At 37.3% G+C, this 43,384-nt stretch carries 36 protein-coding genes; 9 read left to right on the top strand and 27 right to left on the bottom strand.

Features of this window, described 5'->3' with window-relative positions; genetic code table 11:
- Positions 1-168: 168 nt before the first annotated feature.
- From gdhA to EK417_RS11120, 3 genes are all read right to left on the bottom strand, one after another.
- Positions 169-1,527: an NADP-specific glutamate dehydrogenase gene (gene gdhA, locus EK417_RS11130; protein WP_079243812.1), complete on the bottom strand. Its 1,359-nt coding sequence runs from the start codon at positions 1,525-1,527 to the stop codon at positions 169-171.
- 190 nt (positions 1,528-1,717) lie between these two features.
- The gene (dprA, locus tag EK417_RS11125; RefSeq protein ID WP_110366581.1) at positions 1,718-2,827 is read right to left on the bottom strand and encodes a DNA-processing protein DprA; all 1,110 of its coding nucleotides are present in this window, start codon (positions 2,825-2,827) and stop codon (positions 1,718-1,720) included.
- A 33-nt stretch (positions 2,828-2,860) separates the two neighbouring features.
- Positions 2,861-3,628, bottom strand: coding sequence for a rhomboid family intramembrane serine protease (locus tag EK417_RS11120; RefSeq protein ID WP_076596482.1), 768 nt, complete (start codon positions 3,626-3,628; stop codon positions 2,861-2,863).
- A gap of 250 nt (positions 3,629-3,878) precedes the next feature.
- Between EK417_RS11120 and EK417_RS11115 the strand changes: the two genes are divergently transcribed.
- Together EK417_RS11115 and EK417_RS11110 are read left to right on the top strand one after the other, a co-directional pair.
- Positions 3,879-4,805: a DUF3078 domain-containing protein gene (locus EK417_RS11115; protein WP_136522192.1), complete on the top strand. Its 927-nt coding sequence runs from the start codon at positions 3,879-3,881 to the stop codon at positions 4,803-4,805.
- A gap of 231 nt (positions 4,806-5,036) precedes the next feature.
- Positions 5,037-5,960 (top strand): DUF3078 domain-containing protein, encoded by a 924-nt coding sequence (locus EK417_RS11110; protein ID WP_076596480.1) that lies wholly within the window; start codon positions 5,037-5,039, stop codon positions 5,958-5,960.
- Positions 5,961-6,032: 72 nt separating this feature from the next.
- Here EK417_RS11110 and sufD read toward each other — a convergent pair whose 3' ends face one another.
- The 5 genes from sufD to EK417_RS11085 all read right to left on the bottom strand — a co-directional run bounded on the left by sufD (position 6,033) and on the right by EK417_RS11085 (position 10,566).
- Complete coding sequence (gene sufD, locus EK417_RS11105; RefSeq protein WP_136522195.1) at positions 6,033-7,340, bottom strand: Fe-S cluster assembly protein SufD; 1,308 nt, start codon at positions 7,338-7,340, stop codon at positions 6,033-6,035.
- Positions 7,341-7,501: 161 nt separating this feature from the next.
- On the bottom strand, positions 7,502-8,245 hold the full coding sequence (gene sufC / locus EK417_RS11100; RefSeq protein WP_034691829.1) for a Fe-S cluster assembly ATPase SufC: 744 nt from the start codon (positions 8,243-8,245) through the stop codon (positions 7,502-7,504).
- A 31-nt stretch (positions 8,246-8,276) separates the two neighbouring features.
- Complete coding sequence (gene uraH / locus EK417_RS11095) at positions 8,277-8,687, bottom strand: hydroxyisourate hydrolase (RefSeq protein ID WP_076596517.1); 411 nt, start codon at positions 8,685-8,687, stop codon at positions 8,277-8,279.
- 17 nt (positions 8,688-8,704) lie between these two features.
- Complete coding sequence (gene sufB / locus EK417_RS11090) at positions 8,705-10,153, bottom strand: Fe-S cluster assembly protein SufB (protein WP_136522191.1); 1,449 nt, start codon at positions 10,151-10,153, stop codon at positions 8,705-8,707.
- Between the two features lie 83 nt (positions 10,154-10,236).
- Positions 10,237-10,566: a HesB/IscA family protein gene (locus EK417_RS11085; RefSeq protein ID WP_076596478.1), complete on the bottom strand. Its 330-nt coding sequence runs from the start codon at positions 10,564-10,566 to the stop codon at positions 10,237-10,239.
- 261 nt (positions 10,567-10,827) lie between these two features.
- Here EK417_RS11085 and EK417_RS11080 point away from each other — a divergent pair, with 261 nt between their 5' ends.
- Positions 10,828-11,682, top strand: coding sequence for a GLPGLI family protein (locus EK417_RS11080; RefSeq protein ID WP_136522190.1), 855 nt, complete (start codon positions 10,828-10,830; stop codon positions 11,680-11,682).
- 63 nt (positions 11,683-11,745) lie between these two features.
- Here the strand turns inward: EK417_RS11080 and ypfJ are convergent, their stop codons facing one another.
- The 13 genes from ypfJ to EK417_RS11015 all read right to left on the bottom strand — a co-directional run bounded on the left by ypfJ (position 11,746) and on the right by EK417_RS11015 (position 27,776).
- Positions 11,746-12,609, bottom strand: coding sequence for a KPN_02809 family neutral zinc metallopeptidase (gene ypfJ, locus EK417_RS11075; protein WP_136522189.1), 864 nt, complete (start codon positions 12,607-12,609; stop codon positions 11,746-11,748).
- Between the two features lie 65 nt (positions 12,610-12,674).
- Positions 12,675-14,753, bottom strand: coding sequence for an LTA synthase family protein (locus EK417_RS11070; RefSeq protein WP_136522194.1), 2,079 nt, complete (start codon positions 14,751-14,753; stop codon positions 12,675-12,677).
- A 167-nt stretch (positions 14,754-14,920) separates the two neighbouring features.
- On the bottom strand, positions 14,921-15,439 hold the full coding sequence (gene ribH / locus EK417_RS11065; RefSeq protein WP_076596474.1) for a 6,7-dimethyl-8-ribityllumazine synthase: 519 nt from the start codon (positions 15,437-15,439) through the stop codon (positions 14,921-14,923).
- Positions 15,440-15,442: 3 nt separating this feature from the next.
- On the bottom strand, positions 15,443-16,150 hold the full coding sequence (locus EK417_RS11060) for a YfgM family protein (protein WP_076596473.1): 708 nt from the start codon (positions 16,148-16,150) through the stop codon (positions 15,443-15,445).
- Positions 16,151-16,367: 217 nt separating this feature from the next.
- The gene (locus tag EK417_RS11055; RefSeq protein ID WP_110366575.1) at positions 16,368-16,904 is read right to left on the bottom strand and encodes an adenine phosphoribosyltransferase; all 537 of its coding nucleotides are present in this window, start codon (positions 16,902-16,904) and stop codon (positions 16,368-16,370) included.
- Positions 16,905-16,907: 3 nt separating this feature from the next.
- Complete coding sequence (locus tag EK417_RS11050) at positions 16,908-18,107, bottom strand: NTF2-like N-terminal transpeptidase (RefSeq protein WP_076596471.1); 1,200 nt, start codon at positions 18,105-18,107, stop codon at positions 16,908-16,910.
- Between the two features lie 116 nt (positions 18,108-18,223).
- Positions 18,224-19,240 (bottom strand): hypothetical protein, encoded by a 1,017-nt coding sequence (locus EK417_RS11045; protein ID WP_136522188.1) that lies wholly within the window; start codon positions 19,238-19,240, stop codon positions 18,224-18,226.
- Positions 19,241-19,366: 126 nt separating this feature from the next.
- Complete coding sequence (locus EK417_RS11040; RefSeq protein WP_076596469.1) at positions 19,367-20,698, bottom strand: quinol:cytochrome C oxidoreductase; 1,332 nt, start codon at positions 20,696-20,698, stop codon at positions 19,367-19,369.
- Between the two features lie 8 nt (positions 20,699-20,706).
- Positions 20,707-21,396 (bottom strand): c-type cytochrome, encoded by a 690-nt coding sequence (locus EK417_RS11035; protein ID WP_076596468.1) that lies wholly within the window; start codon positions 21,394-21,396, stop codon positions 20,707-20,709.
- Between the two features lies 1 nt (position 21,397).
- The gene (locus EK417_RS11030) at positions 21,398-21,919 is read right to left on the bottom strand and encodes a DUF3341 domain-containing protein (RefSeq protein ID WP_027371993.1); all 522 of its coding nucleotides are present in this window, start codon (positions 21,917-21,919) and stop codon (positions 21,398-21,400) included.
- Entirely contained in the window at positions 21,906-23,303 is a 1,398-nt protein-coding gene (nrfD, locus tag EK417_RS11025) for an NrfD/PsrC family molybdoenzyme membrane anchor subunit (protein ID WP_034691792.1), read from the bottom strand. Before nrfD ends, EK417_RS11030 begins: the two co-directional genes overlap by 14 nt.
- 25 nt (positions 23,304-23,328) lie before the next feature.
- Positions 23,329-26,388 (bottom strand): TAT-variant-translocated molybdopterin oxidoreductase, encoded by a 3,060-nt coding sequence (locus EK417_RS11020; RefSeq protein WP_136522187.1) that lies wholly within the window; start codon positions 26,386-26,388, stop codon positions 23,329-23,331.
- A 23-nt stretch (positions 26,389-26,411) separates the two neighbouring features.
- Entirely contained in the window at positions 26,412-27,776 is a 1,365-nt protein-coding gene (locus tag EK417_RS11015; protein WP_076596466.1) for a c-type cytochrome, read from the bottom strand.
- Positions 27,777-27,960: 184 nt separating this feature from the next.
- Between EK417_RS11015 and EK417_RS11010 the strand changes: the two genes are divergently transcribed.
- Complete coding sequence (locus tag EK417_RS11010; RefSeq protein WP_076596465.1) at positions 27,961-28,518, top strand: sporulation protein; 558 nt, start codon at positions 27,961-27,963, stop codon at positions 28,516-28,518.
- A gap of 54 nt (positions 28,519-28,572) precedes the next feature.
- On the opposite strand, the gene EK417_RS11005 is transcribed toward EK417_RS11010, so the two are convergent.
- From EK417_RS11005 to EK417_RS10980, 6 genes are all read right to left on the bottom strand, one after another.
- Positions 28,573-29,850, bottom strand: coding sequence for a DUF6080 domain-containing protein (locus EK417_RS11005; RefSeq protein WP_228457924.1), 1,278 nt, complete (start codon positions 29,848-29,850; stop codon positions 28,573-28,575).
- A 74-nt stretch (positions 29,851-29,924) separates the two neighbouring features.
- Positions 29,925-30,782, bottom strand: coding sequence for a T9SS type A sorting domain-containing protein (locus tag EK417_RS11000; RefSeq protein WP_136522186.1), 858 nt, complete (start codon positions 30,780-30,782; stop codon positions 29,925-29,927).
- 82 nt (positions 30,783-30,864) lie between these two features.
- A complete protein-coding gene (locus EK417_RS10995; RefSeq protein WP_136522185.1) occupies positions 30,865-32,406 on the bottom strand; it encodes a protein adenylyltransferase SelO in 1,542 nt (513 codons plus the stop codon).
- A 75-nt stretch (positions 32,407-32,481) separates the two neighbouring features.
- On the bottom strand, positions 32,482-34,860 hold the full coding sequence (locus tag EK417_RS10990) for a transglycosylase domain-containing protein (protein WP_076596462.1): 2,379 nt from the start codon (positions 34,858-34,860) through the stop codon (positions 32,482-32,484).
- Between the two features lie 6 nt (positions 34,861-34,866).
- Complete coding sequence (locus tag EK417_RS10985) at positions 34,867-35,331, bottom strand: gliding motility lipoprotein GldH (RefSeq protein ID WP_047426948.1); 465 nt, start codon at positions 35,329-35,331, stop codon at positions 34,867-34,869.
- Positions 35,324-36,715, bottom strand: a complete 1,392-nt coding sequence (locus EK417_RS10980) for a PSP1 domain-containing protein (RefSeq protein WP_110366570.1) — start codon at positions 36,713-36,715, stop codon at positions 35,324-35,326. The genes EK417_RS10985 and EK417_RS10980 overlap by 8 nt, the downstream gene beginning before the upstream one ends.
- A gap of 432 nt (positions 36,716-37,147) precedes the next feature.
- On the opposite strand from EK417_RS10980, the gene EK417_RS10975 reads away from it, so the two are divergent.
- From EK417_RS10975 to EK417_RS10955, 5 genes are all read left to right on the top strand, one after another.
- Positions 37,148-38,386, top strand: coding sequence for an OmpP1/FadL family transporter (locus tag EK417_RS10975; RefSeq protein ID WP_136522184.1), 1,239 nt, complete (start codon positions 37,148-37,150; stop codon positions 38,384-38,386).
- A 12-nt stretch (positions 38,387-38,398) separates the two neighbouring features.
- A complete protein-coding gene (locus EK417_RS10970; protein ID WP_136522183.1) occupies positions 38,399-39,958 on the top strand; it encodes an SGNH/GDSL hydrolase family protein in 1,560 nt (519 codons plus the stop codon).
- Between the two features lie 85 nt (positions 39,959-40,043).
- On the top strand, positions 40,044-40,982 hold the full coding sequence (locus EK417_RS10965; RefSeq protein ID WP_076596457.1) for a ribose-phosphate pyrophosphokinase: 939 nt from the start codon (positions 40,044-40,046) through the stop codon (positions 40,980-40,982).
- Between the two features lie 56 nt (positions 40,983-41,038).
- Positions 41,039-41,686 carry a 50S ribosomal protein L25/general stress protein Ctc gene (locus EK417_RS10960; protein ID WP_076596456.1) on the top strand — a complete coding sequence of 216 codons (648 nt, stop codon included), beginning with the start codon at positions 41,039-41,041 and terminating at the stop codon, positions 41,684-41,686.
- Positions 41,687-41,947: 261 nt separating this feature from the next.
- Complete coding sequence (locus EK417_RS10955; protein ID WP_136522182.1) at positions 41,948-43,168, top strand: aminotransferase class V-fold PLP-dependent enzyme; 1,221 nt, start codon at positions 41,948-41,950, stop codon at positions 43,166-43,168.
- Positions 43,169-43,384: the final 216 nt, after the last annotated feature.

Here is a 43,384-nt window from a genome sequence, read left to right as displayed (position 1 = left end):
ATATAAGTTGATTAAGTGTCAACTTATTTTAGGACGGGACAATAAAAATAAAAAAAGCGCTGCATATAGCAGCGCTTTCTCCTTTCACTTTTTACTTTTTTCCCATTATCCCGGGAACAGGCTATATCAAAAAAGGTCGGGAGTTTTTCCCAACCTTTGTTTTTTTTGTTACACAACTCCTTGAGCCAACATTGCTTCTGCTACTTTTACGAAGCCGGCAATATTTGCACCTTTTACATAGTTTACATAACCGTCTTCGTCTTTTCCGTAGTCTCTACAAGCTTTGTGGATACCGATCATGATTTCCTTTAATCTTGCATCAACTTCTTCGGAAGTCCAGTTAAGACGGATAGAGTTCTGAGTCATTTCTAATCCTGATGTTGCAACACCTCCAGCGTTGGAAGCTTTACCAGGAGAGAATAATACTTTATTATCTAAGAAATAGTTGATAGCATCAAGTGTGGAAGGCATGTTCGCAGCTTCAGTCACACAAACACATCCGTTTTCAACTAATTTTCTTGCATCATCTAGATCTAATTCGTTTTGAGTTGCAGAAGGGAAGGCAACGTCACACTTCACATCCCAAGGACGTTTTCCAGCATGGAATTCAGCAGAAGGATATTTTTTAGCATAGTCTTCCGCTCTGTTGTTTCCGGAAGATCTAAGCTCTAATAAATAATCGATCTTTTCTCCGCTGATACCATCTTTATCATAGATGTATCCATCTGGTCCAGAGATCGTTACTACTTTAGCGCCTAATTCAGTTGCTTTTTTGATCACTCCCCACGCTACGTTTCCGAAACCTGATACCGTTACAATTTTATCCTGGAAATTTTGTCCGATCGTTTTAAGCATCTGCTCTGCGAAGTATACTACACCGTATCCTGTAGCTTCAGGACGGATTAATGAACCTCCGTAAGCAAGACCTTTTCCTGTAAGAACTCCGGTAAACTCGTTTCTGATTTTTTTATACTGTCCGAATAAATATCCGATTTCTCTTGCTCCAACACCGATGTCCCCCGCAGGTACATCTGTTTCAGGACCGATGTGCTTGCACAATTCTGTCATGAAAGCCTGGCAGAAACGCATTACTTCCATATCAGATTTTCCTTGTGGATCGAAATCTGAACCTCCTTTACCACCTCCCATTGGAAGAGTTGTCAAAGAGTTTTTGAATACTTGTTCAAAAGCTAAGAATTTAAGAACGGATAAGTTTACAGTAGGATGGAAACGGATTCCTCCTTTGTATGGTCCAATAGCAGAGTTCATTTGAATTCTGAAACCTCTGTTAACCTGAATTTCTCCTTTGTCATCAACCCATGGAACTCTGAAAATAATAATTCTTTCAGCTTCAGCCATTCTTTCAAGCAGCTTCATTCCGGTATATTCTTTTTTAGTAGCAATGAATGGAATTACGGTTACGGCAACTTCTTTTACAGCCTGTAAAAATTCCGGTTCGTTAGGATTTTTTGCTTCAATTTTTGCAATAAACTCTTGGATTTTCTGGTCAATATTATATTGTTCCATATATTAAGGTTGAATATTATTGTCAACAAATTTAATTTTTTTTTCAAGATTCACAACACTATATTTTAACATTGTTAAAAATTAAATAATAATGTTCCGTAATATTATTAAATTAATAATTTGCGTTCAAATTTTGTTAAAAATGAAATGTTATGTGTGAAATAATGCAGTATTAAGAAATCATTAAATCTTAAATGGCGATGAATTGTCTCCCGGAAAATGATTTTACTTTCCCTAAAAGTTCCAATTCCAAAATTATTGGTAAAATTTTGTGAGTGGCAAGATCAATTCTCTGGGCCAGATCATCTAATGAAATCTGAGGCTGGTCTTTAATAGATTGATATATTAAGTTTTGATTGCCAGATAATTGTAAAGTAGTCTCGCAATAAGGAAATAACTCTTCCATTTTTTCTTTGGGACCATTTAATCCGAGAAGTCCGATAAGATCTTTTAAGGTAGAAATGGCTGTTGCTTTATTATGGAATATCAACTGATTACATCCCTGACTGCAGCTGTCCGTAATTTTTCCAGGCAGCGCAAAAACATCACGGTTATAATCATTAGCGAAGGCAGCTGTGCTTACAGAGCCTCCTCCAAAACCGGTTTCCACTACAATAGTTGCCGGAGATATTCCTGCCACAATTCTGTTTCTTTGGATGAAGTTTTCCCGGTCTGGTTTTCTTGCAGAGCTGAACTCTGTTATTAATACGCCTCCTTCCTGTAAAATTTTTTCAGAAAGTTTTCTGTTTTTTGCCGGATATAAATACCTGAAACCATGTGCAAGAACCGCAATGGTAGGTTTCCGGTGACGAATAGACTGTTCGTGAACTTCTTTGTCGATGCCTAAAGCGAGACCACTTACAGATGTATATTCTGAAGATTGTGTTGCTTCAAAAAAGTCTTCAATGAACTGCTTCCCATAAGTTGTCATATTACGGGTTCCTACAATACTTACTTTTGGTTGTGCCTCATCAATATTTCCTTTTTGATAAAGAATAGCCGGTGCGTCATTACATTCATTAAGCAGGGATGGGGTTTCTTGAAGGTGTCTGAGCCTTATTTGAATATTATTTTTTTCGCAAAAATCCAATTCTTCTTCTGCAAATTCCAAATGAGCCTTATTTCCAATGTCTGAAACCGTTCTTTGTCCTATTCCTTCCAGTTTTTTATATTCTTTTTTTGCTCTTTTCCAGGCATCCTGAGCACTTCCGAATGTACGGACAAGCTTATGAAAATGAATGTCGCCAATCTGGCTGCACTCACGAAGGGCGATTGAATATAAGTATTCTTCGGAAATCATGTGTGTTTTTCTTCAAATGTAGTAAATTAAGTTTTATCTTTTTCTCAATTCCTCCAGATGATCCCAGATATCATCTTTTTTCTTGTAGGGAAGTTCCATAAAATCCTCAGGATGATTTTCCTTATATTCCTGCCACAATTTATCATCTTTTTCGCTATAATAATTCGGAAACTCCCAGATAAATTTTTTCTTCTTTTCTCCTACGTTTTTAAAAGCAAACGCAATAATACTGCCTACTACAGCTCCGGAAAGATGGGCCTGCCATGAAATTTTACTCGGTTCCTGCATATTATAAAACAGTTCTTCCGGAAGCATTCCCCAAACCAAGCTGCCATAATAAAGCACTACAAGCATTGAAATAGTAAGAAGTTTTGTATTCCATTTGAATACCCCGCTGAAGAAAAGGAAAAAAGCAAGAACATATACCACACCGCTGGCTCCGATGGTACAAGTGTACATATATTCGCCAGTGAGAATGTCAATTGGAGGAAGCAGCCATACCAAAAGCCCCGTTGCCAGCCAGCCGATAATAAAAACTTTATTGGCTACCACAGGGTAAAACTGATATAATAAAAACATAAGTGCCGCTATCGGGATAGAGTTTCCTATAATATGATCGATGTTTCCATGTAAGAGGGGAGATGTAACTATGCCAAATAATCCCTCGGGCAAGAGAGGAATAATGGCTCCAAAACAGCTTTGAAAAAAGCCCTGCATTTGTAAAAAATATCCGAACCACATCGCTGAAAGCATTAGCAATGGGTATATAACCGCTCTTTTGGAAATTACATTTTTGAACATGTGGATTTTACGTCAAATCAAAAGCCAATGATAAATTTCGGAAAATTTGGCGATGAATAAGTTTCTACCGAGCTGATTTTAAGACAAAAGGTATTAAATTTAACTGTTGAACTTATTATTTTGGCATTGATTTTATAGAAATATCTTGTTATGAGGTGATTAAACTTTATTGAAATCAGATTCTTTTAAAGCCAGATTTACCTTAAAAAAAATTATATTAATATTTTTGCATTGAAAATTATTTAGAGTAATGAAGAAGTTTTTATTGATTCTTTCCTGTTTTATAGGAATAAATGCAAGTGCACAAGAAGAATTGAAAAAAGATTCCGTAGTTGCAGACACTGTAAAATACTGGTCAGTAATGGGAAAAAATACATTAATGATTAACCAGGCTGCCTTTTCAAACTGGGTAGGAGGTGGTGCCAACAACGTAGGATGGCTTGCCGGTGTCAATTACAATATAACCTATGAAAAAGACAAAGATCTTTGGGAGAATATTATTATACTGGGTTATGGGCAGAATGACACAAAAGGGTTAGGAATAAGAAAAACCCAGGATGTGATCAATGTTTCTACCAATTATGGGAGGAAGTTTTCAAAAAGCTGGTATTTCTCTTCAGGAGCTGGTTTACAGTCACAGTTTGCAGCAGGGTATGAAGATGGAAATAATCCTGAGGCGAAGAAAATATCAAATTTTATGACGCCAGGTTATCTGAATGTCGGTATGGGTATCACATACAGACCGAATGATGATCTGACTGTCACTTTACGTCCTATCAACGCCAGATGGACTTTTGTATTGGATAAAGATCTTCAGACGGCTGGAAGTTATGGGTTAAAAAATGACGGTGATACCTCCTTACTGCAATTCGGTTTCCTGGGAACGGCAATATATAAACTGAAAATAATGGAAGATATTTACTTAACCAATACAGCTTCTGTTTTCTCGAATTACCTCGACCGTCCGGATAGATTGGTTCTTGCTTATGGAGCTTTACTGAACCTGAAAGTAAACAAATATATCTCATCCAATGTGACAGTAGATTTGCTCTACGATCATAATCAGATAGAAAAAACGCAGTTAAAACAAACTCTTGGAATCGGTTTCGCTTATACGCTGGATAATGGGGTGAAACGCTCCGACCGTAAAGACAGCCAGTGGTGGATCAAAAAATGATGTAGAATAAAATACTTAAACAGGAAAAGCACTTCATAAATGAGGTGTTTTTTTTGTTTTTACAATACTGTAATTTTAAGTTGCTTTAAGTTTATGAGATAAAATATTTATATTTAATTGTCTTATTTTCAGTTCGTTGCTGTTTTTAAATAAATTATGTTAAATTCAATTTAAAGTGAATTTTATAATGGCATAGATTATTATTTATACATTTGTAATAAATCGTCATTTATGAAAAAACTTTTATTAATCAGTTCTATTTCTCTTGGTGCTTTAGCGCTTGCCCAAGAGACTAAAACAGATGCTCCGGCATCAGATACCGTTAAAGCCTGGTCTATTCAGGGGCAAAATACCTTAATGCTCAATCAGGCTGCCTTTTCAAACTGGGTAGGCGGGGGAGCCAACAATGTGGGCTGGCTTGCCGGTGTTAATTATAACCTCACCTATGAAAAAGGGAAAGATCTCTGGGAAAATATAATTATCCTGGGTTACGGACAAAATAACACGCAGGGAACTGGAGTAAGAAAGACTCAGGATGTTATTAACCTATCTACAAACTATGGTAGAGAATTTGCCAAGCATTGGTATCTCTCAGCTGGTGCTGGGCTTCAGACTCAGTTTGCACCGGGATATGAAGATGGAAATAATCCTGATGCCAAAAAGATTTCCAATTTTATGGCTCCCGGATACCTGAGCGTAGGGGCTGGGGTTACTTATCGTCCCAATGACAACTTTACAGTGACTTTACGCCCGGCGAATGCCAGATGGACTTTTGTTTTAGACGAAGATCTTCAGAAAGCAGGAACTTATGGTCTTAAAAATGATGGAGATTCTTCTCTTTTCCAATTCGGTTTTCTGGGAACAGCTATGTATAAGCTGAAGATTATGGAGAATATCACCTTGCTGAATACGGCTTCTGTATTCTCCAACTATCTTGATCATCCGGACAGGCTTGTTCTTGGGTATAGTGGAGTTTTAAGTATGAAAATCAATAAATATATTTCTACCAACGTTACCCTTGACCTTTTGTACGATCATAACCAGATATGGAAAACACAGTTGAAACAGACATTAGGAGTAGGTTTGGCCTACAATTTTGATAACGGTAAGAAGCGTTCAGAAAATAAAGATAACCAAAGCTGGTTGAAAAAATAAGATAGAAAAAATCTGAAATACATTAAAAAAGCACTTCATTTTGAAGTGCTTTTGTGTATCAATATATAAGTTTTAAAATTCTATATCAACTCCTAATTTCTCAGCTAAAAGTTTTGAAATTTTATCTTTTAGAGGTTCTATATCAATGTTTTGCATTGCATCATTAGCGAAAGCATATAAAAGTAATGCCTGTGCTTCTTTTTTAGAGATTCCTCTTGCTCTCAGATAGAATAAAGCATCTTCATTCAATTGGCCTACTGTACAACCGTGAGAACATTTTACATCATCAGCAAAGATCTCTAACTGAGGTTTTGTATCAATACTTGCCCCTTCGCTTAGCAATACGTTGTTATTCTGTTGGTAAGCGTTGGTCTTCTGAGCAATTTTGTCTACAAAAACTTTTCCGTTGAAAACTCCGTGAGCATTCCCATCAAAGATTCCTTTGTAGTTCTGATAACTTTCACAGTTCGGGAAGTTATGGTGAACTGCCGTATGGTGGTCTACCAGCTGATCTTTCCCGATAATGGTGATTCCGTTCATGAATGAATTGACATTAGATCCATTATGAATAAAATCAAGGTTATTTCTTACCAGTTTACCTCCGAAAGAGAATGTATTTACGGTGGTTAAACTGTCTTTTTCCTGTCTTGCAAACGTATTATCAATCAGGTAAGTTGTATTGTTGTCATTTTGAAGTTTGTGCCAGTCTGCTTTTGCGTTCGGGTATGTAAAGATCTCTGTTACAGAGTTGGTTAATACATAAGTGCTGTCAAAATTGTGGTGGCTTTCAATGACCTCTAGTTTGGCTCCTTCTTCTACGATCAAAAGGTTTCTGGTATTGTAGAATGTATTTTCCTCCTGGTTCTGAGAGATATAAAAAACGTGTATTGGCTTTTCAATCACTACATTTTTAGGAACTTTCAGGAAGAATCCGTATTTGCAGTAAGCAAGGTTTAAGTTCGTAAAAGCCTGTTCTTTGGAAGCAATAGTATTGAAATATTGTTCAAAAACCTCTTTGTGCTTGTCATCATTCAATGCATAATTGAATGAAAGGAACTCTGCATTCTCAATAGAAACTTTAGAAAGTTCTTTGTGAAGTTTACCGTTTACAAAAACAATCCAATCAAAATTTTCTTCTCCAAGGTGCAGTTCATCAAACTGCTCTTTAGTGATATTGTGGTTCTCTTTCGGAAAGAAGTTGTAGCTTTTTTCCGTGATTTCCTTTAGATTGGTATATTTATATTCTTCGTCTTTTTTTGTCGGAAAACCAAGGTTTGCAAATCTCTGAAGTGCTATTTTTCTGTCATCATCCAGAAATCTGTGACGAAGACTCTCCAAAAATTCATTGTGGTTCTCTATAATTTGTTCTTTTAATGCCATTACTGGTATATCTGTGGTTTGCACCATTTTTTCTTTTTTTTGAACTAAAATATTGTTATTCCGAGTGATAGGAATCCAAATTTTACTTTAGAGATTCATATTTTGCTGCACTTCATAAATGGGCGCTATACATTTAATCTCTGAAATACTATACTTCCTTCTTAATTTAAAAGCCAGTCGTAACCTTTTTCTTCAAGTTCTAATGCTAAAGACTTATCTCCTGTTTTGATGATTTTTCCATCTGCTAAAACGTGAACAAAATCAGGCTGAATATAGTTTAGCAATCTCTGATAGTGCGTAATCAAAAGAACTGCATTCCCTTCATTTTTAAAGTGATTTACCCCATCTGCCACGATTCTTAAGGCGTCAATATCCAATCCTGAGTCAGTTTCATCAAGAATAGCCAGTTTAGGATTAAGCATCATCATCTGGAAAATTTCATTTCTTTTCTTTTCACCTCCGGAGAATCCTTCGTTCAATGATCTTGAAAGAAAATCTTTTTTGATTCCTAATTTTTCAGATTTTTCACGGATTAATGCAAGCATTTCTTTTGCCGGCATTTCTTCCAGTCCGTTTGCTTTTCTTGTCTCGTTCAAAGCAGCTTTGATAAAGTTCGTTACAGAAACTCCCGGAATTTCCACTGGATACTGGAAAGAAAGGAAAATCCCTTTGTGAGCTCTATCTTCTGGAGCTTCTTCACTGATGTCTTGTCCTTCGAAAAGAATCTCTCCACCAGTTACCTCATAATCTTCTTTTCCAGCGATTACAGAGGAAAGGGTAGATTTACCAGCTCCGTTGGGTCCCATGATTGCGTGAACTTCGCCCGGCTTTATTTCAAGATTAATCCCTTTTAATATTTCTGCGCCATCTTCAATTTTGGCGTGAAGGTCTTTAATTTGTAACATTCTTGCTAACTTTTGCTTTTTTATAATTGTATTAGCTTCCCCTGTATGTGGAATATCCAAATGGTGATAATGTGATTGGAACATGATAATGCTCGTTATCTTTTATCTGGAATATTACCTCAATAGACGGATAGAAGCTTTCTATATTTTTATGTTTATAATAATCTTCTATGAAGAATACAAGTTTGTATTTTCCGTTGTTACCAGCTTTTTGATACGGTAAAAAATCTGAAACCCTGCCATTATTATCAGTTTGCTTTTTACCTATAGAAACCCACTGTCTGTTTGTTTCATTATATTTCTCCAGTTCTATGACCACACTTCCGGCAGGTTTTCCCTGCGAAATATCAAGAATATGACTTGATAACTGAAACCCTTTATTTTCCTGAGCAGAAAAACTTAAGGAAATAAATCCAAAAAATGCTAATAAAAACCTCTTCATAAAAATCATTTTTTCTATTATCCCACTGAACCTTCCAGTGAAATTTCCAATAATTTCTGTGCCTCAATAGCGAACTCCATCGGAAGTTTATTTAAAACTTCTTTACTGAAGCCATTTACTATCAGAGCAATTGCTCTTTCTGTATCAATACCTCTCTGGTTGCAGTAAAAAATCTGGTCTTCCCCGATTTTTGAAGTCGTTGCCTCGTGTTCCAACTGTGCCGTGGGATCTTTGATTTCAATATAAGGGAAAGTATGAGCACCACATTCATTACCCATCAACAGAGAATCGCATTGTGAGAAGTTTCTTGCTCCTTTTGCAGAAGGCATTACTTTCACCTGTCCTCTGTAGGAGTTTTGAGATTTCCCGGCAGAAATACCTTTTGAAATAATCGTAGATTTGGTGTTTTTACCAATGTGGATCATTTTTGTTCCTGTATCTGCATACTGGTGGTTATTGGTTACCGCAATAGAGTAGAATTCTCCGATAGAATTGTCTCCTTTAAGGATACAAGACGGATACTTCCATGTCACTGCTGAGCCTGTTTCCACCTGTGTCCATGAGATTTTTGCATTTTTTTCGCAAAGTCCTCTTTTCGTTACAAAGTTGAATACCCCGCCTTTTCCTTCTTCATTACCAGGATACCAGTTCTGCACTGTTGAATATTTGATCTCAGCATTATCTAAAGCAATAAGCTCTACAACGGCTGCGTGAAGCTGGTTTTCATCTCTTGATGGAGCCGTACATCCTTCAAGATAAGAAACATAACTTCCCTCATCAGCTACAAGAAGCGTTCTTTCAAACTGTCCTGTTCCTGCCTGGTTGATACGGAAATAAGTGGAAAGTTCCATAGGACATTTTACCCCTTTAGGAATATAACAGAAACTTCCGTCAGAAAATACTGCGGAATTCAAAGCGGCATAAAAGTTATCTCCCCTTGGAACTACTTTTCCAAGATATTTTCTTACCAGATCAGGATGATTTTTAATAGCTTCAGAGATTGAACAGAAAATAATTCCTTTTTCTGCCAATGTATCCTGGAATGTAGTTTTCACAGAAATAGAGTCCATTACGATGTCTACAGCAACTCCGGAAAGTCTTTTTTGCTCTTCGATATTAATCCCTAGCTTTGCGAATGTCTTCAACAACTCAGGATCTACCTCGTCAAGACTTGCCAGCTCAGGCTTTACTTTAGGAGCAGCGTAGTAGCGGATTGCTTGGAAATCTGGTTTTTCATACTTGATGTTTGCCCATTCAGGCTCTACCATCTTCTGCCAGATTTTGAAAGATTCCAATCGCCATTCAGTCATCCATTCCGGCTCTTCTTTTTTAGCAGAAATGGCACGGATGATATCCTCATTTAAACCAATCGGGAAGTCTTCATAATCAATCTTCGTTTCCCAACCGAATTCATATTTTTTATTTTCTAGATCGACTCTTAAATCGTCTTCTGTATATTTACTCATTATTTTTTTTTAGATTTCAGATTATAGATTTCAGAATTCAGAATAGCTCTGAGGTCTGAAATCTAGGATCTAATGTCTTTTCACTAAAGACTAAATGATTCCCCACATCCACATGTTCTGGATGCATTCGGGTTGTTAAAAACAAACCCTTTTCCGTTCAACCCTCCTGAATACTCAAGAGTTGTTCCTGCTAAATAAAGGATGGATTTCTTATCTATAATAATTTTTATGTTATTATCTTCAAAAATCTGATCTGTTTCTGTTTTTTGGTTATCAAACTTTAAAACATACTCTAAACCAGAGCATCCGCCGCTTTTCACCCCTACTCTTATATAATCTTCAGCAGGGTTAAAACCATCTTCCGTCATCAACTGGATGGCTTTCTCCTTTGCATAGTCTGATACTTTTATCATTGTATTTATTTAGAATGATTTAATGATGCAAAAATACAAACTAATTTCCGCAATCTCAAATCGAAGATATCTATTTTAATGATTCTGATATTAATAGCAATTTTCTGGGGCATAAATTATGTTAAAAAAAGATAAATCCAGTCTTTCAATGTGAAGATTTCGTTACGGATTTAACCTTGAATCGTATTTTCGATCTATAAAAAATAGAAATCATCATTTTATACAGTTCTCTTTTTAAATTCAAAAAAATAAAAAATATAAATGAAAAAATTAGGTATTATCGCGTTGGCACTCTTCATACAGAATGTTTCTGCACAGACAAACAGGTTTGTGTATCAGGTCACTATGAAGCCAGATGCGGAAAATAAAACAGATATCAAAACGGAAAATGCTTATCTGGATATTTCTCCGGAAAAATCAGTGTTTTATTCTGAAAACAGAATCAAAAGAGACTCTATCATGCAAAAGGCATTTCAGGGCGGAGGCGGAAGAGCAAGCATCAACAGAGACCAGATGGAAAGTCTTAGAACCAATATCAGCTATTCCATTGAAAAAGATAAAACAAATCAAAAGACCTATTTTAAAGACAGAATCGGACGTGATATTTACTCCTACGAAGAAGATCGGCCTTTGAACTGGAAAATAGAGTCAGAGACAAGGAAAATAGGTGACTATAAAGTTCAGAAAGCAGAAACCGATTTTGGAGGAAGAAAATGGACGGCATGGTTTACCACAGATCTTCCTTATCAGGATGGACCTTATAAGTTCGGAGGACTTCCAGGACTTATTGTAAAAGTAGAGGATGACAAAGGAGATTACTCTTTCGATTTAATGAAAAATTATAAAATTGCAGAATTTCCAACTTTGAATCAGTTTGGAAATACGCTAAAGGTAAAAAGAACAGATTATGTAAAGCAGCAGCAAAAGTTTAAAACTGATCCCATGTCATTCATGAGTCTGAGTGCAGGAGGTATCAGTGCTCCGATGAGAATAGGCGGAGGAGGAAGAGGCCCTGGAGGCGGTGGCGGAAATCAGAATCCTGCTGATATGAGAAAAAGAATGGAAGAAAGGGTGAAAGAAGAAGCCAGAAAAAATTCTAATCCCATCGAATTGTAATAAAAAATGCGGTCTCACATGAGACCACATTTTTGTTTTATATAATCAATAAATCTGATAAAATTATTTCAATAATTGGTTGAAAGTATCTCCCTGCCTGATATCTCCGGTGTTGTAGCCTTTCATGAACCATTCTTTACGCTGAGCTGAAGATCCATGGGTAAAGCTTTCCTGATTTACATATCCCTGTGCTCTTTTCTGAATATTATCATCGCCCACTGCTTCTGCGGCATCTATGGCAGATTCAATATCTCCCGGTTCAAGAATGTGTTTGCTGTCATTGGTTCTTTTTGCCCATACTCCGGCATAGAAATCAGCCTGTAATTCTGTAGCAACGGATACTCTGTTCATCTGTTCTTCGGAATATCTTCCGCTTCTTCTTAACGCATCTACTTTCTGAGTAGTTCCCAGAAGCGTCTGAACATGGTGTCCTACTTCATGCGCAAGAACATAAGCCACCGTAAATTCCGTTACTTTAGCTCCGAATTTTTGCTGAAGCTCACCGAAGAAACTCATATCCATATAAACTTTCTGATCGGCAGGGCAATAGAATGGTCCCATAGCAGATTGAGCAGTACCACATGCTGAAGAAGTTGTATTTTCGAAAAGAACTACCTGAGGAGCACTGTAAGTCATTCCATTTTCTTTAAAAATCTGATCCCAGGTAAGAATATTCCATTTGGCCATCATATCAACCATTTCTCCAACTTGTTTTTCGCTGGCTGTAAGTTCTCTTTGTTCTCCAGAGTTTCCTGAAGGCTGCATGCTGCCGGAATTCAAAATACCGGACGGATCACCTCCCAAAAAGAATACGATGGCTGCTATAATTAAAGTTCCTAGTCCGCCTCCAACAATCATACCGCCTCCTCCGCCTCCTGAACCACGGCGGTCATCAACGTTTCCGCCTCTGTCGTCTGTCCATTTCATACTAATAAATTTATGGGTTAATTTAAATATTTTACGCCAGATTATAAGCGAAAATACCTAGATATTTATCTGTTGAGTTGTTTTGTCTTTAGCCAGTAAGAGGTAGACTGATAAGCTGATATCGCATCATCTACCAGTTTCTGATCTGGATTTTTTAATAATTTCTCGTCGTAGTACAGTTTAAACTCCGGTTTCAGATCACTTTTTTCCAGTTCTAAAGAATATTGTTTTACCTTTTTTACCGGCGAAATAATGGTCAAACGTTCCCCTTTGATAAATCCAAGATCCTGATAGGTTGCCACATAAGCTTTAGGCTGGAATTCGGGTTTGAATACATCCTGGCCCAGGAATTTAGACTGATAGCTGAAGTTTAATAGCCCCAAAACGGTAGGCATTACGTCTATCTGAGACATCAAGGCATTGAATTTCTGAGGCTGAATAAATCCTTCAGAAAATACCATGACAGGAATTCTGTATTTATCCATAGGAAGTTCTGTTTTTCCGGCACTGGATGCACAGTGGTCTGCAATGATGACAAAAACTGTGTTTTTATACCAGTCTTGTTTCTTAGCCATATCGAAGAACAATTTAAGCGAGTAATCAGTATATTTTACACCGCCTTCACGGGATTTTGCTGTTCCGGGAATATCAATTCTTCCGTCAGGATAAGTAAACGGTCTGTGATTGGAAACCGTCATCCAGTGATTAAAAAATGGTTTTCCGGATTTTGCTTCAGCATTCATCACCTGAATAGCTTTTCTGGCCATATCTTCATCAGCAACACCCCAAACATTGGCAAAAGTGATTTCTTCTGGTTTAAAATTATTTCTGTCTACAATACCATAGCCGTTTCCTCCAAAGAAGTCCTGCATATTATCGAAATAGCTGTATCCACCATATAAAAATTTGACATCATATCCTTTAGACTTGAAAACACTCCCGGTGGTGAACTTATTCTTATTATCATCTCTCTTGATGATACTTTCTCCTGCTGTAGGAGGAATACATAATGTCAAAGCTTCCAGTCCGCGTACAGTTCTGTTTCCGGTTGCATAAAGATTGGTAAACATCAGTGATTTATCAGCAAGGCTATCCAGAAAAGGAGTAATTTTTTGGGTATTACCATAGTGTTCCATGAAATCTGCAGAAAGACTTTCAATGGAGATCAATACTACGTTTTTCTTTACTTCAGGCTGTGCAGCAACAACAGTCCTTGATAAAGTCTGTTGTGGATACTGGCTTAAGAAATTCTTTTCAGCCTGCTGCTGGTTAATCTGAGAGTAAAACTGGAAATAATCCAGCTCATTATGGGTAAATGCCCAGTAGAACTTGGGAAGTCCGTTGGCTTCAATTTCGTCTGCAAAAACATTGTCGGATCTGATTTGCATCAAAGAAGGTATTGCCAGTGCACTCAACGCACAAAGTACCATATAACTGCCCAGCAGCACCATTTTTTGTTTAAAATCAGGAAGTTCCAGCAGTTCATTTTTTGTTTTCTTATAAATAAACCAGGTGATGGCAAGGGTAACGATCATAATGGCTGAAAACAGCGGAATAACCGGATAACTTTCCATAATATTCCCAATCACCTCATTCGTATAAATAAGATAATCTACTGCAATAAAATTATAACGTACTCCAAATTCATTATAGAAGAAATATTCACTTACTCCGTTGAAAATGATCAGCAGAACATATAATAGTAATGTGATGAAATATAGGGTGTTACGGATTTTAATTCTTTGTGTAGGAAGAAACAGCATCAATCCGAAGAAAAGCGTCTTTATTCCTACAAAAACAAGAGCGATCTCCATAACAGAACCTCCATACTGCTTGAAAATATTATTCGGAACAAGCCAGATATAAAGGAAGAATAGAACCAGCGCCCCCAGAATAGTATAACCGTAAGGCTTTTTATATTTTGAATCCGAAAGAAAGAGGAAGTAAAGGGCAAGAATAGAGCTGGCCAATATGAAGACGAAAACGTCATTCACCAGACCTATCAGCAAAACTTTTACAACTTCGAAAAATCCGAAACTAGCGGTAGTAATTGGATGAAAAAAGAATACTGCTCTTATTATCAAAGAAATAATAAGATAAAAAATTCCTAAATACAGGAAGGGTTTTATTTTTTTTAAAAACATGTCTTGACCGTCTTTATTAATTTTCACAAAGATAGTTTTTGTAGAGAACTTTTGACTGAAAAAAAGAAAAACATCCTTGTTATTAGTAAGATTTTAGAATTATTTATCTACTAATAAAAAAGGACTATTAAAAAATAGTCCATTATATTGTCAAAGTGGATAAGCAGTTAAGAGTGTCCAAAACCGATATTTCCTTTTTTATCAGATAATTTTTTTTTGAAATCAATCATTCTTAGCGCTGTAACGGCTGCTTCTACGCCTTTGTTTCCAAGATCACCGCCGCTTCTTGCGACAGATTGTTCTTTGGTGTCATCAGTTAATACACAGAAGATTGTGGGAGTATCAGTCATGATGTTACAGTCTTTGATTCCCTGTGCTACTGCAGAACATACATAGTCGAAGTGTGGTGTTTCCCCCCGGATTACACATCCGATAGAGATTACTGCATCATATTTTCTCTCTTTGCAAAGCTGCATGCTTGCATAGCTTAATTCAAAAGCTCCTGGTACAGGGAAAAGTTTGATGTTTTCTGTTTTTACTCCTTCTTTTTCAAGGATTTCCAAAGCTGCATCACGAAGATTGTACGTTACAAAATCATTCCACTCAGAAAAAACAATGCCGATAGAAAAATCTTCGGCATTAGTTATATGAAGTGGCTTGTAATCGGAAAGATTAACTGTTGCCATTTTTTAATAATATTTAGTCATTTCGATATAAGAATCAGACATTCCGTTGTCGTAGTCCTGATATTTCTCATCAATTGCAGAGAAGTATTTTTTAGCTTCTGCATTTTTCTTTAATCCTAAAGCAAGAATACCTGCTTTTCTTGTAAAATAATAAGTTGTATAAGGATCATCAGATGCTGATGCGGCCTGGTCTAATAAAGATAGAGCTTCGTCGTTTTTGTTAAGACCTGATTTTGCATCAGCCATAGCTCCATATTTCATTGCCATCAGAGTTTTGTTTTTGGAAGAAAATTTATCCAAAAGATCATATGCTTCCTGAAATTTTCCTTCTTTGAATTTTAATAAACCGGCATTGTAAGCAGAAAGTTTACCAATTTCAGTAGAAGAATACTCGTTGGCTGTTCCTATAAAGCCAGGATTAGCAGCAGACTTTCCACCTAAAGCATCTTTATCTTTACCTTCTGTAAGATTTTTTTGAGCAGCAAGGAAACTTTTTACAGCTTCAGTGTTCTTTGGAGCAATCACAAATTGCTTATAAGCAAAGAATCCTAAAACTCCCAAAATCAATGCTCCGAATATTAAACCCAGTGGTTTTGAATATTTTTCAACAAATCTTTCAGTGTTTAAAGCTTCTCTGTCAAGGTCTTTAAAGAACTCAACCGTTTCTTTACCTTCTTGCTCATGCTGAGCACTCTTTCCCAATTTTGCCATAAGTTTTTAAAAATTGAAATGCAAATTTAATTGTTTCTGAGAGATTTACAAAATACTTTGTTTATATTGTTGATTTTATTTAAACAAATAATGTAAATTCTTATAAAAAACGCTTCGACTCCGCTCAGCATGACACTTTTAATATTCCCTGGTTTAATCTCACAGTAAATGATTAGCGTTGTCATGCTGAGCGGAGTCGAAGCATATATATTGAATCTTAATACCCTAAAATATGGTAAATTTCTGCACCGAATCTTTTCAGTTTTTCGTCACCATTCAAACCTTGCAAACCGATAAGAAAACTAAACTGTGAGACAATTGCTCCCTGCTTTTCTATCAATTTTGCTGCTGCTTCAGTAGTTCCTCCCGTTGCTAAGAGATCATCATGGATTAAAATTCTTTGTCCGGGTTTTATCTGTCCTTCACGGGTTTCAATTATGGCACTTCCATATTCCAGATCATATTTTTCTGAAATGACAGGCGGAGGAAGCTTTCCGGCTTTTCTGATTAAGACGAAAGGTACTTCCAATGCTACAGCAATTGCGATCCCAAAAAGGTAACCGCGGCTTTCTATTCCGCAGACTGCATCTATTTTCCCTTTACTGAAAGCAGCAAGATCTGCAATAACATCTTCATAAAGTTTTGGGTTTAGAAAGATGGGTGAAATATCCTTAAACTGTATTCCCGGGATCGGAAAATCGGGGATATTTTCAATTGTTTCTTCTAATCTTTTGATCAGTTCTGCTGAAGCCATTTATTAATTGATTTTATAGCTGGAAATTTTCCAGTCTCCATTTACATTTTTAAGTCCGAAAGTTACTTTTAAAGAAGTTGTCTTCCCGCTTTTATCCGTTACATCATAAGTAGCATTTACGCTGGCACTATTAGCATTAGCTCCACTTGTTGTAATGTTTTTTACACTTACATTTTTTACAGATCCAAAACCTGAAGTAGGATTTGAGAAAGATTCATAGCTTCCCCAGCTTGGATTGCTGGCTGTTTCGTATGCGGCTTTTAAATTCTGAGAACTTACACTGTTCAGGAACTTGCTTACAGTATTCTTAGGATCTGCAGTAGGCTGTTTGGGTGCAGCTGGTGTTGCAGGAGTAGCTGTTGCAGGATCTGTAGTTGTTCCGGAAGGTGCTGTAGGATTGTTTGGATCCACCACTGCGCTTGGCTGTTCTGTTACCGCTGTAGAATCCGTTTTTGGAATGGCCGGAACTTTCAGAGCTGCTGCATTCACATCAAGTCCGATTTTTGACATTTTGAAAGTTTTTGCCGTAGTTTTTACGGAAACTGTGATGTCAATTTTATTATCTACCACTTTTGAAGCAGGAATAGATGAAAACTTTAAATTGAATCCTTTAAAGTTATTATCCTGCATCAGGTTTTTAGCTGTAGCCAATCTTACACCATTGCTGAAGACTTCAAGAGTGGCTTCAAGGCCGGCTCCTGTGAAAGATACCGGATTTCCGGCTGCATCTACAAGTCTTGGAACAATCTGAATGGCCGTAGGCGCTCCAGTTCCGTCATCTCCTGTAGGTCTTGTCACAAGGCTTAATGATCCTGCTTTTACATCATTAGGATCGCTTTCTTTAGCTTTATCATCCCCGAAGATATTCATTTCTCCCAGTGATGGCGGGGCAGTACTGGCCCATTCTATTCCGTTTTTCTGTGCAACTTCGTCAGCCAAAGACATGATTTCAGGAACTTTCTTCCCATTAATCAGTTTTCCAAGGGCTTTTAGCTCATTGATATCACCATCTGCCTCTACTCCAAATGTTTTAAGGATATAAAGAGCTTCATTAAACTTAATCTGCTTAATGGTAGGTAAACTGGAAGTCATATCATTGATACTTGACTGCAGCGTTTTAGTATTCGTAGCATCTACATGATCTTTCTTACATGCTGTAAAAAGCAACAGACTGAAAACAAGTAGAAAAGAAAACTTTTTCATTTTTATTTGGTTTGTTGCAAATTTAATAAAACCTTTATTAATACTGGATTTTATTTTCACTTTATGTTTTATGGCTTGTTTTATTTCTTGATCACGGAAGTCATAATCCTATATTTTTACTTTTTGTTGGGTTGTTCTTTTAAGTCTCCTTTGAAAAAATTACTGAAGATGGTCTGCATATTGGGGAATGAAGAATCCTTCCAGTAAGATGTCTGATAACTGCTGTTATCTTTATTGAATTTTACCTTTTCAATATCGTTGTCATTATTGAAGCTGAGTTCCGTAGGATAGAAATTAGTGTAAAGTGCAATCTGATTGTATTCGGGTTCGCTTTTATGTTTTAGTTTAACAAAAACAAGTTCATTGTATTCCTGGAAATCTTTCAGCGTCTTTTCTGATCCCTTTTCAAAGGACATATTCAAAATGGTTCTGATATCATAAAATTTATATCCGAAAAATGAAAACTCTTTTTCCTGAAGTGCTCCGCCGGTTACCTCAATCTGATCCTTATGATCGCTTTTCAATTCTCTGATGGTATTTCTTTTTGTTTTATATTCTTCCGGATTTCCCACATTTTTTAGTTTGGGAATCTGTAGAGAATTTCCATAATCCCATGATGAAGTTTCTTTCTTCTCGTTTTTAGAGTCCGTTAGTCTGAAAACTCTGTACTGTTCCACATTGGTACTTTTCAGTTTTTTTGTTTTATTGTCAAAGATGTAGGTTACAATTCCATCGGCATAGCTGTTAAGCTTATTATTTACCGTTACATAAGCATTAAAATTTCCTTTGATAAAAATATACCTGGCAGGCTTATTATTTTTGATGACTATGGTTTCAATCTCTTTTACCTGATCATTGATTTTTATAACGGATTGATCAAAGTCTGAGTAAGATAAAGTGGCAACCGGAAAATTATTGTAGACAAGCTGAAACTTTTCCTGAGAAGACGAGAGTAACTGTTTGTCAATCTTACCTTCAATATCAGAATACGCTACAATGGTTCCATCTTTCCCAAACACTGAAACTCTGGGAAGGGGAGTATTACTTTTTTCAGAAACAAAAGTGATTGTCTGAGCAGAAATAAAACTATATAAAAAAAGGAAGAATGAGTAAATGAAAAGTTTTGTTTTCATAGTAATGTGTTGTTAAGTTTTTGATCCCATCATAGAGGTGCATAAATATCTGTTGTTTTGTATGCATAAAAAAAGACTGATCGTTTTAACAATCAGTCTTTTATCATTTTATTTTGTTACAAGTCCTTAGAAAGGATACTCATAAATTTCAGATTCGTGTAAGAATGGGTTTCCTGTAGGGATCAACTTCAGTTTAGATAAAGCTGAAAGTACAGTAAACATAAATAATCCGGCTACGAATAAGATGGCTCCAAGGATTAACAGGAATACTTCAGGAGTGTTCCAGTATGGTCCTACCGTTCCCGGCATTACCATGTTGAAGTAATCTAAGATGTGTCCTAAGATCACCACTACTGCCATTGTAGTAACTACTTTGTAGTTTCTCTTGATGCTGCTGCTTACTAATACCAATAGTGGTAATAAGAAGTTGATGATCAACATCGGTAAGAAAGTAGGAGAGTAGTGCTGGAATCTACCGAAGAAGTAGTTAACCTCTTCCGGAACGTTGGCATACCAGTAAAGCATGAACTGAGCGAACCATGTATATGTCCAAAGCATACTTGTAGCGAAAAGGAATACTCCTAAATCGTGTAAGTGGTTGTCATTGAACTGTGGTAAGAAACCATTTTTCTTAAGATAAACACTTAATAGAATGATTACAGCGATACCACTTGAAAGGCAGCTAACCATTGAATACCAGATATACATTGTAGAATACCAGTGAGGGTCAATAGACATCAACCAGTCCCAAGCCCAAGCTGCAGAAGCAAATCCGAAGAATGCAATATATCCTACTGCCCATCTGTAAAGCATTTGATACTCTACTTTAGACTTCGTTTCATCTACTTTTTTAGACTGAGCTTTTAATTTCCAAGCGAAGAAAGAAGCACCAATCACATAGATTAAAGTTCTTACTGCATAGAAAGGAATATTTAAGAATTTTTTCTTCTCGAATAAGATCACATCAAAGTGTGGATTTTCAGGATCTGTTAAAGCAGGGTCCATCCAGTGGAATAAGTGACCATTATGAGTGATGTTTAAGATCATCAGGATTACCAGGATTGCACCACCATAAGGAATATAAGAAGCAATAGCTTCCATTACTCTTGTAATGATGATTGGCCATCCTGCGTGTGCAGCGTGCTGAATAGAATAGAAGAATAATACGCAGCAGCTTACTCCAAAGAAAAATACAGCTACAAAATGTATTGCTGCTAAAGGCTGGTTGTGTACCTGCATGGTAGCATGCTCAAGGTGAGCCGCGTGATCCTGAGGTCCAACCATTTCACTTGAGTGTGTAGGAGCGGTATGACCGGAAGCATGAACAGCTTCCATCATTTGTTCTATTTTCTCAGTAGAAATTCCTTTGTTCAAAAAGAAACCAATACCGAAAAGAACTAAACCTACAACAAGAAGTATTATAGAAGTTGATTTTAATTTTGGTGAAAAACTATACATTTCTTTTCTTATTTTTTAGTTTCGGTAGTCGTTTCAGTTGTTGCTGGTGCCGCCGCTGTAGCTGCTGCCGGTGCTGCTGCTCCTTTTTTGAAAGCACTCATCACATACATTGCTACTCTCCATCTGTCTCCTGCGTTCAATTGTCCAGCATAAGATCCCATGGAATTTCTACCGTTTGTTAATACATAATGAACAGATCCTACAGTAATTTCTCTGTCAGCATAGTTAGGTACCCCGGAGAATGCCCCACTTTGAACGATAGGTCCTTGTCCATCACCTCCTGTTCCATGGCATGCAGCACAAGTATGATCAAACAATATTTTTCCTCTTTCAAGATCTTTCGCTGCGTTAGCCGGATTCAAAGGAGATACTGTAAGTTTTTTAGATGCTTCATACCCTGCATTGTACTCATCAACATTTTTAGGTAATAAGCTTTCTTCAAAAACTCCATCTTTATTTTGAGCAACTGATCCTTCTACCGGAGAAAGACCTGTTGCACCATTATTTTTAACAAAAGCAGGAATTTCATTTTCATGATCTGAATAAGCATCCTGAGCTTTCATCAACGGATCATAAGCTACCGGAAAATACATGTCCGGGAAATATACCAGCGGAGTGTTCTCCTTTGGTCCGCAAGAGTTAAGTAAAACTGTTGTTAAACCTAAAACCGCTGTAATTTTTAATACATTCTTTTTCATTTTAAGCGTCTTTAACAGTTATTTCTTCAACTCCAGTTTCAATAAGCAACTGTTTTACAGATTCTACATCTTCAGTTACGAATTCCATCATGAATTTATCATCAGTAGTTCTCGGGTCCGGGTTCTGAGCTGGAGCTCCTGGATACATTTTGTTTCTAACCAGGAAAGTTAAAGACATCATGTGAGCTGCACAGAATACCATTAATTCGAACATTGGAACTACAAATGCAGGCATGTTGTGTCCCCAGTCAAAAGCGGGTTTACCACCGATATTCTGAGGCCAGTCGTGATTCATCACATACCATGTAAGAGTAGCACCGATAGTTACACCATAACAAGCATAGATGAAAGCGGCATCAGAAATTCTGGTTTTCTTTAAACCTAAAGCTTTGTCTAGTCCGTGAACCGGAAACGGAGTATAAACTTCGTTAATTGCGATTCCTTTATCGTTGAATGCTTTAACGCCGTTCATTAAGTCGTCGTCGTCAGCATAAAGTCCGTATACAATTTTAGTGGTGCTCATCTCCTTCTTTTGCTTTATAAGTTTCACCTGAGATTTTCAAAATCGATTTTAATTCAGCCTGTGCAATTACAGGGAATGTTCTTGCATATAATAAGAATAATACAGAGAAGAATCCGATTGTTCCTAAGTATACACCCACATCAATGATCGTTGGCTTAAACATAGTCCATGATCCTGGTAAGTAGTCTCTTGAAAGGTTGATAACGATGATATCAAAACGCTCAAACCACATACCGATGTTGATGATTAATGCAACGATGAATGTCCAGATAATGTTCGTTCTAAGTCTCTTGAACCAGAAAGAAGCCGGGATAACAAGGTTACAGATGATCAATGACCAGAATGCCCACCAGTAAGGTCCTACAGCAGCACCTGGAGAAAGGTATGTGAAATCTTCAAATCTTGAACCTGAGTACCATCCGATGAAATATTCAGTTGCGTAAGCTACAGTTACCATACCACCAGTTAAGATGATTACGATGTTCATAATTTCGATATGATACATTGTAATATACTCTTCCAAGTGACACACTTTTCTTGCTACCAACAATAGGGTCTGTACCATTGCAAATCCTGAGAAGATTGCACCGGCAACGAAGTAAGGAGGATAGATTGTTGAGTGCCATCCTTTAATTACCGAAGTGGCGAAGTCAAATGATACGGTTGTGTGTACTGAGAATACAAGTGGAGTTGCCAAACCTGCAAGAACCAAAGAAAGTTCTTCGAATCTTTGCCAGTGTTTTGCTTTACCACCCCAACCGAATGCAAGGAATGTATAAATTTTCTTAGTCCAAGGAGTTTTAGCTCTATCTCTGATCATTGCAAAGTCAGGGATTAGTCCCATGAACCAGAATACAGTTGATACTGAGAAATACGTAGAGATCGCAAATACGTCCCAAAGTAGAGGAGAGTTGAAGTTCCCCCAAAGAGAACCGAATTGGTTTGGTAAAGGGAATACCCAGTATCCAACCCAAACTCTACCCATGTGGATTACAGGGAAGATTGCTGCCTGTACAACCGCAAAGATCGTCATTGCCTCTGCAGATCTGTTTACAGACATTCTCCATCTCTGTCTAAATAATAATAATACTGCGGAGATTAGGGTCCCGGCGTGACCGATACCTACCCACCATACGAAGTTGGTAATATCCCAACCCCAGTTAATAGTTCTGTTAAGCCCCCATGCTCCAATACCTGTCCCGATAGTGTAAGCGATACAGCCGAATCCATAGAGGAATAGAACTAGTGCAGCATATAATGAGATCCACCATAATTTACCTGCTCTTTCTTCGATAGGTCGTGCGATATCTTCTGTAATATCGTGATAAGTTTTGTGACCAATAATTAGAGGTTCCCTTATCGGAGCTTCGTAATGTCCTGACATTTTTTACCTATTTATTATTTAAACTTTATTTTTCTACTCTGTTTCTTACTTTAGTATGATAGAACACGTTTGGTTTTGTTCCGATCTCCTCTAGTAAATAATATCTTCTGTTAGATGCATACTGCTCTCTGATTGAAGAATCTTTATCATTCATGTCTCCAAATGTCATTGCACCAGTAGAACAAGCTTTAGAACAAGCAGTCTGGAATTCTCCATCCTTCACTCTTCTTCCTTCTTTCTTAGCCTCAAGAATAGTATTCTGAGTCATTTGGATACACATTGAACATTTCTCCATTACCCCTCTAGTTCTTACAACTACGTCAGGGTTAAGTACCATTCTTCCTAAATCATTGTTCATGTTGAAATCGAACTTGTCATTTAGGTTATACGTAAACCAGTTGAAACGTCTTACTTTGTACGGACAGTTGTTTGCACAATATCTGGTACCGATACATCTGTTGTAAGCCATATGGTTTTGACCTTGCTTACCGTGTGAAGTAGCCGCTACCGGACATACAGTTTCACATGGAGCGTGGTTACAGTGCTGACACATTACCGGTTGGAAGATTACATCCGGGTTGTCTGCAGGGTGGTTTAATGCACCTCCGTCTCCGAAAGCAGTACCGTACAATTCTGGTACAGCCATTCCTTCTTTCAGTCCTTCGTAAACTTCAACTTTCTGTCTTGAAGAGTAGTAACGGTCAATTCTTAACCAGTACATATCTCTGGACATTCTTACTTCTTCTTTACCTACTACAGGAACGTTGTTTTCTGCCTGACAAGCAATAATACATGCTCCACAACCCGTACAAGAGTTTAAGTCAATAGATAAATTAAAGTGAGGACCATCCGTATCATCAAAAGCATCCCAAAGGTCGATTTTTCTCGCCGGAAGTGCTCCGCTGATCGTGTGGTATTCCAAAGGCTTGTTCCATCCTTTGTGCTCATCATCGAAAGCTACGTTGATGAAATCTGCCAAAGGAACTTCCTTCGCGATTTCATAACGACCCATCAATGTATTTTGAAGCTGGATACCTGCGAATTCGTGATCTTCTCCTGTTTTTTCGATTTTTACCCCTGAAAGAACAAGGTTAGAACCGTCAAATAAAGGATAAGCATTTACACCAGTATCTGCAGTTGCTCCTGAGTTTTTCTTACCATAACCAAGTGCGAGACCTACAGATCCTTCAGCCTGTCCTGGCTGTACGAATACAGGAACATCTTTTATCGTAACTCCGTTTACAGTAAGGTTTACAATAGAACCATCTAACTGCATTCTCGCATTAAGATCGTTATCAATTGCAAATTTCTCTGCATCTTTAGGAGAAATTGTAAGGTAGTTATCCCAAGACATTCTTGTGATCGGGTCAGGTAATTCTTGTAACCAAGGGTTGTTTGCCTGAGTACCGTCTCCCATTGAAGTCTTAGTGTATAATACTAATTCTAATTCAGAAGCTTTAAAGTTTCCTAGTTCCGCAACAGCCTGAGCAGCGTTTCCACCTGCATAAGATAAAGTAGTAGCGTTTGTGGAAGCGTTGATACCGTTATACAATGCTTTGTTGAAAGAAGTACCACCTAAAAGAGAAGCTGAGCTTGCCTTTAAATAATCGTAGTAGTTGTTTGCTGCATTGTTTTTTCCATTCTTCCATACCAATAGAGATTCTTCAATCTGTCTTGATTTGTAGATCTTCTGGATGGTAGGCTGCATTAATGAATATACTCCTGTCTGTGGTTCGATATCTCCCCAAGACTCCAGCCAGTTAGCAACCGGGATTACAGCTTTCGCTGCTTTGTACATTTCATTTTTCTTATCTGCTACTGCAATTACGTAAGGAACTTTTGATAAAGATTTTTTGAAATCTTCTCCTTTTGGATGAGAGTAGATAGGGTCTACGTTGTTGGTAACCAATACACCAACTTGTCCAGCATTTACCCATCCCAGGAACTCCTGATATCTTGCACCGTCGAATTCTTTAAGGAAGTTTGCTTTACCTGTGAAAGCTACTGAACCTAATTTTTGGTTGATTAAGTGTGCTAAAACCTGTGCTCCTTTGGAACCGTCAGCAAAAACAACAGCTTTGCTTCCTTTTGCTTTCAATTCGTTTGCAATTTCGGTTGCCGTCTTATCAGAAGTACCACCACCTACAATTGCATTGTAAACTTCAACTAAAGTTTTGTTTACAGCACTTGGTTTTAATCTGTATCTTGAATCAGCATTGGCACCCGTTAATGACATGTTAGATTCCACCTGAATGTGTCTCAACATGTTTGGTCCTGGCTTTCTTGCTGCTGCATAAGATGTTTCTAAGCTTGAAGCGTTATAATCTCCTAAGAAATCAGCCTGGAAAGAAACTACCAGTTCAGAACCTTTAAGGTCGTAAACAGGTAATGCTCTTTGTCCGAATACTTCCTGAGCCGCATCTAATCCTGCAGCGTAAGGGAAAGCATCATAAGTTACTAATTCAGCTGTAGGATATTTAGCTTTGAATTCAGCGAATAACTTTTTGAAAGTTGGTGAAGCAAAAGAGTGTGATAAAAGCACAATTTTTTTGCCAGACGCTTTAGCTTCTTCCAACCCTTTAATAACGAAACTGTCTACTTTATCGAAAGTTTCATCTTTACCGTCTAGTTTAGGCTGCTTTACTTTATCATTATCATAAAGAGAAAGAACACTTGCCTGAGCTCTTGCGTTAGTTTTACCTAAATCACCACCCGCCGGATTGGGTTCAATTTTGATAGGTCTACCTTCACGGGTTTTTACTAAAACACTAGCAAAGTCGAAACCATCAAAATAAGTTGAAGCGTAATAATTAGGGATTCCCGGAATAATATCATGCGGCTTTACCACATAAGGAATCGTTTTAATTACCGGAGCTTCGCAGGCAGCTAATGTTACTGCTGCTGTAGAGAAACCTAGTAATTTAAGGAAATCTCTTCTTGAAGTACTAGATCCGTTTTTCTCAGCATCTCCAAGGAAATCTTCTACCGGAATTTCTTCCTGAAACTCTTTCTGAGCCAGCTTATTATTCAAAGCTGGATCTTTAAGTTCATGAATACTTCTGAATTGTATTTTGTTTGAAGCCATTTATACTTCTAATTTTTTAGTTATTAATAATGACATTTACCACACTCAAGACCTCCAATTGCATCTACAGTGATCTTACCTCCATCTTGTGGATATTGTTTTTTCAACTTGTCATGTAGATTTTTGAAGTACTCTTTATTATAACCGTTGTTCATATCAACTTCAGTCGTTCTGTGGCACTCGATACACCATCCCATAGTAAAGTCGTTTGCCATCTGAACAACATTCATTGTATCAATTTTACCGTGACAAGCTTTACATACAACATCGATTTTGTTGTTAGGGTTCTTTTTGTTGAAAGAATTGATGATCGCCTGTTCTCCAGCAATTACGTGCTGAGAGTGGTTGAAGTAAACGAAGTCTGGCATGTTGTGGATTCTTGTCCATTCAACCGGTTGTGTTTTTCCTGTGTACTGTTGTTTTGCAGGATCCCAGCCTGTTGCTGCGTAGATCTTCTGGATTTCTCCGTCATAGAATGCCTTATCTTTTCCTGGCTCCATGTAGTGATCTGCGTTGTATTCAGAAATTGTTCTGTGACAGTTCATACAAACGTTCATAGAAGGAATTTCAGATACTTTTCCGTATTTGGCACTGGAGTGACATAACTGACAGTCAATTTTCTGTTCTCCGGCGTGAATTTTGTGAGAGAAATAGATAGGCTGCTCAGGTTTGTAACCTTTGTAAACCCCAATCCACATTAACCAGTTCCATACTCCGTAAGCAGCTAAAATAGCAAGAATTGCTAATAACCCTTTGCCAATGAAGTGGAACTTCTCATACATTTCACTGAAAGAGCGCACTCTTGTTTCATTAAGCCCGGCTAAATCTTCAGACTGACCTAATTTTACCAGTTGTCTTAGTTTAGCCAAGATCCAAACCAGTAAACCTGCGATTGCTAAAAGCGAAATGATGACAACGTTTGTAGTAGTTTTGTCTGCAGGAGCTGCAGCAGTAGAGCCAGCATCAGCTGTTGCTTTCGCATCATCTTTCTTTGGTTCCGGCTCTGGCGGATTAGTAGTGAAAGCTAAAATGTCGTCAATATCCTTATCTGTAAGATTAGGAAACTGCTGCATTTCAGTCTTGTTAAACTTCTCAAAAATCTCATTGGCGTATTTATCCCCGGAAGCTCTCAGAGCTTTGTTGTCTTTGATCCACTTGTAAAGCCAATCTTTGCCTACACCACCTTCTGTCTTTACACGTTCTACAACCCCTTTTAATGGTGGTCCTACAACCTGTTTGTCCAGCGCGTGACATGCAGTACAATTCGCTTTGAAAAGTTTCTCTCCGTTTTTAGGATCGCCGTCTTGCCCGTAAAATGAAGCACTGGTTGATAGCAATAAGCCTATTGCGATCAACGTTTTTTTATAATGCTTTCTCCAACTAATCATTTAAATTATCTTATGTTAGTAAATTATTGAACATTCAATCAATTCCGCAAAAATAATATTTTTAACAGGAATTTAACGGTATATCGAAAAGGGAAAATATCATTTACGTTTAATTTGTATTGATTCTAAATAACCAGTTTGGTATAGTTTTTTAATTTGTATAAATTTGCGGAAACAAGTTTAAATGAGAAATCTAATCAAAATATTTTCGATATTATCATTATTTGGATTTTATAATATTGAAGCACAGCAAGTTGTTAAAAAGGACACCCTGTCAGGAACAGAGCTTGTTATGACAATGGATTCCAAAATAAATGCTGCTTTGGAAGGAATTGAAGGGAAGTGTGCTAAAGTGACTCCAACAAATTCTTCTAAAGATTTTAGTAATAATGATACTGGAATTTCTACAGGAATCAATACAAAACCACCTAAGATCTTTGTGCCGAGCAGAGAGCTTACGAATGCTGAAATCTGTAGGAAAAATCCTAGAATTTTAGGGTTTAAAATCCAGATTACAACAGTGAAAAGTAATGAAGAAGCTAATGAGGTGAAGTCTTATTTCAGAAAAAGATTTCCTAATCTGAAAGTGGAAACAGATGCATCTTTAAGACCTAATTATAAAATTTTAGCCGGAAGTTATTTTACAAAACAAAGTGCTGCCAGCGATCTTTCCAAAATCAGAGAATACTTTAAATCGGCAGTTGCTGTGCAGTATAGAATTTTCTGTGCCGAGGCAAAATAGGAAGAACTTATTTCAACATAAAAAACATAAAGCTGAGAAATTTCTCAGCTTTTTTTATTGATAATAATTTTCCATAAACCAGAAGAATTCTAACATTCTAAAGATATTATTGACCAGCAGATAAGTACATAATATTGCCACAGTTAATGTTAAAAATGACATCATTTTCGATGATGTTCTGTAAGTAAAAAAGAGCCATCCTAAAAGCAGAGGATATACAAAAACAAAATGTCCTCCATAGATATAGGAAGTGTGAAGGCCAAACCTCATCACACAATGGATAACAATGTCAATCAAAAACGAAATAATAATTATCTGAACCCATTTGTTTTTAAAATTCTTAATATAACTCCAACTTATCAGGATCAGTAATATTGCTATGAAAAAGTAAGGAATGACTGATGAATAGAGATCCATATAAAGTCCTTTGAAATTAAATCCTTTCATGTTATGCTTGTCTGACATGATGAATCCCGGGAAAAGAATATTCCCTCCGAAGAAGAAAGAAAAAATCATATCCCATGTTGGCATCGACTTTACATTTGAGAACTTTTCATACTGCTGATTTGTTTTTGAAAAGATGTTCTGGTATTTAAAATCAATTCTGTTCAAATAAAGAACAATGAAACAGATCATAGTGATTGCCACTCTAAATAATGCATTTCCAAATTTTTTCCAGCTTCTGAAAAGATCTTTTTCGAAAATAAGGGGAATAAAAACTTTGACAAAATTGGTAATGGTAAGCCCTCCAATGGTTATCCCTGCCAGGGATAATGCAGTTGCGGGTATCTTTTCTTCTTTTCTCAGTTTTATGGCTGCATAGTAATTGTATAATGAGAGCAAGAATAAAGTGTAAGTAAAGTTCTCCGGAGTGAAAGAAAGGATGATATTAGTTGAAAAAACTCCAAAGAACAAAGTAATTAAAAGGCTTAACCATAAAGGAAGGTAAATGATATTCTTTAAATATTTAAATACCTGAATAATGTTCAATGTGATGATGATGTTACTAAGCCATGCCAGCGTGAGCCTGAAGTTGACGTCCATTTTCCCTCCTGAAATAAATAATGAAAACTCTCTTACCCAGTTGAAAAAATAGTAGGATAGAGGATGTCTCTCAAAACTACCTCCCGTCATAAGAATAGACTTATTGTCAAAACTGAAATAAGCATCCCATGGAATTCTATTGTCAAAAATAATCCTGTAATGGATTGCAATATATGAACCTAAAATTCCATAACAGACAATAAAAAACAGAAATACTGCCACTTCAGAGTAGGTGGAAGGAAAAACCAGTTTGAAAAAATCGGTGATTTTTGTTTTGATATAAGACACAGGTCAAATTTTTTGCAAAAATAAAATAAAAAAACCACCAAAAATGGTGGTTGTGAAAGATTGTATGAACGTTGTTATTCTTTGATTATTTTTCTTGTTGATGTGCTTCCGTCAGTAAATACAATTTTTACCAAATAATTACCATTAGGAAGAGATGAGATATTTGTTTTCTCGTTTTCTGTCTGAAGCAAAGGTTTTCCTGTCATATCAAAAACAGTTGAAGATTTAATTTTTTTGTCTGTTCTGATGTTGATTTCTGCTTTTGCAGGATTAGGATAAATTTCTAAAGATGACTTTTTAGAAACACCTTCATTGGTTCCCAGAGTGGCGTTTGCAAGAACCTGTACATCATCTATAGAAACTGCATCTGCATCCGTTGCAACATACCGGAATCTGATCATGACATTAGACTGTCCCACATAGGTTGAAAGGTCTTTTTGGACAGCAACAGTGTTGTAGGTGTCTGTATTTGGATTGTTATCGCCGTCATCCACGAATCCAGACTCTGTATCTTCGTCCCAAAGAGTAGTCCAGTTAGTTCCTCCGTCTGTAGAAATCTGAGCAAGTAAGTCTCCTGCGTCCTGGTCTATCATATATGACCATCCTACCACAACATTAAATTTTAATACAGGAGCAGTGGCTCCAACTAAACTGAAAGACGGGCTTACAAGTTGGGCGGTATTGCTCTGTGCAGAATAATCAATTGCGGCTGATGTAGTTCCGTTAATAGAGTATGTTGTTATTGCTCCGTTTCCGCTTGAAGGAAATGTAGATGCTACATTAGATGGTCCCCATGGTCTGCTGGCAAGACTTGCGGAGATGTTCCAGCCTGTTGGTGGAAAGATAGTGCCATTAAAATTTTCTGACAATAAAGTTTGGGAATAAGTAATGATTCCCGATAATAAACTTAAAGAAAGTATAATTCGTTTCATAGTAATTTTTTTCTAAAAGTAGTAAAAAATATTTAATATGATAAAAATATGATCCTTAAATAGTTTTTTAGTTGTGAATTTACTACGAACTGCATGAAAGTGTAGAGCATCCTGCAATATTATTATAATCAGATGGTCTTTTGGCAGCCAACTCGGGGTATATTTCCTGATATGGATTTTCAAGAGCTTTGGTAAGCTTTTCCAGCATCTCTTTTTTACCATGGCTGATTTCCTCTATGCATTCGTAAAGAAGATAATTTCGAAGGATGAATTTTGGATTTGATTTTTCCATCATGGCTAAAGATTCTTTTTGGGAAATAGAGTTTAGTTCTAATCTTGATCTGTAGCTTTTGATGAAATTATTAATTTTTGCCAGCTTTTCTTCGTTCAAAATAATATAAGACACATCTCTGAAATGCTCTGATATATTGGTTTCTTGAGTTGTTTTTACCAGTTGATTGAAAAACAGGGTGTAATCCAGCTGAAGCTCTTGCATAAGACCTTGCCAGTTGGTGAAGAAATCTTCATCTTCCTGTCGCAGCTGATCAAATCCGAACTTTTTGCAAAGCATCTGGTCATGGGCTTCCCAAAAATAGGTTCCAAAATTATTTAAAGTGTTTTCCAAAAACTTTTCATCTTTAATTAATGGATGAAGGGCATTAGCCAGCTGCCAAAGATTCCACTGGGCAATCTGCCCCTGTTTTCCGAATGCATATCTTCTTCCCGGAAGATCTGTTGTATTGGGTGTGAAATTCAAATCATATTCGTCCATCATTGAATAAGGACCGTAATCAATGGTTAATCCCAGAACTGACATGTTATCTGTATTCATCACTCCATGTACGAAGCCTACTCTGAACCATTCAACCATTAAATTCGCAGTACGGGTACATATATTTTCAAAGAAGTCTTTATATTTCTGATGGTCTGATGATGTAATTTCCGGATAATAGTTTTCAATAGTAAAATCAGCCAATTCTTGTAGGTTGTTGTATTCTCTTTGGGCAGACATGAGTTCAAAGTGTCCGAAACGCAGAAAGCTTTCGGCTGTTCTGATGACCACTGCTCCTTTTTCTAACTTTGGATTTCCGTTATACATGATGTCACGCATTACATCTTCACCGGTAAAAGCCAGGCTCAATGCTCTTGTTGTAGGGATTCCTAAATGATACATAGCTTCACTCATCAGATATTCCCTTACAGAAGATCTTAAAACGGCTCTTCCATCGGCATGTCTGGAGTATGGGGTAGCGCCGGCTCCTTTCCACTGAATTTCTGTCTTTTTTCCTGCCTCGTTAATAATTTCACCTGCAAGGATGGCTCTTCCGTCTCCAAGCTGTCCGGCCCAGTTTCCGAACTGATGCCCTGCATAAGCTGTAGCATAGGTTCGAACATTGTCCGGAAGATTATTTCCCACAAGAAAGTTCAGGTCTTTATCTTCAAATTTTCCCAGCCCTATTTCCTGTGATAAAGCTTCGTTAAAAGCAATCAGCTCAGGTTTGTCAAAGCCGGCAGGGTTAATGGTGGCAAATAAAACCTTTGGGGTGTTTCTCTGCATGGGGTTGTTGGAGAAATCGCCGGGAAAATTTTCAATAAATGGCTGTCTGATACGTTCGATATTCATGCTCCAAAGGTATTAATTATAAAAGAAAAGACCTTCCAGATTATTGAAAGGTCTTGTGTATTTCTAAAAGAGAATTTATTTATTGAAATCTACTTCATCATTAGAATGAAGGTTTTCATTAATGTTATCTTCTTTCTTTTCTGTTGTTTTTTTAGGAGTTGGATCTGCCGGTCTCGGATTTTTGATTTCGTCAATGGTTTGAAGGCTTCCGTCATCTCCATATCCTCCGCTTAGTCCTTTAAGGTTTGAACATCCGTCTTTCCAGTCTGAAGGCTTTACGAATTTATCATCAGGAGTAACTCCTAAGCTCTTATCTGCCCATACTTTCTTCATGAAAATTGCCCAGATCGGTAATGCCATTTTCGCACCCTGACCTTCACCTGTTCCAAAGAAGTGAGTCGCTCTGTCTTCCCATCCAACCCATGCTCCGGTTGCCAGTTTTGGAGTAATTCCCATAAACCATCCATCGGAGTTGTTCTGAGTGGTTCCTGTTTTGGCAGCAATTTCTACTGCTTTTGAAATTCCTCTTCTGCCCAGTTCTCCGGAAGCGGTTCCGTATTGTGCAACACCTTTCATCAATTCAATCATAGTGTAAGCATACATTGGGTTCATTACTTCTTTCGGTTCTACATTTACTTCTTTGATCACTCTACCGTTGGCATCTTCAATTCTCCAGATCATCTCTGGTTTGTTGTAGTTTCCATAGTTGGCGAAAGTACTGTATGCACCAAGCATTTCGTAAATCGTAATATCTGATGAACCTAGAGCGATAGTATTGTTTCTTGGAATATCTTCTGTTACTCCCAGGTCTCTTGCAGTCTGGATGACAGCGTCCACTCCTGTCATTTCAATAAGTCTTGCAGCAACAGGGTTTTGTGAGTGTGCCAATGCATCTTTCAATGTAAGCATTCCGCCTCTTCCCGGTACGTGCCATCCGTTATGATCATAAGTTCCGTTAGAAACAGCCGAACAAGGAGTCATTCCCAGTTTCATAATAGCAGTGGCATATACGAAAGGTTTAAATGTAGATCCTACCTGTCTCTTACCTTGCTTGATATGGTCATACTGGAAGTGCTGCCAGTCTATACCACCTACCCATGCTTTGATTTCTCCTGTTCCCGGAACCATAGACATCAAACCTGCCTGTGCAATTTGTTTGTGATATCTGATAGAATCCCAAGGAGACATTTCAACCTCTTCTTCTCCGGCCCATGTGAATCGTGAAGTTTTGATAGGTTTCTTGAACTCCATCATGATAGAATCTTCAGGCATTCCGTCAGCTTTCAGCAATTTGTAACGGCCGGTTCTTTTCATGGCCTGAACCATTACATCTTTGATTTGTTTGTCATTAAGATAGTAGAAAGGTCTGTTCTTTCTTCCTCTCTGCTCTGCATCAAATCTCTTCTGGAGATCTGTTAAGTGTTCTTTGATTGACTCTTCAGCATATTTCTGCATTTTAGAATCAAGAGTAACGTATATTTTTAAACCGTCTTTGTAAAGGTTAAGTTTTTTACCGGTTTCTTTTTCATGAGCTTCAAGATATTTGTCAATCTCTTTTCTCAGATAAAATTTGTAATAAGCAGAATATCCGTCAGTGATGCTTTTGATAGGGTGGAAATCTACTTCAATTGGAGTGCTGGCTGCTTTTTCATAGGTTGCAGCATCAATATATCCGGTTTTCTGCATTTGATCCAATACGACATTCCTTCTTTCTTTGGCCTTTTCAGGATATCGGTAAGGATTGTTTTTTCTTGGATTTTCAAGCATGGCAACAAATGTTGCCGCTTCAGGTAGTGTAAGCTCAGAAGTCTTCTTGTTAAAGTAAACTCTGGAAGCCATTTCAATACCATTAGCATTGAAAAGGAAATCGAACTTATTAAAATAAAGAGTGATAATTTCTTCTTTGGTATATCTTTTCTCAAGGCTTACCGCTACCACCCATTCTTTCAGTTTCTGGAATGCTCTCTGAACTTTATTCTGAGAAGCGTTTCCTGTGAAAAGAAGTTTGGCAAGCTGCTGGGTAATGGTAGAACCCCCGCCACGTCCACCACCATACGCTACGGCTCTGGCAACGGAATATAAATCGATTCCTGAGTGTTCTTTGAAACGCTCATCTTCTTTAGCCTGCAGCGCATAAATAAGATAAGGAGGAAGATCCTTGTAAACAATTGGCTGAGTTTTTTCTTTTTCAAATTTACCCAGAGTTACTCCATCTGAAGAAATGATCTCAGAAGCAACAAAGATGTCCGGATTTTCAAGTTCTTTTACATCAGGCATTTCCCCAAGGAACCCTTGAGAAACCGAAAAGAAAAGTCCTGAAATTCCCAGAACTACTGCAATGAGTCCGATCCAAATAAACGAAACCCATTTTTTCCAGGAGGTGTCTTTCTTTTTCTTGGGAGGCAGAGGAAATGTTTTCCCCTTATTTCCTGCATTTTTTTTGTTTTCTTCCATTTATGGTTACGGTTTAGCCGTTTCTATTTTTACGCCAATATCCTCAATTCCCGGAAGGTTGTCATTTCTCATAGCCTGGGTAAGGCCGATTTCATATTTTCCTTTCCCTGGAAATTGATAATTTACTTTATACTGAAACAAAGTTTCCTTCGTATCACCAAACCCTGTACCAAGCCATTCTCCGTTCGGTTTTGCCAGTACATAATTCAAGGTGTCTGTTTCCTTTTTTTTGTTTTGGAGATTGGTGAAATTCACTATAAACCTTATATTACTGTAAGGATAATTGTTGTTGTTTCTTACAACAAATATAATATTTTTAGGATTCTGCGGATCTGAAATTTCAAGATTAAATTTTTGTTCACTTTTCTTATTCCATTTGTTATCAACGGAATTCATGATGATATCTCCTCCTGAGGAAGAGTTACAGCTAAAGAAAAGGATAAGTGACAGTAATCCTAAAATTTTATGCATTATTATCTTTTTTTGGAGGATATTTCTTTTTGAATTTCTTCTTGTTTGGGCTGCTCTGTTGTTTTTTATCAGTGTCAGAATTATTCACAGCTTTTTCCACAGGTGCTTTTTGCTGTGGGTGATGCTTTTGAGGTTTAGGCTGATTGGCAGACTGAGCATTTGGGTTTTCTGTTTTATCAGATCTTTCCGGTCTTTCTTGTCTGTCCGGTCTGTTTCTTTTTTGTCCTTGCCCCTGTTGTCCCTGTTGGTTGTTATTCTGCTTATTCTGGTTGTTTCTGTTCCTGTTTCCTCTGTTTTTCTTCTCGAAACGATCCACATTGTTTTCCTGGATCAGATCAATAGTATGAGTAGAGGTTTCAGGCTGTTTCAAGTCTTCAAGAGGAAGTGTTTTTTCTCCTCTTTTATTTTTTGAAATCAGCTTTTTAACAAGATCAATATCGAAATCATACCATGCAATGGAACTATCCACATAAGCAAACCACATTTTCTTTTTGAAAACGTCAATTTTAATACAGAACGCTTTCCCTTTCTCTGTATCCAAAGTAGTTGAAGAAGAAGGAAAGTTGCTTAATGCATCCAGATAACTGTCAAGCTCATAGTTAAGACAGCATTTAAGCTTGCCACATTGTCCTGCCAGTTTCTGAGGGTTGATACTCAGCTGTTGATATCTTGCAACATTCGTGTTTACAGATCTGAAATCGGTAAGCCATGTAGAGCAGCAAAGCTCACGTCCGCAAGACCCGATTCCACCCACTTTGGCAGCTTCCTGTCTGAAACCGATTTGTTTCATATCGATCTTTGTGCGGAATGCTCCGGCATAATCTTTAATCAACTGTCTGAAATCTATTCTGTTATCAGCAGTGTAGTAGAAAGTGATTTTTGAAGAGTCACCCTGATATTCCACATCGGTAACTTTCATTTCAAGGCCTAATCTTTGTGCAATTTTTCTTGCTTCAAGCTTTACGCCATCTTCCTTTTTTCTTGCTTCCTGCCATACCTCAAGATCTTTTTGGTTTGCCTGCCTGTATATTTTGAGTGCCGATTCTTCAGAAAACTTTTTCTTTTTCATCTGAATCTTTACTAATTCTCCCGTAAGGCTTACTACGCCTACATCGTGTCCCGGACTTGATTCTACTGTAACTACACTACCAATATGTAAAGGAATATTATTTACATTTTTATAAAACGATTTTCTGTCATTTTTAAACCTAACTTCTACAAAATCACACCTGTTTGGTGCCGGATTGTTGATGTTAGAAAGCCAGTCAAAAACACTTAATTTATAACTATTCCCGCAGGTATTTACATTTTCACAGCCATTTGCGGTTTTTTTAGGGCCGCAAGAATGTGCAGAATCGCCGGATGTTTTACATCCACAACTCATATTTCTATTATTTATAATCTGCAAATTTATGTATTTTTATCTTTATGCAATTCTAAAATACTTAAATAACCCGAATTCGGAATGAAACATTTCTTTATTTTGAATAAGAATGAACGTTGGAGGCTGTATAAAAGCTGATACAGGGTAATAAAAAAAGTGTTTTTTTTCTTTAACATTTATTATCATTTCATTGTTGTAATCTTGTTTTTTGTGGCACAATAGTTTTAAATTAAACATTTGTTTAAAATTAAACAGTAGGGTGTATACTTTTTTTGTGTGTTCTTAAACCTTTAATAATGATAGTTTTCTTTTATTTTATTTAAATGTGTTATTTTAAACATAGTTTTCTTTGGGGATATTGTTTAAAATATTAGCAAATATTAACAGATGTATTCAAAATAATTTTATATTTGACTTATATAATAATAGTCTATGAAAAAAATATTAGTATCAACTGCTTTATTGGCGGGAGTTCTATCTTACGCAGGAGGCTTCAGAGTTTCCCTGCAGGGGGTAAAACAATTGGCCATGGCGCATACTAGTGCTCATGCCGAAGACGCGAGTGTGACATTCTTTAACCCGGCGGGTATGTCATTTATCCCTTCCAAACTGAGTGTAGTGGCAGGAGGGTTTGCTGCAAGTAACAAAGTTACTTTTCAAAACTTCAATACTTTGCAAAGTACGGAAACAGATAACCCTGTAGGAACTCCTTTCTATGCAGCGATTACTTATAGACCAATAGAGAAACTTACCGTAGGTCTTAGTGTAACAACACCTTTCGGAAGTACAATCAAATGGCCTGATAACTGGGAAGGGAAAGAAATGGTTCAGAAATTAGAACTGAAAAGTTTCTATTTCCAGCCAATGATTTCTGTGAAACTTGCTCCATGGGTGTCTTTTGGGGCTAGCTATATTTATGCAAAAGGAGTGGTAGATTGGGACAAGGCAGTAACGCAATTTGACGGAAAGGTGAATATCAATGATAAAAAAGCAAGCGGACATGGATATGGGTTCGGTTTTTATTTCAGACCTGATCCGAAATTAGATGTAAGTATTGCCTACCGTTCAGCAATAGACATGAAAGCTAAAAACGGGACAGCTACATTCCAGTTCCCTTCACAATCTGTTTATAATCAGCTAAAACTAAATGCAGCAGGGCAGGATGGTTTTTCAGCCACACTTCCGTTGGTTGAAGAATATACAATCGGTTTAACTTATAAGGTGACACCAGAATGGCAGGTTTCTGCGGACTTTAACTACCATGGATGGGAGCGATACAGTAAACTTACATTGGATTTCGAGAATGCTCCAATTGGAAACAATCCATCAGATCCGACCGTTCTTACAAATCCTAAAAACTTTAAAAACTCCAAAACATTCCGATTGGGAACTCAATACGCATTCACCAATATGATCTATGGACGTTTGGGGGCTTACTATGATGAAGCTCCTTATACAACGGATAACTTTATTCCGGAAACACCTTCATATGACACTTATGTTATTACAGGAGGTATCGGTATTAAGCTGAAACAATTTGGGGTTGATATTGCGGGAGGATATGCAATGCCTCAATACAGAAATGTAAATAATGCTAATTTAGGTTTCTACGGACAGTCTAAAGCAACAGCATTTTACTTAGGTCTAGGTTTATCTTATAATCCATTTTAATTTTAGAAGACTATGAAAAAAATCATAATATCGACAATTGCAGTTTCTGCACTTCTTTTTACAGTAAGCTGTAATACGGATTTCGATACGGATGTGAAAGATATTCCGGTAACAAAAGGTGACGCAGACTTTTCAAAATATATATCTTTAGGGAATTCCCTTACTTCAGGATATCGTGATGGTGCACTGTACAGCAGTGGTCAAAATGAATCTTATCCAAGTATGATTGCTGCACAGATGAAACTTGCAGGCGGCGGAGACTTTAAACAACCTTTGATGCCTAATGACGTAGGTGGATTCAATAATCTTCCAGGCTTCCCTGGTAAATTGACTCTGCAGGTTGTTAACGGATCTTTAGCTCCTGTGTCAAGTGGCGCGGCAGCAGCATTGGATGTATTGTCTGGCGGAGGATCTTATAATAACATGGGAGTTCCTGGTGCGAAGTCATTCCACTTGGTAGCTCCTGGATACGGTAGTCAGGCAGGTCTTCCAACTGGTACAGCCAATCCTTATTTTGTAAGATTTGCTTCTTCTGCAACAACCAGTGTGCTGGCTGATGCTATGGCTCAGAAAGCTACGTTTTTCTCTCTTTGGATAGGAAATAATGATGTATTGTCATATGCTACCAACGGAGGAACAAACTCGCAGACTGTAGGAGGAGTTACAACATATTCGACTGCGACAGTTCAGACAGGAAATACAAATCCCACAACTTATAAATCAAATGATATCTCTGATCCTGCACTTGTTGCCGGATCTATTAAGGCGGTTTTAGACGGTCTTAAAAGTGTAGGAACAACAAAAGGAGTTATTGCCAATATCCCTTCTGTTACTTCAGTGCCTTTCTTTACTACTGTGCCTTATAACCCTTTAACACCTGCTCTTTTAGGTTCAAATTTGACAACTCTTAATACGAGTTTATATGGTCCTTTGAAGCAGGCACTTACTGCTTTTGGAGCTGGGGATAGAATTAATTTGCTTTCCGCTGCAGGTCCGAACCCTGTTTTAATTAAAGATGTTGCGCTGACGGATCTTTCTGCTCAGCTTACAGCAGCACTTACTCCTTCTTTGGGGGCTCAGTTGGCTGCTGCTTTCGGACAGATTTTTGGACAGGCAAGACAGGCAACGGCGGATGATTATATTTTGCTTACTACAAGTTCTGTAATTGGAAGTACTGCAGCAGGAGTTTCTGCACCGGTAAATATTTATGGAATTTCTTATCCGTTACAAAACCAGCATGTATTAACAAAAACAGAAGCCGGCTATGTGAAAACAGCAACAACTGCATATAATGCTTCTATAAAATCACTTGCTGATTCCTATGGACTTGCATTTGTAGATGCCAACGCTAAGATGGTTGAATTGAATGCACAGTCAGGAATTGTATTTAATGGTGTAAAATATTCTGCGAAATTTGTTACAGGAGGAGCCTTCTCTTTAGATGGAGTTCACCTTACAGGACGTGGATACGGTATTGTTGCTAATGAATTTATTAAGTCTATCAATGCTAAATACAAGTCTACACTTCCGCAGGTAGATCCCAACAAATATTCAGGAGTTAAGTTCCCTTAATAATTGATAAAATAAAAACTTAGAAACCACAGGAGTAAATCTTGTGGTTTTTTTTTAAATTTGCAAAATCTTTTAAAAAGTAAAAATGGCCGATCAGTTAAGTTATCTATTTTGTACAAGAACCAGCAGGGACTTGGCAGAGAAAATTGCCCAGAATTATGGGAAAGAATTAGGAAAAATCAACTTTCAGGAGTTCAGCGACGGGGAATTTGAGCCTGTTTTGGATGAATCTGTAAGAGGAGGAAGAGTTTTCCTGATTGGATCTACATTCCCTCCCGCAGACAATCTTTTAGAGCTTCTTCTAATGATTGATGCAGCAAAAAGAGCTTCTGCAAAGAGCATTACCGTAGTAATTCCTTACTTCGGACTTGCCAGACAGGACAGAAAAGACAAACCGAGAGCGCCGATCGGTGCTAAATTAGTTGCCAACCTTCTTACAGCTGCGGGTGCAACAAGAATTATGACTATGGATCTTCATGCAGATCAGATTCAAGGGTTCTTCGAAATTCCGGTAGATCACCTGTATGCCTCCAGTATCTTCGTAGATTATATAAGATCTTTAAACCTTGATAATCTTACCATTGCTTCTCCGGATATGGGAGGTGCAAAAAGAGCTAAAAACTATGCTGGTCACCTGGGTGCAGAAGTAGTAATTGCTTATAAGGAAAGAAAAAAAGCAAACGTTGTAGAAGAAATGTTCCTTATCGGGGATGTGACAGGTAAGAACGTAATCCTTATTGATGACATGATTGATACTGCGGGTACGCTTTGTAAAGCAGCAGATATCTTAATTGAAAAAGGAGCGAAAACAGTAAGAGCAATGGCTACTCACGGAGTGCTTTCAGGGAAGGCTTACGAGAATATTGAGAATTCAAAATTGTTGGAAGTTATTGTAACTGACTCAATTCCTGTTAAAAATAATTTGTCATCTAAAATAAAAGTGCTATCTTGCGCCCCATTATTTGCTGACGTTATGACGATGGTTCATGAGCACAAATCAATTAGCAGTAAATTTGTTATTTAATTGATTTTAAGGTAATTGCAAATTAAAATCAGAACAATTTTTTAAATTTTTTATAAATGAAATCTATTACAATTCAAGGTACAAAAAGAGAAAGCGTGGGCAAAAAGTCTACAAAAGCTTTACGTGATGCTGAATTAGTTCCTTGTGTTGTTTATGGAGGTGAAGCACCTTTGAACTTCTCTGCTGAAGAGAGAGCTTTCAAAGGATTAGTATACACTCCTGAAGCACACACGGTATCTATTGAGGTTGACGGAAAAACAATTCCAGCTGTTCTTCAGGATATTCAGTTTCACCCAATTACTGACAAAATTCTTCACATCGACTTCTATCAGTTATCTGACGATAAGCCAGTGATCATGGAAGTTCCTGTAAGAATTACCGGACGTTCTAAAGGTGTTGTTGCTGGTGGTGTTTTACGTCAGTCTTTCAGAAAACTAAAAGTAAAAGCTATTCCTGCTAACCTACCTGACGAAATCGTTGTAGATGTTACTCCATTAAGAATTGGTAACAAACTTTACATCGGTGGTATCAAAACAGAAGGATATTCTTTCGTACACCCGGACAATGCAGTAGTAGTTGCTGTTAAGATGTCTAGAAATGCAATGAAAGGAGGTGCAGCTGCAATGGATGATGATGATGAGGAAGAAGTTGCAACTGAAGAAGGTGCAGCTCCTGAAGCAGCAGCAGAAACTGCAGCAGAATAAGAATTGCTTATTTAAACAATATAAAACCTATCAATTTATTGGTAGGTTTTTTATTTTCTAAAAGTAAGAATAGAGATAAAACTTTAATCTCTTAGTCTTTCAATAACTTTATCTTTATTTATCGGATTTCTTTATTGTAAATTATTGAATATTTCTATCAACTGACCGCGATCAGTCCCTCACCTCATGCTTCCTTTCGGAAAAAAAGCCGTAAATTTGAAGAGTTCTAAATAAGGACGTTTTAATTTAAATAATAAATAAATGTTTGACATTCAGGAAATAAGAAGCCAGTTTTCTATATTGGACAGAGAAGTGAACGGTAAGCCCCTGGTTTACCTTGATAATGCCGCTACATCCCAAAAACCAAATTCAGTTTTGGAAGTCTGTCACGCATATTATACAGAACTTAATGCCAACGTTCACAGAGGAATTCATACGCTGAGCCAGCTGGCAACAGAAGAAATGGAGCTTTCAAGAAGAAAGATTCAAAAATTCATCAATGCTGAGCATGACTTTGAAGTGATTTTTACAAAAGGAACAACAGAAGGATTAAACCTTATCGCTTATATTTTAACCCAGAAACTGCAGAAAGATGATGAAATCATTATTTCATATCTGGAGCACCATTCTAACATTGTTCCCTGGCAGATGCTTTGTGAAAGGACAGGAGCAAAACTTCGTGTGATTCCGATTGATGAAAACGGAATTCTTCAGATGGATTATTTTGATCAGTTTTTAAGTGAAAAAACGAAGGTTGTTTCTGTAAATCAGGTTTCCAATGCGCTGGGTATTGTGAATCCTGTTGAAGAGATTATTGCCAAGACAAGAAAAAATACGGATGCCTATGTTGTGATAGACGGAGCTCAGTCTGCGCCGCATTTCAATATTGATGTTCAGAAGATGGATTGCGACTTCTTTGTATTTTCAGGTCATAAAATGTATGCTCCTATGGGAACAGGTATTTTATATGGAAAACGTGAAATATTAGAAGCTTTACCGCCATTTCATGGAGGAGGAGAGATGATTGCAACCTGTTCTTTTGAAGGAACTACCTATGCAGGTCTTCCATTTAAATATGAAGCAGGAACACCAAATGTAGGTGGAAATATTGCTTTAGGTGCTGCTGTTGATTTTATGAACAGAGTTGGCCATACCCATATTCAGAACCATGAAAATGCATTATTAGAGTATGCTCAAAGACAGCTTTTGGAAATAGAGGGTATTAAAATCTATGGTGAAAAAGCAAGGAGAACAGGTGTTGTTTCCTTTAATCTGGAAGGAGTGGGGATTGCCTCTGATGTAGGGATGATCCTTGATAAAATGGGAATTGCTGTAAGAACAGGACACCACTGTACGCAGCCTATTATGAACTTCTTTAATATTGCAGGAACGGTAAGAGCAAGTTTCGCTGTTTATAACACTTTCGAAGAAATTGATGCTTTGGTAGAAGGTGTCAGAAAAGCGCAGAGAATGTTGAGTTAATTAATAAAGAATCTCTACGATATAGAATTAAAGCAGCCTTTGGGCTGCTTTTTTTATAGTGTATTGGTATACAATAACACCGGCCCTCAATAATGACCTGATAATTGCCGGGAGCAGATTTCTCCTCCTGCTATAATGCTTTTCGTGTTAAACCCTCCGGAAAAATTAAATTTGACTAGTCCTAAAATAGGTTGACATAAAATTAGACAATATTTA

This window comes from Chryseobacterium candidae (assembly GCF_004916905.1).
In the GTDB taxonomy this organism is placed as follows: domain Bacteria; phylum Bacteroidota; class Bacteroidia; order Flavobacteriales; family Weeksellaceae; genus Chryseobacterium; species Chryseobacterium candidae.
Note: the sequence above shows the minus strand (reverse complement) of the source record. Positions and strands in the feature narration are given on the sequence as shown.

Bases quoted from the DNA above. Each gene is read 5' to 3' on its own strand.
- gdhA (WP_079243812.1), bottom strand. From the start codon at position 1,527: ATGGAACAATATAATATTGACCAGAAAATCCAAGAGTTTATTGCAAAA.
- dprA (WP_110366581.1), bottom strand. From the start codon at position 2,827: ATGATTTCCGAAGAATACTTATATTCAATCGCCCTTCGTGAGTGCAGC.
- EK417_RS11120 (WP_076596482.1), bottom strand. From the start codon at position 3,628: ATGTTCAAAAATGTAATTTCCAAAAGAGCGGTTATATACCCATTGCTA.
- EK417_RS11115 (WP_136522192.1), top strand. From the start codon at position 3,879: ATGAAGAAGTTTTTATTGATTCTTTCCTGTTTTATAGGAATAAATGCA.
- EK417_RS11110 (WP_076596480.1), top strand. From the start codon at position 5,037: ATGAAAAAACTTTTATTAATCAGTTCTATTTCTCTTGGTGCTTTAGCG.
- sufD (WP_136522195.1), bottom strand. From the start codon at position 7,340: ATGGCATTAAAAGAACAAATTATAGAGAACCACAATGAATTTTTGGAG.
- sufC (WP_034691829.1), bottom strand. From the start codon at position 8,245: ATGTTACAAATTAAAGACCTTCACGCCAAAATTGAAGATGGCGCAGAA.
- uraH (WP_076596517.1), bottom strand. From the start codon at position 8,687: ATGAAGAGGTTTTTATTAGCATTTTTTGGATTTATTTCCTTAAGTTTT.
- sufB (WP_136522191.1), bottom strand. From the start codon at position 10,153: ATGAGTAAATATACAGAAGACGATTTAAGAGTCGATCTAGAAAATAAA.
- EK417_RS11085 (WP_076596478.1), bottom strand. From the start codon at position 10,566: ATGATAAAAGTATCAGACTATGCAAAGGAGAAAGCCATCCAGTTGATG.
- EK417_RS11080 (WP_136522190.1), top strand. From the start codon at position 10,828: ATGAAAAAATTAGGTATTATCGCGTTGGCACTCTTCATACAGAATGTT.
- ypfJ (WP_136522189.1), bottom strand. From the start codon at position 12,609: ATGAAATGGACAGACGACAGAGGCGGAAACGTTGATGACCGCCGTGGT.
- EK417_RS11070 (WP_136522194.1), bottom strand. From the start codon at position 14,753: ATGTTTTTAAAAAAAATAAAACCCTTCCTGTATTTAGGAATTTTTTAT.
- ribH (WP_076596474.1), bottom strand. From the start codon at position 15,439: ATGGCAACAGTTAATCTTTCCGATTACAAGCCACTTCATATAACTAAT.
- EK417_RS11060 (WP_076596473.1), bottom strand. From the start codon at position 16,150: ATGGCAAAATTGGGAAAGAGTGCTCAGCATGAGCAAGAAGGTAAAGAA.
- EK417_RS11055 (WP_110366575.1), bottom strand. From the start codon at position 16,904: ATGGCTTCAGCAGAACTGATCAAAAGATTAGAAGAAACAATTGAAAAT.
- EK417_RS11050 (WP_076596471.1), bottom strand. From the start codon at position 18,107: ATGAAAAAGTTTTCTTTTCTACTTGTTTTCAGTCTGTTGCTTTTTACA.
- EK417_RS11045 (WP_136522188.1), bottom strand. From the start codon at position 19,240: ATGAAAACAAAACTTTTCATTTACTCATTCTTCCTTTTTTTATATAGT.
- EK417_RS11040 (WP_076596469.1), bottom strand. From the start codon at position 20,698: ATGTATAGTTTTTCACCAAAATTAAAATCAACTTCTATAATACTTCTT.
- EK417_RS11035 (WP_076596468.1), bottom strand. From the start codon at position 21,396: ATGAAAAAGAATGTATTAAAAATTACAGCGGTTTTAGGTTTAACAACA.
- EK417_RS11030 (WP_027371993.1), bottom strand. From the start codon at position 21,919: ATGAGCACCACTAAAATTGTATACGGACTTTATGCTGACGACGACGAC.
- nrfD (WP_034691792.1), bottom strand. From the start codon at position 23,303: ATGTCAGGACATTACGAAGCTCCGATAAGGGAACCTCTAATTATTGGT.
- EK417_RS11020 (WP_136522187.1), bottom strand. From the start codon at position 26,388: ATGGCTTCAAACAAAATACAATTCAGAAGTATTCATGAACTTAAAGAT.
- EK417_RS11015 (WP_076596466.1), bottom strand. From the start codon at position 27,776: ATGATTAGTTGGAGAAAGCATTATAAAAAAACGTTGATCGCAATAGGC.
- EK417_RS11010 (WP_076596465.1), top strand. From the start codon at position 27,961: ATGAGAAATCTAATCAAAATATTTTCGATATTATCATTATTTGGATTT.
- EK417_RS11000 (WP_136522186.1), bottom strand. From the start codon at position 30,782: ATGAAACGAATTATACTTTCTTTAAGTTTATTATCGGGAATCATTACT.
- EK417_RS10995 (WP_136522185.1), bottom strand. From the start codon at position 32,406: ATGAATATCGAACGTATCAGACAGCCATTTATTGAAAATTTTCCCGGC.
- EK417_RS10990 (WP_076596462.1), bottom strand. From the start codon at position 34,860: ATGGAAGAAAACAAAAAAAATGCAGGAAATAAGGGGAAAACATTTCCT.
- EK417_RS10985 (WP_047426948.1), bottom strand. From the start codon at position 35,331: ATGCATAAAATTTTAGGATTACTGTCACTTATCCTTTTCTTTAGCTGT.
- EK417_RS10980 (WP_110366570.1), bottom strand. From the start codon at position 36,715: ATGAGTTGTGGATGTAAAACATCCGGCGATTCTGCACATTCTTGCGGC.
- EK417_RS10975 (WP_136522184.1), top strand. From the start codon at position 37,148: ATGAAAAAAATATTAGTATCAACTGCTTTATTGGCGGGAGTTCTATCT.
- EK417_RS10970 (WP_136522183.1), top strand. From the start codon at position 38,399: ATGAAAAAAATCATAATATCGACAATTGCAGTTTCTGCACTTCTTTTT.
- EK417_RS10965 (WP_076596457.1), top strand. From the start codon at position 40,044: ATGGCCGATCAGTTAAGTTATCTATTTTGTACAAGAACCAGCAGGGAC.
- EK417_RS10960 (WP_076596456.1), top strand. From the start codon at position 41,039: ATGAAATCTATTACAATTCAAGGTACAAAAAGAGAAAGCGTGGGCAAA.
- EK417_RS10955 (WP_136522182.1), top strand. From the start codon at position 41,948: ATGTTTGACATTCAGGAAATAAGAAGCCAGTTTTCTATATTGGACAGA.